General features: G+C 56.3%; 46 protein-coding genes and 2 pseudogenes (2 of these 48 only partly in view). 6 read left to right on the top strand and 42 right to left on the bottom strand.

What is annotated here, in order from left to right:
- From fabF to mtnA, 38 genes and pseudogenes are all read right to left on the bottom strand, one after another.
- Window positions 1-1,103: the 5' portion of a beta-ketoacyl-ACP synthase II gene (fabF, locus tag ACYZTX_RS11120; protein ID WP_462034088.1), read on the bottom strand. It extends 172 nt beyond the left edge of the window; only the first 1,103 of its 1,275 coding nucleotides appear in the window; its start codon is at window positions 1,101-1,103; the stop codon falls past the left edge of the window.
- A 32-nt stretch (window positions 1,104-1,135) separates the two neighbouring features.
- Complete coding sequence (locus tag ACYZTX_RS11115; RefSeq protein ID WP_462034087.1) at window positions 1,136-1,930, bottom strand: SDR family NAD(P)-dependent oxidoreductase; 795 nt, start codon at window positions 1,928-1,930, stop codon at window positions 1,136-1,138.
- Between the two features lie 250 nt (window positions 1,931-2,180).
- Window positions 2,181-2,516, bottom strand: coding sequence for a ComEA family DNA-binding protein (locus ACYZTX_RS11110; protein WP_462034086.1), 336 nt, complete (start codon window positions 2,514-2,516; stop codon window positions 2,181-2,183).
- A gap of 112 nt (window positions 2,517-2,628) precedes the next feature.
- The gene (locus ACYZTX_RS11105) at window positions 2,629-4,623 is read right to left on the bottom strand and encodes a polysaccharide biosynthesis protein (RefSeq protein WP_462037021.1); all 1,995 of its coding nucleotides are present in this window, start codon (window positions 4,621-4,623) and stop codon (window positions 2,629-2,631) included.
- A 106-nt stretch (window positions 4,624-4,729) separates the two neighbouring features.
- Complete coding sequence (locus ACYZTX_RS11100) at window positions 4,730-5,758, bottom strand: MraY family glycosyltransferase (protein ID WP_462034085.1); 1,029 nt, start codon at window positions 5,756-5,758, stop codon at window positions 4,730-4,732.
- Window positions 5,755-6,726 (bottom strand): UDP-glucose 4-epimerase family protein, encoded by a 972-nt coding sequence (locus ACYZTX_RS11095; RefSeq protein WP_462034084.1) that lies wholly within the window; start codon window positions 6,724-6,726, stop codon window positions 5,755-5,757. The genes ACYZTX_RS11100 and ACYZTX_RS11095 overlap by 4 nt, the downstream gene beginning before the upstream one ends.
- Window positions 6,727-6,783: 57 nt before the next feature.
- Entirely contained in the window at window positions 6,784-7,893 is a 1,110-nt protein-coding gene (locus tag ACYZTX_RS11090) for a glycosyltransferase family 4 protein (protein WP_462034083.1), read from the bottom strand.
- On the bottom strand, window positions 7,890-9,035 hold the full coding sequence (locus ACYZTX_RS11085; RefSeq protein ID WP_462034082.1) for a glycosyltransferase family 4 protein: 1,146 nt from the start codon (window positions 9,033-9,035) through the stop codon (window positions 7,890-7,892). The genes ACYZTX_RS11090 and ACYZTX_RS11085 overlap by 4 nt, the downstream gene beginning before the upstream one ends.
- Window positions 9,036-9,932 carry a GDP-mannose 4,6-dehydratase gene (locus ACYZTX_RS11080; protein ID WP_462034081.1) on the bottom strand — a complete coding sequence of 299 codons (897 nt, stop codon included), beginning with the start codon at window positions 9,930-9,932 and terminating at the stop codon, window positions 9,036-9,038. It lies immediately after the preceding gene.
- Window positions 9,932-10,963, bottom strand: coding sequence for a GDP-mannose 4,6-dehydratase (gmd, locus tag ACYZTX_RS11075; protein ID WP_462034080.1), 1,032 nt, complete (start codon window positions 10,961-10,963; stop codon window positions 9,932-9,934). The genes ACYZTX_RS11080 and gmd overlap by 1 nt, the downstream gene beginning before the upstream one ends.
- A 306-nt stretch (window positions 10,964-11,269) precedes the next feature.
- A complete protein-coding gene (locus ACYZTX_RS11070) occupies window positions 11,270-13,231 on the bottom strand; it encodes a hypothetical protein (protein WP_462034079.1) in 1,962 nt (653 codons plus the stop codon).
- Window positions 13,232-13,351: 120 nt separating this feature from the next.
- A complete protein-coding gene (locus ACYZTX_RS11065; RefSeq protein ID WP_462034078.1) occupies window positions 13,352-14,653 on the bottom strand; it encodes an NAD(P)/FAD-dependent oxidoreductase in 1,302 nt (433 codons plus the stop codon).
- A 30-nt stretch (window positions 14,654-14,683) separates the two neighbouring features.
- Window positions 14,684-15,685 (bottom strand): lysylphosphatidylglycerol synthase transmembrane domain-containing protein, encoded by a 1,002-nt coding sequence (locus ACYZTX_RS11060; protein WP_462037020.1) that lies wholly within the window; start codon window positions 15,683-15,685, stop codon window positions 14,684-14,686.
- 8 nt (window positions 15,686-15,693) lie between these two features.
- Window positions 15,694-16,461 (bottom strand): glucose-1-phosphate cytidylyltransferase, encoded by a 768-nt coding sequence (rfbF, locus tag ACYZTX_RS11055; RefSeq protein WP_462034077.1) that lies wholly within the window; start codon window positions 16,459-16,461, stop codon window positions 15,694-15,696.
- Between the two features lie 10 nt (window positions 16,462-16,471).
- On the bottom strand, window positions 16,472-17,434 hold the full coding sequence (locus ACYZTX_RS11050) for a glycosyltransferase family 2 protein (RefSeq protein ID WP_462034076.1): 963 nt from the start codon (window positions 17,432-17,434) through the stop codon (window positions 16,472-16,474).
- Window positions 17,435-17,463: 29 nt separating this feature from the next.
- Complete coding sequence (locus ACYZTX_RS11045; RefSeq protein ID WP_462034075.1) at window positions 17,464-18,279, bottom strand: NAD-dependent epimerase/dehydratase family protein; 816 nt, start codon at window positions 18,277-18,279, stop codon at window positions 17,464-17,466.
- Window positions 18,276-19,358 (bottom strand): CDP-glucose 4,6-dehydratase, encoded by a 1,083-nt coding sequence (gene rfbG, locus ACYZTX_RS11040; protein WP_462034074.1) that lies wholly within the window; start codon window positions 19,356-19,358, stop codon window positions 18,276-18,278. The genes ACYZTX_RS11045 and rfbG overlap by 4 nt, the downstream gene beginning before the upstream one ends.
- 193 nt (window positions 19,359-19,551) lie before the next feature.
- Window positions 19,552-19,937: pseudogene (locus tag ACYZTX_RS11035) on the bottom strand (IS66 family transposase); the annotation flags it as partial.
- A gap of 164 nt (window positions 19,938-20,101) precedes the next feature.
- Entirely contained in the window at window positions 20,102-23,032 is a 2,931-nt protein-coding gene (locus ACYZTX_RS11030; RefSeq protein WP_462034073.1) for a glycosyltransferase, read from the bottom strand.
- Window positions 23,033-23,304: 272 nt separating this feature from the next.
- The gene (locus ACYZTX_RS11025; protein ID WP_462034072.1) at window positions 23,305-24,939 is read right to left on the bottom strand and encodes a class I SAM-dependent methyltransferase; all 1,635 of its coding nucleotides are present in this window, start codon (window positions 24,937-24,939) and stop codon (window positions 23,305-23,307) included.
- Complete coding sequence (locus tag ACYZTX_RS11020) at window positions 24,936-26,153, bottom strand: ABC transporter ATP-binding protein (RefSeq protein ID WP_462034071.1); 1,218 nt, start codon at window positions 26,151-26,153, stop codon at window positions 24,936-24,938. Before ACYZTX_RS11020 ends, ACYZTX_RS11025 begins: the two co-directional genes overlap by 4 nt.
- Window positions 26,150-26,944 (bottom strand): ABC transporter permease, encoded by a 795-nt coding sequence (locus tag ACYZTX_RS11015; protein ID WP_462034070.1) that lies wholly within the window; start codon window positions 26,942-26,944, stop codon window positions 26,150-26,152. The genes ACYZTX_RS11020 and ACYZTX_RS11015 overlap by 4 nt, the downstream gene beginning before the upstream one ends.
- Before the next feature lie 255 nt (window positions 26,945-27,199).
- The gene (locus ACYZTX_RS11010) at window positions 27,200-28,561 is read right to left on the bottom strand and encodes a phosphohexomutase domain-containing protein (protein ID WP_462034069.1); all 1,362 of its coding nucleotides are present in this window, start codon (window positions 28,559-28,561) and stop codon (window positions 27,200-27,202) included.
- A gap of 123 nt (window positions 28,562-28,684) precedes the next feature.
- Entirely contained in the window at window positions 28,685-30,127 is a 1,443-nt protein-coding gene (locus ACYZTX_RS11005) for a mannose-1-phosphate guanylyltransferase/mannose-6-phosphate isomerase (protein ID WP_462034068.1), read from the bottom strand.
- Window positions 30,128-30,582: 455 nt separating this feature from the next.
- Window positions 30,583-31,473 (bottom strand): glucose-1-phosphate thymidylyltransferase RfbA, encoded by an 891-nt coding sequence (gene rfbA / locus ACYZTX_RS11000; protein WP_462034067.1) that lies wholly within the window; start codon window positions 31,471-31,473, stop codon window positions 30,583-30,585.
- A complete protein-coding gene (gene rfbD, locus ACYZTX_RS10995; RefSeq protein WP_462034066.1) occupies window positions 31,470-32,363 on the bottom strand; it encodes a dTDP-4-dehydrorhamnose reductase in 894 nt (297 codons plus the stop codon). Before rfbD ends, rfbA begins: the two co-directional genes overlap by 4 nt.
- Complete coding sequence (gene rfbB, locus ACYZTX_RS10990) at window positions 32,360-33,436, bottom strand: dTDP-glucose 4,6-dehydratase (protein WP_462034065.1); 1,077 nt, start codon at window positions 33,434-33,436, stop codon at window positions 32,360-32,362. Before rfbB ends, rfbD begins: the two co-directional genes overlap by 4 nt.
- Before the next feature lie 99 nt (window positions 33,437-33,535).
- The gene (locus ACYZTX_RS10985; RefSeq protein WP_462034064.1) at window positions 33,536-33,775 is read right to left on the bottom strand and encodes a LapA family protein; all 240 of its coding nucleotides are present in this window, start codon (window positions 33,773-33,775) and stop codon (window positions 33,536-33,538) included.
- A 27-nt stretch (window positions 33,776-33,802) separates the two neighbouring features.
- Window positions 33,803-34,099 (bottom strand): integration host factor subunit beta, encoded by a 297-nt coding sequence (gene ihfB, locus ACYZTX_RS10980; RefSeq protein ID WP_003369729.1) that lies wholly within the window; start codon window positions 34,097-34,099, stop codon window positions 33,803-33,805.
- Window positions 34,100-34,252: 153 nt separating this feature from the next.
- Window positions 34,253-34,531, bottom strand: coding sequence for a hypothetical protein (locus ACYZTX_RS10975; protein ID WP_462034063.1), 279 nt, complete (start codon window positions 34,529-34,531; stop codon window positions 34,253-34,255).
- Between the two features lie 273 nt (window positions 34,532-34,804).
- Window positions 34,805-36,496, bottom strand: coding sequence for a 30S ribosomal protein S1 (gene rpsA / locus ACYZTX_RS10970; RefSeq protein WP_008148721.1), 1,692 nt, complete (start codon window positions 36,494-36,496; stop codon window positions 34,805-34,807).
- Between the two features lie 119 nt (window positions 36,497-36,615).
- A complete protein-coding gene (cmk, locus tag ACYZTX_RS10965; protein WP_462030531.1) occupies window positions 36,616-37,305 on the bottom strand; it encodes a (d)CMP kinase in 690 nt (229 codons plus the stop codon).
- Complete coding sequence (locus ACYZTX_RS10960; protein ID WP_462037019.1) at window positions 37,302-39,509, bottom strand: bifunctional prephenate dehydrogenase/3-phosphoshikimate 1-carboxyvinyltransferase; 2,208 nt, start codon at window positions 39,507-39,509, stop codon at window positions 37,302-37,304. Before ACYZTX_RS10960 ends, cmk begins: the two co-directional genes overlap by 4 nt.
- A gap of 28 nt (window positions 39,510-39,537) precedes the next feature.
- On the bottom strand, window positions 39,538-40,650 hold the full coding sequence (gene hisC / locus ACYZTX_RS10955) for a histidinol-phosphate transaminase (protein WP_462034062.1): 1,113 nt from the start codon (window positions 40,648-40,650) through the stop codon (window positions 39,538-39,540).
- Window positions 40,651-40,662: 12 nt separating this feature from the next.
- Entirely contained in the window at window positions 40,663-41,757 is a 1,095-nt protein-coding gene (pheA, locus tag ACYZTX_RS10950; RefSeq protein WP_030128742.1) for a prephenate dehydratase, read from the bottom strand.
- Complete coding sequence (serC, locus tag ACYZTX_RS10945) at window positions 41,757-42,842, bottom strand: 3-phosphoserine/phosphohydroxythreonine transaminase (protein ID WP_462034061.1); 1,086 nt, start codon at window positions 42,840-42,842, stop codon at window positions 41,757-41,759. Before serC ends, pheA begins: the two co-directional genes overlap by 1 nt.
- A gap of 234 nt (window positions 42,843-43,076) precedes the next feature.
- Window positions 43,077-45,740: a DNA gyrase subunit A gene (gyrA, locus tag ACYZTX_RS10940; RefSeq protein WP_462034060.1), complete on the bottom strand. Its 2,664-nt coding sequence runs from the start codon at window positions 45,738-45,740 to the stop codon at window positions 43,077-43,079.
- Between the two features lie 427 nt (window positions 45,741-46,167).
- Complete coding sequence (mtnA, locus tag ACYZTX_RS10935; RefSeq protein ID WP_462034059.1) at window positions 46,168-47,244, bottom strand: S-methyl-5-thioribose-1-phosphate isomerase; 1,077 nt, start codon at window positions 47,242-47,244, stop codon at window positions 46,168-46,170.
- Between the two features lie 108 nt (window positions 47,245-47,352).
- Here mtnA and ACYZTX_RS10930 point away from each other — a divergent pair, with 108 nt between their 5' ends.
- The 5 genes from ACYZTX_RS10930 to ACYZTX_RS10910 all read left to right on the top strand — a co-directional run bounded on the left by ACYZTX_RS10930 (window position 47,353) and on the right by ACYZTX_RS10910 (window position 52,132).
- Window positions 47,353-48,687, top strand: a complete 1,335-nt coding sequence (locus ACYZTX_RS10930; protein ID WP_462034058.1) for a TRZ/ATZ family hydrolase — start codon at window positions 47,353-47,355, stop codon at window positions 48,685-48,687.
- 57 nt (window positions 48,688-48,744) lie between these two features.
- Complete coding sequence (ubiG, locus tag ACYZTX_RS10925) at window positions 48,745-49,443, top strand: bifunctional 2-polyprenyl-6-hydroxyphenol methylase/3-demethylubiquinol 3-O-methyltransferase UbiG (protein ID WP_462034057.1); 699 nt, start codon at window positions 48,745-48,747, stop codon at window positions 49,441-49,443.
- 4 nt (window positions 49,444-49,447) lie between these two features.
- Complete coding sequence (gene mupP / locus ACYZTX_RS10920) at window positions 49,448-50,119, top strand: N-acetylmuramic acid 6-phosphate phosphatase MupP (protein WP_462034056.1); 672 nt, start codon at window positions 49,448-49,450, stop codon at window positions 50,117-50,119.
- A 117-nt stretch (window positions 50,120-50,236) separates the two neighbouring features.
- A complete protein-coding gene (locus ACYZTX_RS10915) occupies window positions 50,237-50,977 on the top strand; it encodes a YciK family oxidoreductase (protein ID WP_461973397.1) in 741 nt (246 codons plus the stop codon).
- A 228-nt stretch (window positions 50,978-51,205) separates the two neighbouring features.
- Window positions 51,206-52,132: a GGDEF domain-containing protein gene (locus ACYZTX_RS10910; protein ID WP_462034055.1), complete on the top strand. Its 927-nt coding sequence runs from the start codon at window positions 51,206-51,208 to the stop codon at window positions 52,130-52,132.
- Window positions 52,133-52,180: 48 nt separating this feature from the next.
- Here ACYZTX_RS10910 and ACYZTX_RS10905 read toward each other — a convergent pair whose 3' ends face one another.
- The 4 genes and pseudogenes from ACYZTX_RS10905 to ACYZTX_RS10890 all read right to left on the bottom strand — a co-directional run.
- On the bottom strand, window positions 52,181-54,055 hold the full coding sequence (locus tag ACYZTX_RS10905) for an MFS transporter (RefSeq protein ID WP_462034054.1): 1,875 nt from the start codon (window positions 54,053-54,055) through the stop codon (window positions 52,181-52,183).
- Window positions 54,056-54,152: 97 nt separating this feature from the next.
- Window positions 54,153-55,304 (bottom strand): TDT family transporter, encoded by a 1,152-nt coding sequence (locus tag ACYZTX_RS10900; RefSeq protein WP_462034053.1) that lies wholly within the window; start codon window positions 55,302-55,304, stop codon window positions 54,153-54,155.
- A gap of 105 nt (window positions 55,305-55,409) precedes the next feature.
- Window positions 55,410-55,721: a cupin domain-containing protein gene (locus ACYZTX_RS10895; protein ID WP_462034052.1), complete on the bottom strand. Its 312-nt coding sequence runs from the start codon at window positions 55,719-55,721 to the stop codon at window positions 55,410-55,412.
- Between the two features lie 42 nt (window positions 55,722-55,763).
- Window positions 55,764-55,913 (bottom strand): annotated as a pseudogene (locus ACYZTX_RS10890) (MFS transporter); the annotation flags it as partial.
- Between the two features lie 347 nt (window positions 55,914-56,260).
- Between ACYZTX_RS10890 and ACYZTX_RS10885 the strand changes: the two are divergent.
- Window positions 56,261-57,671, top strand: partial view of a hybrid sensor histidine kinase/response regulator gene (locus tag ACYZTX_RS10885; protein WP_462034051.1) — the beginning only. 2,060 nt of this gene lie beyond the right edge of the window; 1,411 of the gene's 3,471 nt are visible here — the first part of the coding sequence; the start codon lies at window positions 56,261-56,263; its stop codon lies off the right edge, out of view.

The raw sequence follows: 57,671 nt of genomic DNA, 5'->3' as shown, positions 1-57,671 counted from the left end.
CGAATTGCCAACAGCGTGAAGATCGCCTCGATACCGCCCGCTGCGCCAAGCAAATGCCCGGTGGCAGATTTGGTCGACGTCACCGCAATTTTGTTATCCGTGCCAAACAACGCCTTGATGGCCGCCAACTCCCCCAGATCCCCGACCGGCGTCGAGGTCGCGTGAGCATTGAGGTGTTGCACCTGCGCCGGCGAAATGCCCGCCTGGGCCAACGCCAGCGACATCGCCCGGCGCGCACCGCTGCCATCCTCGGGACCCGCCGTCAGGTGATAGGCGTCGGCACTGGTGCCGTAACCGACCAACTCCGCCAGCGGCTGAGCACCGCGGGCCAAGGCATGCTCCAGGGATTCAATCACCAGAAGGCCTGCGCCCTCCCCCATGACAAAGCCATCGCGGCCACTGTCGAACGGCCGCGAGGCAAGCTCCGGGGTTTCGTTGTAACCACTGGACAAGGCGCGAGCCGCGGCAAACCCGGCAAGACTGACGCGATCAATCGCCGCTTCCGCGCCGCCGCACACCGCAATGTCCGCCTCGCCACAACGAATCAGCCGCGCCGCATCACCAATCGCCTGCACCCCGGCCGCGCACGCCGTCACCGGAGCACCCAACGGGCCCTTGAAACCGTGCTGAATCGAGACATGACCCGCAGCGAGGTTGACCAGAAATGAAGGAATGGTGAACGGCGACAAGCGTCGCGGTCCACGGCTGTCCGTGGTGCGCACTGCATCGGCAATCGCACCGAAACCACCCACGCCAGAACCGATAATGGTTGCAGTACGCTCCTGGTCATTGGCGTCCGCTGCTTTCCAACCAGCCTGTTCCAGCGCCTGACGCGCCGCTTCCATGGCGAACATAATGAAGCGGTCCATCTTCTTCTGCTCTTTAGGTGCCGTCGCCCGATCCGGGTCAAAACCCGCCTCGGGATCGTCCTCCAGCGTCGGCACTGCACCACCGACCTTGGCCGGCAAATCGGCAACCACCTCGTCCGGCAAATTGCGCAACCCGGAACGCCCGGCCAACAGACGCGACCAGACAGCTTCGACGCCAGAACCCAGTGGAGACACCAGGCCCATGCCCGTTACAACTACTCGACGATCACTCATACCGCAAATACCTCAAGCCGATTCATGGTGCCTCACTTGTAACGTGCGGCGGCCTTACTTTTGGAAAGATTCGGCGCCATCACATGACGCGCCGCAACGAAGGCATCCCAGTCGGCCGCATCCGGCAACGAAGGAATGGTGATCAACTCACCCTGGTCCAGACCCGACAACGCCGCATCAACCATCTCCCCGGCTTCCATCACCATATCCGCCGGAATCTGGGTAGCGTCGATACCGGAGCGTTCCCAGATTTCGGTGCGTGTTACGCCTGGCAACACGGCCTGCACCTTGACCCCTGTGCCCTCCAGCTCGGCGTTCAGCGACTGCATCAGACTTAACACATATGCCTTGCTGGCGCTGTAAGTTGCGTTGAAGCGCTCTGGGAACAATGCCACCACTGATCCGATGTTGATGATCGTCCCGCGACCCGCCTTGGCAAAACTGGCGGCCGCGGCCGATGCCAATCGCGTGACCGCTGTCACGTTCAATTGAATCAAGCGTTCCAGCTGATCCATGTCGGAATTGGCCAACAACCCATCAGCGGCAACACCGGCGTTATTCAGCAACAGGCTGATACTCGAATCACTGCGAAGACGCTGCTCAATCTTCAACACATCATTTTTTTGCATCAGATCCGCCTTGAGCACTTCGACCTGAACGCCATGCTCGGCGCGCAACCTGGTCGCCGCTGCTTCCAGCCGCTCTTGATCACGGGCGACCAACAACAAATCAAACCCACGTGCCGCCAACCGCTCAGCGTAAATCGCACCGATACCGGAAGAAGCACCGGTGACAAGGGCTGTACCTTGGGACTGAACAGAATTCATGACTGTGCTCCTGTGAGATGCCAAAGGGAAAGACAAGCGCCCGAGGCTCAGAACGCTATGGCGGAAAGTCTTTTATTATAGGCATAATCTGAACGGCATATGATAGACGTAATTTTTCTAACATCGACGAAAGGTCTGCCCTTGTAGGAGCTGCCGAAGGCTGCGATCTCCTGATCTTCTGATGAATTCATCTCGTCAGAAATGAAAAAAAGGCCGGTCAATGACCGGCCCCTGGCGCTGACATATAAGCTTAGTTCACCTCAAGCTTCTCGCGATTCTTATCCAGAATGGCTTTACCGATCCCCTTCACTTCGAGCAACTCGTCCAAGGACGCAAACGGCCCATTACTCTCACGATAAGCAACAATCGCCTTGGCCTTGGCTTCCCCCACACCGGACAACTCGCGCTGAAGGGTTGGCGCATCGGCCTGATTCAGATCGACCTTGTCGGTCTGTGCCTTGGGAGAAACTTCCAGCACCAAAGGTGCATTGCCAGCCTCAGGCTTGGCCGTCGGTGCAGCAATGGCCGCAATAGAAGCGCTGGTGAGCAGGGCAAAAACCAGAGAGTAGAAATAGCCAGTACGCATAAATGACGCTCCATGACATCGATTGAGAAAGCAGCTTTTCCGAAGCTGCCTCCCAAACTTAGGCGATGTCTGGAGCCTGTCAAAAATGTGTCCGTTACAGGATGTGAAACAATCAGGGTTCGAGACGACGTTGCTGGTAGATCCAGTCGACGATATCGCCGTCGGGGGTGTAGCCGCTGACGGTTTCGCGCAGGAGCTGACGGACCCGACTGTAATCGTCATGATCGACTGCAATCAGCAACTCCCTCAAACGACCCTTGAGTACATCCCAAGGCAGATGATCTTCGTTGGCGCTCATAATCATCGGATGTTGCGTCGCTGCCACGTTGTCGCCAATCAGCAACTCCTCGTAAAGCTTCTCCCCTGGACGCAGACCGGTGAATTCGATGGAAATGTCGCCTTGCAAATTCTTGTCCGAACGAATGCTCAAACCGGACAGGTGAATCATCTTCTCTGCCAGCTCGACAATCTTCACCGGCTCGCCCATGTCCAAAACGAACACATCACCGCCCTGCCCCATGGAACCCGCCTGGATCACCAGTTGCGCGGCTTCGGGGATGGTCATGAAATAGCGAGTGATTTTCGGGTGCGTGACCGTCAACGGGCCACCGGATTTGATCTGCCTGTGAAACAGCGGGATCACTGAGCCGGAAGACCCCAGCACATTGCCAAAGCGCACCATGGTGAAACGGGTCTTGTTGACCCGGGATACATTGGCATTGTCGCCGAACAGCACTGGGGCAATCTCACGACTCAACGCTTGAAGCGTCATTTCGGCGAGACGCTTGGTACTGCCCATGACATTGGTGGGGCGTACGGCCTTGTCGGTGGAGATCAACACAAAGTTTGACACGCCGGATTGCAACGCAGCCTGAGCAGTGTTGAGCGTGCCAATGACGTTGTTAAGCACGCCTTCGGCAATGTTGTGCTCGACCATCGGGACGTGCTTATAAGCAGCGGCGTGGTAGACGGTGTCCACGCCCCAGGTTTTCATCACATCCAGAAGTTTGTCCTGATGGCGGATCGAGCCAAGGATAGGAAGCAGCCGAACAGAGACCGACTCCCGACAACCGCGCCGCTCAAGTTCCGAAAGAATGCTGTAGAGGTTGAATTCACTGTGCTCGAACAGCAAAAGCGTGGTCGGACCCAGTGCGAAAATTTGCCGGCACAGTTCCGCGCCTATTGATCCGCCAGCGCCCGTGACCATCACTGTCTTGCCTTTGATACAGCGTTCGAGCAGGTCTGGTTGCGCTGGGACCGAGTCGCGTCCCAGAAGGTCGGCGATATCCACTTCCTGGATGTCTTCGACCTTTACCCGGCCGCTGGCCAGATCGGTGAAGTTGGGTACGCTTCGGATGTGAAGGGGGAAACGTTCTAGCAACGTTAGAATTTCCCTGCGGCGCGCACGGGTCGATGACGGCAGCGCAAGGAGGATTTCCTGCGCGCCGGTTACGTCAATCATCTGTTGGATGTGTTTGGGTTTGTAGACCTGTAGTCCTGCAATCGAACGATCCGCAATGCTTGGATCATCATCGATAAACGCCACGGGACGCATGACTCGGCCCATGCGAAGTGCCGCTACAAGCTGGTTGCCGGCCACACCTGCACCGTAGATGGCGACTTTGGTGAGGCGATCGTCGCGACTGGTGAACGGTACGTGCTGGGCGGCCGTGAACCAGTCGCCCATGAAGTATTGACGCATGCAAAGGCGCAGCCCACCAATGATGACCAGACTGAGCCACCAGTAGTTGAAGACAATAGAACGCGGCACCACCGTTTCGTGGTTACTGTACCAATAGACCACGACCGCCAGAATCAACGCAGACAAACTGACGGCCTTGATAATTGCAATCAACGCGTCGTTGCCGAAATAGCGCATCACTGCCCGATACATGCCGAAGCGGATAAACAGGGGAATGGCGACGACCGGGGCACTGACAAACAGCCAGAAATGAACCCTGAAAGGGTTGTACATATCATCGATACCCAGACGGACGATAAACGCCAACCACAAGGCAACCCAGACCAGAAAAATGTCTGTGGCAACCTGTATCAATCGCTTCTGGCGCCTCGGAAGCCCTACAAGACTCGCCCGGACCCGATCCATGAACTCTTCAAACACCTCAGCCTTCTCCCTTCAACTGCCGCATCACCGTGGTGAAACTTTATAGGCGCATCTCATCCACTTTAATCCTAAATGACAGAATTGTTACTCAGTTCTTCACCGATAACCCTTCAAGCTCTCCAGCACGAAACTTGATCGCCAGCATAACCAGTGGAGCATAGGCCAGAATCAAACCCAGGCTTGAGTTCAGACCAAATTGCGTAACGCCTAGTGCGATAGGCAACAACCAAAGTAAATTGATCGCGCCCACTGCCATAGTAACCGGCAAATGGTTGCCAAAACGACGAGAGGCAAACTGATAGGCATGGCTGCGGTGTGCTTCGTAAATCTTGTCGCCCCTGAGTAAACGGCGAAACAGAGTGAAAGTTGCATCAACAATAAATACACCGAGCAGAATCAGCCAACCCCATAGCAAGTCAGCAGAGACCCAGGCTGCTTGCAGTGAGAGCCCACCAAGGACAATACCCAGGAATCCGCTCCCGGCATCCCCCATAAAAATCCGGGCGGGTGGGAAATTCCAAAAGAGGAAACCCGCCACGGACACGGCCAACAACAATGGGGCCCAGGCCAAGTCCGTTGCACCACTCACCCAATACAGGAGGCAAGCCCCAAGGCAAACGCAAATCGCCTCGACGCTGGCAATCCCGTCGATTCCGTCCATGAAGTTGTAAAGGTTAAGTAGCCATACCAGATAAAACGCTGCTAACACATGGCCAAACCACCCGAGGTCGAAAGTCCCCACGCCGATTTCAACAACGGGTAACCCGCCGATCCAGAACAGCAACCACGCCGACGCAGCGAAATGCCCCAATAAGCGCCAACGGGCCGCGATGTGTCCGTGGTCATCCATAAAGCCGATAACGGCGATCAGAGCACCTGCTCCGGCGATCGCCAAAAACGCCGAAGAAGGCATCAACCCCGCAATCAGTAGCATTCCCAGCGCCAAGGTAAACGCCAGGACAATTGCCACCCCGCCTCCTCGAGGAGTGGGGACCGAATGAGAACTTCGGGCATTGGGAATATCCATCAGGCTTCGAGACAGTGCGTAACGACGTAAAGCCCAGGTGAGGGAAAAAGACACAGCAACGATGACAGGGATAAACCAGCCATAACTCATGATTTACGCAAATCCAGAAAATGTTGTGCCGTCAGGCTCAGGGCTTTATCGAGGGTGACCGGAGGCGTCCAGCCCAATAGTTGTCGGTTTTTGCTGATATCAACCTGCAGGGACCCGAGAATCCGATCCGACTGCGCTCGCCGGCCCAGTAACGCTGCCGCACCGCTCATGAGCCAGGCAGGTATTGGCAACAATATGGCAGGTTTGCCCAGAGCGCCCGCCAACTTGCGTAGTAATTGCGTGATCGACACGTCCTCGCCGTCACTGACCAGGAACACTTGATTGGCGGCCGCTGGGTGCTCGGAACAGGTCACGATAAAATCCACCAGATTGTCTATGGCAACGAGACTGCGATGATTATGGACAGCGCCAAAAGGTAAGGGAACGCCACGGTACAACCAGCGCATCATGCTGAGGAAGTTGGCCTTGACGCCAGGCCCGTAGACCAGCACAGGGCGGATGATGACCACTTCCATGCCCGTGTCTGCGGCAAGCACCTTCAACCCTTGCTCTGCCTCAAGCTTCGAGATCCCATAAGGGTCAATCGGAGCAGGTACATCATCTGCGCTGTACGCAGTACCAGGCGGGGTCCCCTCACCGTTTACCTTAATCGAGCTGATGTAGATAAAACGTTTCACTCCGGACGCCGCGGCCGCGCGAGCGAGGTTCAATGTAGCCTCGACATTGACTTCACGAAACGCCGACAGCGGATCGGAAGAGACCTCTTTCATGACGTGGACACGAGCAGCGGCATGGACAACAACTTCGACGTCGGTGAGGGCTTCACTCCAATCGTTTGTCCCATTGAGACTCGTCAGAGGTAGCTGGCGCACACCCTCCGGGAGCAAAGCCGACGTGGCTCGGACCGGCGCCACAACAGAACAGTCATGCAACTGCACCAAACGTTTAATCAGTGCGCGCCCTACAAAACCACTGCCACCGGTAACCAGGAATGTTTTCGAACTCATGGGTGGCCCTTGGGAATACATAAGAACATCAATGCTCGGGCACTGTGTCGCAATACTTCAAAGCAGAGATCGATAAATCTCAGCATAGGATTTCGCCATCGAATCAGCTGAGAACACCTCTTCGAAACGCCGTGCAGCAGCCTCTCCCATCGAAGCAGCAACCGCTGGCTGATTCCAGAGCTGGTTCATTGCGCCTGCCAGCGCAACAGAATCGCGGGGAGGAACGACAAGCCCTGTCTCACCTGCGATGTTGATGTACGTCGTGCCGGAGCCAATCTCACAAGAAATCATCGGCTTTCCGTACATCGCCCCCTCAAGCAGCGAAATACCGAAAGACTCGGACCTCAGGTGCGACGGGAAAACGAACGCATAGCACAGCGTTAGCAGAGCTGCTTTATCTTCATCAGGTAAGCCACCGAGGAAATGTACATTCGACAGCCCCAATTGATTTGCCTGAGCCTTGAGCTCCATCTCAAGGTGTCCGCCCCCCAGAATGACGACGGGCAGTTGAGTGGTTTTTGCAGCTTCAAGCAGATAGTCCAGCCCTTTGTAGTAGCGCAGAGCACCCACAAACAGGAAAAAACGCTCCCCTAGACGTGCACGCCAGAAATCCAGTTTTTCAGCAGAAGGCGTCGGGTAGGTTTGCCGGTCGAGCCCATAGGGAACAACGCGGACTTTGTCTTTGAAGCGCGTCAATACCGGACTGCTTTCAGCGTAGTTGGGTGATGAAGCAACGATACAGTCGACGCTAGACAGGAAGCGATTCATCAATGGCTGATAAAGCTTGAGGAGTGTCTTTTGCTTGACGATATCAGAGTGATAACTGACTACAGTAGGCTTGCGAATTCGACTGGCGAAGTGAACAAGATCCATGTAAGGCCACGGAAAGTGATAGTGAACAATGTCAGCTTTCTTCGCCAGTTCGGCAAAATCCTTGAATGCCGATAGCGAGAAACCGGTGGACGCTACGTGCAGGTCGAGTTTGGAACGATGAGACAGGTGGTGTCCCACCTGTTCATTACGCGCCGCACCTCGCTCACTGAGATAAAGCACTTCGGACTCAAAGCCGTGCTTGGTTCCACCTTCAGCAATCTGAAAGATGACCTGCTCAATACCACCCATGGTTTCCGGGTAGTACGTCTTGAAGAAGTGCAGAACCTTGATCATTGTCCTTTGACCACCTTCTGATAAACCTGAAGCGTTTCCATTGCGCAGCGCTCCCACGAAAATCTCGCGGCATGTAGCAAGCCTTGTTCAACGGCACTGGAGCGCCACATCTCGTCCTCCAGACCTCGCTGGATGAGTCCAGTCAATGTCTCGGTGTCCTTGGCTTCGCACATCAGGGCCGCATCGCCAGCAACCTCTGGGAGTGATGAGCTGTTTGAACAAACGACCGGAACGCCAGAACTCATAGCCTCCAGAACCGGCAAACCAAACCCTTCATACAGCGAAGGGAAGGTAAAAAGACGAGCCCCGGCAAACAGCAGGGGTAGGTCTTCACTGGGTACAAAGCCTAGATAAAAGGCCCAACCCTCACGTCGGGCACTTTCGAGCCGTTGGTGAATGCTTTCGTTGCGCCAGCCGTGATAGCCAGTCAACACTAAAGGCCAGCGCTTGCGTACTTCGATAGGCAGTCGGGAATAGGCATCAAGCAACGTCTCGATATTCTTGCGAGGCTCGATCGTCCCGACAAACAGGCTGTAACCACCAACCGTAAGACCGTGGCGTGAAAGCGTGTTTCTGAGTTCATCCGCGCTGCGAGGATGAAACTCGGCAGAACTGGCCAGCGGCACCGTATGGATACGCTCAATGGGCCAGGAAAAATACTCCGCCAACTCTTTGCGCGTGTACTCAGAGTCCGTAATCAGCGCATCTGCTCTTACCAGTGTGGCTTTAAGCTCTTTCTGCAAATAGCGCACAAGTTGCGGCGCATGGCAGTGAGCCCAGGTGAAGGGAGACAGATCGTGAAAGGTAGCAACACTGCGGCCAGCAAAAGGCGGCAGGTAATAATTCGGGCTGTGATAAAGAAAATCACCATGGCCTTTTAATGCGTGTTTCCTGAGCAACGGCATAAGAAGCCGATACGCTTCAACCGCCAGGAAGTTTTTCTGTACGGCTCGTTTCAAGCCATAGCCGTTGCCCGACTCGTCGGCAGCCGTAGGCAGCGCTGGTAGAAACCGCCGGCCGGCAAAAAATTGCAGGTCGGTGATTTCCGGGTTCTGCTGCAGTCGCAGCGCCAATTCATAGGTGTAGCGACCAATACCGGTCAGCGGGAAGCGGACCGGTTCAACAGAAAGAATTAACTTCATTTATTCAGCCGTCAACATCCAGCCAAGAGTTTCGCCTAGGGACGGTGTTGTCCAGCCAGGTACCAGCGCCCGCAACCTCGAGTTGTCCCCGCACAAGGTTTTCACCTCATTGGCTCGCACAAAGGCCGGATTCACTTCGACCTCGATATCATGCCCGGTGAACCCTTTGCACATTTCGATGACTTCGCGAAGCGAATGGGTATTGCCAGAGCTGACGTTGATAGTCTGCCCCAGTGGCTTCGCCTCGATAAGCCCTCGATAAGCCTTCACCAATGCGCGAACATCGCTGAAATCACGCCAAACATCGAGATTGCCCAACTCGATCTTTTGCGCCTTGCGCCGAAAATGCGAAACAATTTTCGGCAACAGGAAGTTCTCGGCTTGGCCCACGCCGGTGTAGTTGAAAGGACGACTAATGACGATAGGCAGACGCTCATGCCAAAGGTTGGCCATGTACTCCATGGCCAACTTGCTAACGGCATAATCGTTGGCCGGTGCCGGGGATGTGGTTTCCGACAGCAGGCCACCCGAAGCATTGCCATAGACATTGGCGCTGCTGGCGATCAGCACGCAGTCCAGGGATTTCCCACTGGCCGCGACGGCTTCCAGCAGATTACGCGTACCTATCAAGTTGACCTGATAGAACGCGTCCGCTGCGCCATGCCCAACAAACGCCAATGCCGCGAGATGCACAACAACATCCGGCTGAATCTTTGCCAGCAACGTACGCAACCCCGGGCCATCCGCCAGGTCCACCTGATGATAATTGCGCTCATTGGAAGGCTGACTGCCCAACCCAATCACCTCGTAGCCATGAGCCCGAAGTTCATCCGCCATGTAACGACCGGTGAAACCTTGAATACCTGTAATCAGCGCACGTTTGCCGGCAATGGTCATCAGAACGAAAATCCTTGTTCATTACGACGCAAGTCAGCTTCGACCATCATGCGGCACAACTCTTCCAACGACGTTTTAGGCTCCCAACCCAGAACTTCCTTGGCTTTGGCCGGGTCTCCGATCAACAACTCAACCTCGGTTGGGCGGTAGAATTTCGGATTGATGGTGATCAGCACTTTACCGGTGGCAGTATCAGTACCCTGCTCGGCCTCGGCACTACCCGCCCAGGAAATAGTGATACCAACAGCCTTGAACGCCATGGAAACGAAGTCGCGAACGGTCTCGGTGCGGTTGGTCGCCAACACGAAAGTATCCGGCTCATCGGCCTGCAGCATGCGCCACATCCCTTCCACGTATTCCTTGGCAAAGCCCCAGTCGCGCTTGGCGTCGAGGTTGCCCAGCTCCATCTTGTCCAACAGACCCAGCTTGATCTTGGCGACGGAGTCGGTGATTTTGCGGGTCACAAACTCACGGCCACGCAGTGGGGATTCGTGGTTGAACAAGATACCGCTGGTGGCAAAAATGCCGTACGACTCACGATAGTTGATGGTCATCCAGTGAGCGTAGAGCTTGGCGACACCATAAGGGCTGCGCGGATAGAAAGGCGTGCTTTCGATCTGCGGGATAGCCTGCACCTTGCCGAACATCTCAGAGGTTGATGCCTGATAGAAACGAACCTTCGGATTAACGATCCGAATCGCTTCGAGAAGGTTTACCGCACCGAGACCGGTGATCTCTGCGGTAGTGATCGGCTGCTCGAACGAAACACCCACGAAGCTCTGCGCAGCAAGGTTGTAGACCTCGGTGGCTTCGGTGGACTGCAGCAGGCGGATGCTGGCCGACAGATCGGTCAGATCGTATTCGACTAAATGCAGATTAGGGTTGGACTGAATGCCCAGCTCTTCGATACGCCAGAAATTGACAGAACTGGTACGACGGTAGGTACCGTATACGGTGTACCCCTTCTCCAGCAGCAGTTCCGCCAGGTAGGCGCCGTCTTGACCAGTGATTCCAGTTACGATTGCTTTCATTCGGGTTACCAACCTCCATTTAATAAATGCCACTGAGGGCATTCACAGATAAATCGAGCCGAGCGAGATGGCCTTCGGCCACTTGCGCGTGAAAATTCAAAGATGAGTATACAATGGGTTACGGGGAGGCGGCTCGACTGGAAGATGCAATGGCAGGCTTTTTTTCGCCAAAGAGCTTGCGACAGGACAAGCAGTACGAAAACTTGAAAGCTGCGGTCTCTTGGACCTACCACTGCATACACTATAGCGCCAACCGATTGCTGGCATGTCCCAACGCCCCAAAAACAGTGTAATACCCGTTATATCTCACGGCATAACGGTAATCTTGGACAGCCCAACACCAATATTCCTCTGGTCATTGGACTCACCCAACTCCGCAGGCGACATCGGTTTTCGAACATTAATATCAAGGTCAATAGTGTTGTTGTTACACTTGAATACCGCCGCCTGGACACTGACGTCTACTGGCTCCTTGAGCACGCCCTCGAAAAGACTATCCCCGCCCTGAGTAATACTTATCTCTTGCCTACCATAGCTACGAAAGCTAAGAACCAAATCCAGCGTAGATTTTGAAGAATAAAATTGCACATCGTTACAAGGAAACGAAAGGGAGGCCTTCTTATTTTTTGACCAAACGCCCCACGACTCAAGATCGTACCATCCAGAATAGAGCAAGAAGTTACCTGTTCCGGCAGTCCCGACAGAGTACCCTCCTGGAGCGACCTTAAGAAGTAAATCGCGATAGTCAGCGTCACTTAGATGGACAAAATGATCAGCACTTTCATTGCCGAAAGTCCGTACCAACGTCTGCAACTTTTGCTCATCGACATGGCAGTGAGGAGGGATTGTTATTAGCTGACGATTTTGCCCTGAAAAAACCAGGAGCTTTCGACAATCTGGACCCAACACACCAAGCGGATTGAAGCTATTAATTCCTTCACCATAACCGGAATAGCGCTCGGCAAAAACTTCTGCCGGTGGCGTGTAAAAAGAAGGCAGTTTGGTCTGAATCGCATTGGAAATCCAAGTTGGGCTGGAATACTGCTCCGAGCGCTTCGGATTATTTTTTGAAATACTGACCAAGCCAATCAACACTACTGGAACAAGCAACACCACAGCCAGAAACTTGTTTTCCGGTAACTTTCGCACGACGTAATACACAATTGGAAACCAGATCGGTAAATACCAAAGCGAATACCTTGCCAGACCTGGTGTCGCGCCAGAATTGAGATTTGTCGTAGACGAATGCGCATAAAAATTCACTAACAAGAAAATTGCGCAAAACACATAGAACATCACATTCGAATGGCCAACCGTTCGCTCAGAGGCAAATACCCGATAGGCCAAGGCGGCCAACGTTAAAACTACGCCGAGCGGCCAATTAGGAAGCAAACCAAGATCAGGATCCAGAATCCAAATATAGAAGGTTGACAGGTTCCCCCCCAGCGACGCGCCCCCAGCTAGCAACTGCGGTGTGAGTACACCAAAACGCAGGAAGTAATAAACAGGGTGCGCCAGCACCGCTAACGCGGTTGCCACCACCAAGCATACCTCTATCAAGGTAAACTTTTCCGCCCAACGCAGAACAATGTGATAAATAAAAGGAACAAAGGCAACAAGTGCAAAACTCGGATTTTGCGTTGACGCCATCGCCAAACAAAAGGCAGCCAATAAATACCGGCTGGAAAAAACAAACATTACCCCCATCAATGTGAAACAGTAGGTAAATAATTCGGTATGGACCTTGTCAAAAAACCAAAGCATCGGTGAAAACAGCGTCATGAGTATAAACGCCGCTACTCCACTCTTACCATATAACCGGTGAGCGACCATCGCAGTCACAGTCAACAGCAGGAAATGCAACCCAAGAAACGCAGTATGCGGCTCCAACCCGACCCCGAACAGCCCCACCACTTTGGCCACAAAAAAAGCTAGAAAACTATAAAACCAAAAGTGATTGAAATCCGCCGTCACCCCCAACTTGAGCGCAGGAAAAGAGTTAGCCAACGAGTCACCCGGTACGACGCCAACAATGGTATTCGACAAAAATAATTGTTGATAGGCATTAAATGAGATTGCGCTCATCCATGGCTTTAAGGTATCCAACCACGCGAAGTACATAGCATAATATTCTGATCCGTCACCGACACGCTGCGGGGGCAAACGCCACAGAACAATAAATACAAAAAGCAAAGACAACACTATCCAGACATAGGCGGAGATACCGTGATCTGGCCTTACAGGGTTCGCTTTTATAGAAGCACGCATAAACTACCTTGATAATAACTTTCGGTCACGGCGAATAACGAGCCCTTCATCGCTCGCTAAGAGATCGACACTTCGACAGCTCAATAATTTTGAACCATCGAAGTGACAATTAAACTCGACTTAGAGCTTCTCAGCGATCAAACGGCCTTCGCGAATGGCGTAGTTAGTCCCGCGGTCCTCGGGGTAAATTTGAGCCATGGTCGAGATCAAGGCATTATCAAACGGAGTCGATGCATCCGGCACATACTCAGAGTAATTTCGCTCTGTCACCGGCTGAGCATACTCTGACCGCCAGACTTTGTAATCCACAACCCAGTCTTTCTCGAACTTCGGAAACATGCGCTTGAGGTGAGTCAACGCAAAGTCGAGATACTGTTCATCGCTGTATTCCCACACAGGATCTTCGGTAGCGAGATAACGCGACAAGTACGCAATATGAGTACCCTTATAGTTTTCCGGAGTATCAAAGTTAGTATGTTCAATAACTCCAACAAAGGGAAAACCTGGATCATTGACGTTCAGCCAGTAAGTATCGGACAGGCTGTGCTTTAGACGAAGCACCAGACACATATTTCCAAGGTATTTAACCCGGCGAAGTTTCGTCAGCCACTGATCCTCGACGACCCCCTTAAACATATCAGCAATCAAAGGGAACGATGGTGTAAAGAGAAACTTATTCCCTTGCACGGTGCCTTGTTCAGTCGTTACTGCAGTAATCTGTTTGCCTTCGGTCACCAGACCTTGCACAGCAGAATTGAATGTGACTTCCCCGCCATGTGCACGAATACCAGTCACTAGCGCTTCAGCGAGTCGCCCGAAACCACCCTTGAAGTAGGCCAGCTCTTCGCCGCCTTTGTCGTTACGGGTGCTGCCGCGCAAAACCAGCTTCTTCCACATCCATACGGCGTTGACTGCTTCGGCATACACCGAAAACTTGGAGTTAATCAGCGGTTCCCAGACAACTTTGTATACTGACTTACCGCACATGCCCTCCAACCATTCGCGGATACTCAAGTGCTCAATGGTTTTCCAATCCTTGATCTTGCGAACCTGAAATACCAAAAGTCCCAGGCGAATACGGTCAATGAATGACAGCGCCTTGAACCGAAGCAGATCCAATGGCGTGGAAAGTTTCCACATGCGGCCATTAAAGTACATACCGGTACGGGTCGGAAGCAAAATGACGTCGCCTTCCAGGCCGAGTTCCTTCACCAACTCCGGGACAAAAACATCATTGTTAAACCAATGATGGTAGAATTTTTCGACACGAACGCCGTCATCAAACTCGAAGATCCCTGCGAGCCCGCCTGGGGTAGAGTCAGCCTCAATAACTTGTACGCGCCTACCTTGTTTAGCCAGCACATAAGCCGCCGTCAAGCCGGTGAAGCCGGCACCCACAATTACCACATCATAATTATTCATTTACGATTACCAGAATGAGTTGAACCTGGGTCATTTGCGCGCAGCCTTAAATAGCGCCGGCCTTGACCAGATCGCCAGAGCCCCAACGATGGTAGTCGGAACCCACAGAGCCAGATGTACAATGACGGCATAGCTGCCTGCTTGAGCGGAGGTGCCACCGATCAATGTCACGGCTGTAAAAGCGGCGAGATGGAAGGGGCCTACATATCCAGGCGAAGAAGGCGCCAGTGTCGACAGCGTGGCGATAGCCATCACCAATAGAGCCATCAGCGGATTAACATCCAAGCCCAACCCCTTCAACGCGAAATAAAAAAGCCCGGACTCGCCTGCCCACACCAACATCGATAACAGCAACATCAGCCCAAGCACACGAGGACGGGACATAACATCAAAGCTTTCGAACAAGCCAGCTACCGCTTGAAAGACGCTGGACAGCTTTTTCGGCTCCCTTTCATTGCTCGCCCCCCAAGATTTGAACAACCGGGCGAAGCTTGAAGAGAAGAAAAAACCGATCGCCAGGGTCACGCCCCCGAGCACTGCGAGAATCAAGGCCGTGTGACGGATAGCCGGCGGAATATCAATCGCCTGAATCGCCAGAACGCCAACGGCGAGGCAGGCCAGAAGGGTCACGAGGTCAATAAGACGCTCAACAATGAGACTGGTCGTAGCCGCAGTCTTGGTCACGCCCATTGCTCTAGGGAACACCAGGGCACGAATGACATCGCCCAAGCGAAAAGGCAAAATATTATTCAGCGCGATAGCTCCCAAAAAAGGCTCTGCGCAATTTTTGAAACCTACCGGAGCACCTTCAGCTGATAGCATGATAGACCAGCGTAAAATACGAACCGCATACCCGAAACCTAGCGACGCAATACCTAATATCAGGTAATGCCACTGGAAGTGCTCCAGGGCATCCATGACTTCGGACACATCGACAAGACGAAGAATTGCCCCCAGACAGACGACAGTGATCCCTCCCCCAATCAAATGCTTGATCCAGCGTTTTTCCTTCACAGGCGTGGCTTGTGTCATAGGTACCGTCAGATCCGCCAAGGGGCTTTGTTGTTTGCCCACAGGGCTTCGAGTTCACGCTTATCACGCAAGGTATCGCACGGCTGCCAGAACCCGGTGTGATGGAACGAGGAAAGCTGGCCATCTTTAGCCAGATTGGTCAGCGGCTCACGCTCCCAAGATGTGCTGTCACCTTGGATGTAATTTAAGACTTCAGGCTCCAAAACGAAAAAGCCCCCATTGATCCAGCCAATTTCATCGCTCGGCTTTTCTTCAAAACTCGACACAGAGTTGTGCGCGTCAATATTAAGCACGCCAAAACGGCCTGGGGGTTGCACCGCGGCAACGGTAGCCAGCTTCCCGTGCTGGCGATGGAATTCGATCTCTGCGCTGATGTTAATGTCAGACAAGCCATCTCCATAAGTCAGACAGAATGTTTCGTTGTTCAGATACGGGGCGACACGCTTCAAGCGACCGCCCGTCATGGTTTCAGCCCCGGTATCCACCAAAGTGATTCGCCAATCTTCAGCTTGGCTGTTCAAGATCTGATGATCACCGGTACCCAAGTCAATGGTTATGTCGGACATATGACGGTAGTAGTTAAAGAAAAACTCTTTGATCACATAACCTTTATAACCGAGGCAAATGACAAAGTCTTTGATCCCGTGATTTGCATAGGAACGCATGATATGCCACAACAATGGCTTACCGCCGATCTCAACCATAGGCTTTGGCTTGGTATCTGATTCTTCTGCAATCCGAGTCCCCAGCCCACCGGCCAAAATTACCGCTTTCATAAAAACTCCTTTATAGTTTGAGATCAGCAGGGTCAAAATTTAAGCTTTTCTGTACAACGGCCACAGGATCAGCACGTAACACCAAATAAATGCGCAACAAGTACTCACCTATAATTCCGAGCAAAAACGAATTCAGCCCGATTCCGAATAGCACCAGAATATGGATACTTGCCAACCCCTGAGGAAGATCAGGATGAGTGAAGCGTAAGAGCGTATAATACAAGGCCCCCAGTACGCTGCCTGCCAAAATCAGCACACCGACGAACGACGCGGTACGTAGCGGCACTGTCGAATGATTCAATACAGCCGTTAACCCGAGCCTGATTAACCGAGAGATATTGAACTTGCTTTCGCCCGCCACTCGGGCGTCTCGATCGTAGGTAATTCCTGTTTGATTGAAACCAATACCGGCAATCATTCCCCGTAGATACGGGTTTGCAGTTTTGGTTTTCAACAAAACATCAATGACTTTGCGGTCGATCAACCGGAAGTCGCCAACATCACGCGGGATCGGGTGCTCACTCACCTTGTCGATGGCCCAATAGCCTAGTCGGCGGAACGTATTCAGAAGCCAACTCTCGGGGCGCTTGCGGCGCACGCCATAGACCACTTCATGCCCCTGCTGCCAGCGCTCAAAAAACTCCTCCAGCATTTCAGGAGGATCTTGCAAATCTGCGTCAATTTGCATCACCGCGTCACCTTTGGTGTGCATATAATTCGCTAGAATCGAGCGCTGAAACCCATAATTCCGAGAAAAACGAATGGCCTTTACTCGCGGGTCATTTTTTGACAAGTCCGCCAGCATGTCCCAGGTATTGTCATCCGAATGATTATCAGAAAACACAAACTCCAGATCACACCGATCCTTCATTTTGAGCGCCAACGAATCCAAACGACTGTACAACGCTTCGATATTTCCAGATTCGTTTAGAACCGGAATAGATATTGATATCAGCGGCCGTTCACTTGCCATTTAATAATTTCCCTTTCAAAGCACTGATCTCAGCTTTCGATCAGTGTTTTCATATATTCGACAACGCCCGTCGCTGTGTCGCGAAACACGACGCCTTCAAGTATGGAGGACCTTGAAAACACTTGAGTAAAGTTCTCTTCCTGCGGCTCAGGCAGCGCTCCCAAACGCAAGAGATGGCCTTTGCCAGCAGACTCAAAGATAGCTGCGGCTAAACTCCTTAAGGTAACAGGCTGACCATGGCTCAGTTCCACCACCCCTGAATCTGAGTGATCCACCAGCGCCCTGACAGCTGCAGCATCGTCAGACACGTGGTGGTACTCACGCAGTTGCCGCCCCATCGTCATTGCAAAAGGCTTGTCATTACGCAACGCTTCCGTTACCAGCCCCAAAAACATGAACGGGCTGGGTTCTCCGAACCCGTACAGGGTGTGGATGCGTATGTGCAATGCTGGTGTCAGTTCTTCGCTCATCTCAGCGACGAAGCGACTCAACGCCAGTTTGCTCTGAACATAAGGGTTTGTAGTCAGCATCTCCTCCATTGCGGTACCGAAAGTCACGGCCCGAATGCCCATTGGAGATACTGCCTGAATAATGTTTCTAGGCAGCCGAAAGTTGACGTTATGCAACGTTTCACAGGCCAGCGTTGGGTCAAGTAAACCAGAGCAAATGTATACTACTGCACCGGGTCGAGCGTACTGTTGAAAGTAGGCCGTAATGTCAGACAGAGAATCGCTCTCCCCCCATTGCTGGTAAACAACCCTATCAACGCAAACGACTTCGTCCGACCTGTATTGTTCACGAAGTGCCTGCCCCAATCGCCCTCGGCCACCAACAATGAAGATCACTCCTGAATGCCCGATCGCCAGGCACTGATCTGCGCAAGTGTAATAGCGCGAGCTTGGCCAGGATTGGAGTAAAAGTCCCGATACCAAGACGATGTCTTCTCAACCACTTGCTCCGTATCCCAAACAGGGATCCAGTTCAGTTGGTTCCGGGCAATGGAGCTATCCAACGCCAGCGCGCCAGCTTCAGGTAGAGGACTATCCATGAACTCCAGATTCGGACGTTGCCAGTTTGCACTCATCAACTCAAGTACATCTCTGACGGAGTGCTGCTTGAGCTCCTGAGGCCCAAGATTCCAAGCCTTGGCGACACGCTCCGGGGTATTTGAAACAAGCCCCGCCAAGATGACCAGATAGCCATGCACCAATGCCAAAACGTGCTGCCAAGGTCGTGTAGCATCTGGATAGCGAAGGGTCATTGCTTGATTGTCGATTACCGCGCGCACGAAGTCGGGGATCAACCGGTCCTCTGACCAGTCGCCACCGCCGATGATATTTCCACCACGGGCAGTAGCGATTGCCGGCCCCTGCCCTGTAGATGCAGGGTAAGAAGCAGCGTAACTCTGGATGACCATTTCTGCAGCGGCCTTGGAAGCGCTATAAGGGTCTTTGCCACCCAATGGATCGTTTTCCCGATACGGCCACGCCCATTCGTTATTCTTGTAAACCTTGTCCGTGGTCACGCATAGCACACCACGAACACTTTTCACTTGGCGGGCGGCTTCAAGAACGTGAGCGGTACCCTGAGCATTGACAAGAAAAGTCTGCAATGGCTCACGATAAGACCGACGAACAAGAGGTTGAGCTGCCAAATGCAGTATCAAATCCGGCTGGAAGGACTCGACAGCTCCCTTCAGCTTGTCAAAATCGCAGATGTCCCCCAGCGTGCTAATCATTTCGCTCTCAAGATCTGTCTCTGAAAACAGCGAAGGGGTCGTCTCAGGAGGTAGCGAATAGCCCGCTACGGTCGCGCCGATAGATTTCAGCCAAAGACACGCCCATCCTCCGGTGAAGCCGGTATGGCCGGTAACCAGCACTTTTTTACCGACAAGACTCTCTTCGAATTTGAACATGGATGTCATTTTTCTTACGCCGTATTGATTTTTAGCATCTTGTTTCCCGTGCCTATCTTGGCAAGGGATAGCGAGCGACTATTTCGCCCGGCAAGAATACCCTGATCCGACGCTCTTGTGGAGGTAGGGATTGCATGATCACCTTGGATCCATCGTATCCGATCCATGAAGTACACATACCGCCAGAAGCGCTTGGTATCCAACGTAGCATCTCTGGCGAGCAGTTCCACGACAGCAACGCTTCGTAGTTTTCGACCGACGAGGGTGTTCGGTAACTGCTCCAGTAAGTGGCGCAGCCACGTATAGGGCTCCTTCCCGTTGACCTTGGCGGTTTCGACCAGACTATCTGCGCACTGGTCGCGCGCCCCTTGGGCGTGCCACTGAACAACCTGGCCTTGCGCCAGATGACAAACGGCTTTACAGAACGCCCGTCGGGTTGTTGTCGATCGGTAAAATCCGACCTCCACGTAACGCCCCAGCCGGTTCCAGTTGTTCGACAGAATGTACCACCTTACCCAGAACGCTTTGAACGATGACCTGCGGCTGGGTTTAGTCCAGCCAGTTTTTCATTGGGATCAGGATTGGCAGCGGTGAAGTTCAAACATACTGAGCTCAGCTCTCAAAAACAAACCGAACCCAGCTGTCGTTTAAAATACTTCACCGCTCTCCTACACTTTTTCTGAGCTTGATTAGCTCGCTTAGCCCTAAAGATTTCGCATATAAATACAGATCTGAGAATCAAGCGAGAGTTTTCACGCGCACTGCGAGGTCGCCTTGTTTATTACTGGCTGGGAGCATTGGGGAGCGAGTAAAGCATGTTTGAATTGCTCGGCACTCTGTTTCCACGTTAGCCACGGCATGTTAATGGAATCAATGGTTGAGCCGTCACGATAGTCCTGTAACCACTGAATAATTGCGTCGGTCAAGTTCTGTGCACTGTCGCCCTCGAAGAACGCCGCATACTCGCCGGCAACCTCTCGAAACACCGGCAGGGCACGCGCCAGGATCGGGAGCTTATGCTGCGCAGCTTCAATCAGCGGTAATCCGAAGCCTTCACCTTGCGAAGCGGCCAGCAAGCAGGACGCCGCCGCATAGACTTTTTCCAGGTACTCATCGCTGACACCTTCAAGCCAAAACAGGCGCTTGTTTAATTGCGGGTGGTTGCGCAAGCGCGTGCACAACGCATCAACCATCCAGCCTTGTTTGCCCACAATAACCAAGTTGACCTGCTCACCTTTGGCCCATAGCAGATCGAAGGCTTCAAGAGTTTGGGTATGCCCTTTGCGCGGCTCAATGGTGCCCACCGACAAGAAACTCGGTACGCTACGCAGACATTCAAGCACCTGATCGGCGCCTTGCACCAAACCGTTGGACGGCATCGAAGCGGCCAAATCAGCACCTAGGTGGAACCAACTCGTCTGCAAGGGAGAGGGAGACAAACGTGGTGCACCATGGGCGGCAACCCAGCGCTGCAGGTCAGCAGCCACCGAGGCAGAGATACATAGCGCTGCATCGGCCTTGGAAATCTCGTATAGCCAATCGGCATGACCTTCCTTAGTGCCTGCAGGAAAGTGCTCCTCGAACTGGATCGGAATCAGGTCATAAACTACGAAAGAAGTCTTCACCCCACGCTCGCGCAAACGGGAGAATACCCCGCCCTTGCCCGCCTCGACAATAAACGAACCGGAGAAGTCCAAGCCCAGGAATTGCTCGCCAGGTTGCATATCCACAGGCTCATCGAGTAACCATCCGGTCGAGCAGCCCATCAACGAGAGCATGAAATTGCGCGCAAAACGCCAATGCCAATCGCCCCCGCTATCGCTCAGAAAAACCGGCTCAAACAGATAACCAGTGGGCGGCGATTCAATCAGCGCCAGCAGCAACGCCCTGACCACACGCTGAATACCGGTGCGCAAATCAACCCGGATCATGGCAGAGACGTCAACATACATGCGACGTAAGCCAACGACCTGCGGCTGGTTGAGCGCAATCGCTTTGGACAACGCAACGATATCCACGCTCTCGCTAAAATCAGTGACCACATGCCCCACCGCCGACGTGAACGTCTGATAACGGCTGTGATCGAGATAATGGGCTTCAATACTTTCGAAATAGCGCTTGGCACAAAATGCAGGCGCATGGTCACTTCGCACGTATGTGGCGGCTAGATTGCCCAGATCAGCGCGAGCCGCAGGCTCGCTGCGGAGCCATTCCAAGGCTTGAGTCAGTTGCGCGTCGCTGAAATCGTCTTCCAACTTGATCAACACATCATCCGGCAGATCAGCCATGGCACCATTGGCATTGATGACCGTGGCCAGACCATAATTGAGACAATCAAGCACAGCCGCTGAGGTCTCGCCGCGCGACAGCTCACGCAACTGCACACCAACGTCTGCAGCGGCCAGGTACAGCTCATAGGTCAGCGTGTCGGTCCAACCAACAATGCTGGCGCTAGAAGACTGTCGACGCTTCTTGAGGTGCCGCTCAATGTCTTCGCCATAGTTTGATGCCTCGTTCTGGCCAACGAAGAACAACTTGCAGTTTCGGTCCTGGCGAAGCAACGCGGAGCCTTCCCACGCGGCCAATAACCGATGATTGAGCTTGGTCTTGCCCATAAAGCCAAAGCTACACACCACGAAGTCATCGCTGCTCAAGCCCAAGGCTGCACGGGCGCGCTCACGGTCCAGGTTCACTGCTGGCACACGCAGGAGTGGGATCATCGAACAGCGCGCCCTCTCACCATACCATTGACGCGCCAACGACTCGGAGTAACTCGAATGCACGATCACTCCCAGTGCCTGATTAATGACCCCTAGACTACCCGGGTACTTGGACAAGGTGCTATGCACCCCGTCCTGATGGAAATCAGCCACCGCCTTGTAACCATGCCCTTGATACAGCTCTTTGATCCAGACATCGGGTTTTATCCCATGAACCTGGCAATACCACTGAACATCGCTTAGATAGAAGTCGTGCAAGACGACGACCCCGGCAATCTCGTCGAGTAACTCAAACATAAAGGCATGCATCGGATTATTACCGAAGTGGTAAATAACCCGCTGGTAGCGCAAGGCGTTCTGGCGGAACCATTCCACCGAGCGCACCTGACAGTTAGCCAGGATCCAAGGATCATCGACCTGGGGGTGATCGGTCACCACATCGATGTCGTAATAGCGGCTTAACTCGGGCAACAACTCTGCGCTGTACCCGGCGATGCCGCTTTTTTGGGGTGGCAGTGGCGACACATAAGCCAACTTCTGTCGCAAACCACTGGTGCTGACATGCCCCTGTTGCAGGGTCCCTCGCGCCAACAACGCTAAGACAGCCCCAGCGTCCTCCCGCAATGACGCTTCTTCGAAACCGGTCGCAGGGTTTGCCGATAGAGCATTGACCTGAGCGGCAGGTAACCCCAGCGCCTGGCTGACATATTGAGGATCCAGCGGCGGTATGACCATCACCAGCTCTGCACGACGGATCTGCTGGATCTGCTGCGCCCAATACAAGCCCCGTGGAGTCACCTCGCCAGCATAGGACTTACCCAAAGACTCCAACACAACGACACTGCGCATGGACTGCGCCAATACGCCAATAGTCAAAATCAACTCATTGTCAGCGCTATCAAATACATTGGATAGCAACACCAAATCGGGCTTGAGATTGGCCAGAAACGCCTCACGGATCAACTCAGCGGCTTTCGCCCGACCTTCGTTATCCGGATCAAGCCGATTCACCGGGCCAGGAGCCCACCACACATGAATATTTTTGGACGGCAGAACCCCATGAAACTGCGCGCGAATCGCTTCGATGGTCCCATCAAACAACCCACTGAGGGCCAGGATGACCTCATGTTCGCCTGACTGAAGGGCTAACGCGCGTGCCAATTTGGTGATGTAGCACGACGAATCGAGCCGGGTGAGACGGGCTTGAGCGCCCTGCATATCAATAACAATACGCATCAGCGCTGATCCTTCTGTTCGGTAGTCTTTTTCAAATCGTAATACACTTGGCGAGCACCCGCTGACAGGCCCTCCAAGTGCTGCGGCACTTCACTGCTCGCCGTTTCGTGGCGAGAGACAGATGCACTGACCATTAGCCCACGACTAACGGCGAAGCGCTTGAGGGCTTCATGCAAACGGGGGTAACGATTAAGGCTGGCATTGATCCGCCGACGCAAAGCCGGGCGCCCGAGGGTATGGCGCAGCCCCGCGACCACGATTCGACGAACCCCGCTTTTGAGCAAACGGGCAAAGCTACTGCCCAGCCAGCGCACGGATCTTGCGCACCAGCGCAAAGGCGCAGTAAGGCGCCAGGAAGTGCTCCTCATCAACGCCTGCACGCGGCTGTTATCGGCGCAACTTTGTAGCCAAAATTCGTGAGTCTGGGCCAACGCCTCATCTCGCTGCTGACGGGTCTGCTGCAACTCCGCTTCCAATTCGACAATCTGGCGCTGTAACTTGGCTTCCAGCTCAACACTCCGGCGCGGCAACTTGGCTTCCAGTTCGACACTCTGGCGCTGCAACTCGGCTGCCTGCTCGACATTCTGGTGCTGCGACACGGCTTCCAGTTCGACACTCTGGCGCTGCAACTCGGCTGCTCGCTCGACACTCTGGCGCTGCAATTCGGCTGACAGCTCGACACTCTGGCGCTGCAACTCGGCTGACAGCTCGACACTCTGGCGCTGCAACTCGGCTGACAGTTCGACACTCTGGCGCTGCAACTCGGCTGACAGTTCGACACTCTGGCGCTGCAATTCGGCTGACACGTCGGCAACCTCATGCTGTATTTCCTGTATGTGCTGTATTTGCTGCAGGCTGCTGTCTTCGAGCGTTGCCCGGAAGCGACGCTCCATGTGTTGCTCATAACGCTCCGCCAAGGTTTCCAGACTCAAACCGTAAGTACGGTCAAAGTAAGGATCGAAAACCGCCAACTGTTCGGCACCCGCCGTCTTCTGCGCAATGATCGCGTAATCCGGGCTGACCCCGTCCAACACTTCCATTAAAGTGAGTTGCGGCACGTCATGCAGGGCAGCTGGCTCTTGCAGACGGACCAACTTGGAGCGCGCAAACCCCGTGTACTCGGTCAAAAAGCTGAGTAACAAATGTGGTATGGGCTTTTCGTGGGTCGGGTCGAGGTAAAAAGAATTAGTGCCAACCAACAGGTTTTCCGGGTTCGGCGTTTCCATAATCAACAGCCCCGCCGGCTTGAGCACCCGCAGCGCCTCACTGACCAACTGTTGCAAACTGGCGAACGGTATGTGCTCGACCAGATGGAACGCCGACACCACCACTTGACTCTCATCGCCCAGCGCGGCCAGCGCCGCCAGCACGTCGCCGTACTCGGCAGGCAAGTCGAGCGCCTGACATGCCTGCAGCATGCCGTCGTCGACGTCAACACCACGGGCCAGAAAACCTTGCGACTGGATCAACTCCAGCCACTCGCCACGACCACAACCCAAATCAAGCGCCGGGCACTGCGGGTACAATGCTTTGAGCGGGTTGATAAAAGGCAGGTAGACCTCTTGACGTTTCCTGATCAAGTCGCGACTACCGCGATGGAGATCTTCAAACGCCCGGTAAAAATTCCCATTCATCTGCTGCTTTCCACTGTTGGCGGTAACCAGGCAAGCCCGACAAATTCCGTTTTAGAGACATTGACCACATTGAACACCAGTGCCAGGTCCTGCCACTCGAAGTTACAGGAAATATGGTTCTCGGTGGTGTGCAGCGCAACCGCCACCGAATACGAACCCACACCCAAGTTTGCCTCAAAGTCGAAGCGGTACTGCATTGTTTGCCCCGCAGCCAGACTTTCCAGCTTGCAACCCAAGTGGTGCGTGTTGGTGCCAAAGACCGTCTGACCCAAACGATCCTTGAGCATGTAACCGGTGACCAACTCGGGGATGTCGCTGTTCACCTGCACATCAATTTTCAAGCTGACACTTTCGCCAACTTGTACGTACTCGATCGGCTCTCCCACGCTATTGTGCAGGCTAACCGAACGTATGCTTGCCTCGCCCGAGCCGGAGCGGGTTTGCACACTGCCATCTTCGCGCTGGATGACTGTAACCGTGGCGTTTTCCTTGGCCGCGATAATAGCATTGTAGTAATCCATCACCTCTTCCGGCGCGCCATCCTTGATCACCGTACCGTGTTCGAGCAGGATCGCCCGACTGCATAACGACTGGATCGAACCTCGGTCGTGGGACACAATCAACAACGTCGTGCCCAGACGCTGAAACTCGCGAATACGCTCAAAGCTCTTGTGCTGGAAATAACTGTCACCCACCGACAAGGCTTCATCGACGATCAGGATGTCTGGACGAAACGCTGTAGCCACGGCAAACGCCACGCGCATCTGCATACCGCTCGAATAAGTGCGCACGGCTTGGTCGAAGTATTCGCCAATCTCGGCAAAAGCCTCGATCTCTGGCATGGCCTGGCGGATCTGCTCAGCACCAAAGCCCATCAAACCGGCGGCGTGATACACATTCTGGCGACCGGTCAAGTCAGGGGTAAAACCCATACCCAACTCGAGAATGGCAGCGATGCGGCCGTTAACCTGAACGCGACCCTCCGTGGGTTGCAAAGTTCCGGTAATCATCTTCAGCAGCGTAGATTTTCCCGCACCGTTTTGGCCAACGATACCGATGGCTTCTCCCGGGCTGATGGAAAAGTTGATGTGCTTGAGTACCCAATGCTCTTCACTGGGTTTGGTGGGAAGCCCAAACCAACGGCCAATGCGCTGAAGTTCAGAGGCATAGACGCGATAAGCCTTGCCCAGGTCATTTACGGTCAACAGACTCATAACACGTCCACCATTTCCGGCGCAGCGCGGCGGAACATAAATAGCCCCAATAACATCAAGCCCAAAGCAATAACGGTGGTCACTGCAATTTGCTGGATATCGGGGGTTTTGGCGTATACCAAAATGTCATGGTAAGCGCTGACAATCGGGAACATGGGGTTCATGTCCATGTAGCTTCTGAAATTTTCAGGAATAATATTGACCGGGTAAACCACGGGGGTGAACCAGAACCAGACTTGCAACAGGATGGGTACCACTTGGCCTACGTCCCGAATGAAGACGTTCAGTACGCCGAGAATCAAGCCTATGCCGATAGCCAGAGCCGTGACTGCAACCGTCAACGGGATGAGCCATAGCATCTGAAGGTGCGGCCATTGACCCAACAAAGCAAAAACCGCCAACAGCGCGACAAACAGCAACACATAATTGAGCAGGCTCGATCCCACGACAATGACCGGCAAGGTTATACGCGGAAAGCGCATTTTTTTCATGAGGTTGCCTTGGTCGATGAACAAGGTCAAACAGCGGCCGATGATCTCCGAAAACAGGCTCCATGCCAGCATGCCCGCCATCAAATAGAGGGCGTATGCGTACTTGTTATCGATCCCAGGCAGCTTTGCTGCTAGCACGTTGGAGAGCACCAGAGCATAAATGGCGACTTGGGCCAGAGGATTGATGATCATCCACAGACCGCCTAAACGGCTACGAGCAAAACGGGCAGAAAATTCATTATGGATAGATGAAAAAACGAATCCCCGGTAATCCCAAAGGCTTTTGAACAGCTCCAACATTCCTGACTCCTGGTAAAAGTGAAGCCAATTTGCTTCACTCTTGGCGATTCTGAATCGTGCGATTTACAGCTAAGTCTCAAGGTCTCCGGCAAACGATACGGTTGCGCCTCCGGTGATGAGAATCCAGACCAAACCCTCGGTGGATTTCTTTGAGGTGCACTATATAGTTTCCGCTAAGGCTGGCGGACATTTCGCCTGGGATAGAAGTCTTTTTCAGGGCTTCCATCGCTCCCCCCTTCATCATACTGAACGTACTTATCCCCGGATCAAACCGGCAATTTCCGTCACATAGCGCACAACAAGTTCTTCATTCGCACGACTCTCCACATTCAACCGTAGCAATGGTTCCGTATTGGATCCTCGCAGGCTGAAACGCCAATCGCCAAACTCAAGGCTGATCCCGTCTGTTTCATCGATAAGCGGGTTACTCGGCAGGAAGTGTTCGAGCACCTTTTTTAAGGTCTCATTCACATCCGTCACACGATAGTTAATCTCCCCACTACAAGGAAACGCTTCGATTCGCTTCGCGACCAGCTGCGCAAGAGTTTCTCCTGTTTCGGAAATCAACGCCGACACCAATAACCATGGAATCATCCCGCTATCGCAATACGCAAAATCCCGGAAGTAGTGATGAGCGCTCATCTCCCCGCCATACACCGCATCTTCCTCACGCATGCGCTCCTTGATGAACGCGTGTCCGGTTTTGCTCTGCACGGCAATACCACCCGCCTGCTCGACCTGCTCGATCGTGTTCCAGGTCAGACGCGGGTCATGAATGATCTTGCTGCCCGGGTGTTGTTTGAGCAGCATTTCGGCCAGCAGGCCAACCAGGTAATAGCCTTCGATAAACCGGCCATCGGCATCGAAGAAGAAGCAGCGATCGAAGTCACCGTCCCAGGCCAGGCCCATGTCGCACTGGTTGGCCAGCAGCGCCTGACGAGTCAGTTCGCGGTTCTCGGGCAGCAGTGGATTGGGTACGCCGTTCGGAAAGTTGCCATCGGGTTCTTCATTGATGAACACCCATTGCAGCGGCAACCGCGCAGCCAGCAACTGCAGCACGGGGCCGGCAGCGCCGTTGCCCGGGTCAGCGAGGATCTTGAGGGGTTTCAAGGTGCTGACGTCGATGTAGGTGAGCAAATGGTCGATGTAAGCGGTCTTGTCGAACGCTTGGCGAACTGCGCCTTTTTCTGCCGCGATGGTGCCCAAGTCACCCTGATCGACACGCTGGCGGATGGCGTCGAGGCCAGTGTCGCCGCTGATAGGGCGAGACTCGGCCTTGACCAGCTTCATGCCGTTGTAGCCTTTGGGGTTGTGGCTGGCAGTGATCATCACGCCGCCATCGACCTTGTAATGACTGGCGGCGAAGTAGACTTCCTCGGTGCCGCACAGGCCGATGTCGATCACATCGGCACCCGCCTCGGTCATGCCGCGCATCAGCGCTGTCGCCAGAGGTGGGCTTTCGAGCCTCATGTCCTGGCCGACCACGAAGGTTTTCCCCTGCAACTCGGCCACGAGTGCGCGACCTATGCGGTAGGCGATGTCTTCGTTGAGTTGATCGGGGACCTGACCACGAATGTCATAGGCTTTGAAGCATTGCGTCACGATAGGAGGATACATTCTACTCACTAACTGAAATGTCCGATGCCGCCCTGAGGCGGCAACGGCAAGAATGGACCGCCAGGGCCTGATGCCGCTGGCGCGCTGCCCCCGCAAGGTGCGGGGCTCGCTTCGGGTTCAGTGTTACTTGTCGACGCGACCGTAGTTGTCTTCGAAACGCACGATGTCGTCTTCGCCCAGATAGTCACCGCTCTGCACTTCGATCAGCACCAGATCGATAACACCCGGGTTCATCAAACGGTGTTGATGGCCGGCACGAATAAAGGTGGACTCGTTGGTGTTCAACATCAGCTCTTGCTGGTCGTTGACCACTACCGCCATCCCGCTGACAACGATCCAGTGCTCGCTTCTGTGGTGGTGCATCTGCAGCGACAGAGAAGCCTTAGGCTTCACCACAATGCGCTTGATCTTGAAGCGCTCGCCATTTTCCAGCGTTGTGTAGGTGCCCCAAGGGCGATGCACGGTGCGATGGAGTAGATGAACCGTGTGGCTGCAGGCCTTGAGCTGATTGACGATATGTTTTACGTCTTGAGCATGATCTTTGTGGGCAATCATCACCGCATCTGGGGTGTCGATCACCAGCAAGTCCTCGACACCCACAAGAGCGGTGAGTCGACCTTCACTGTTTACGTAGTTGTTGCGGGAATTGTGGGACAACACCTCGCCTTCAAAACGGTTGCCGTTCTCGTCAGGCTCGGTCAGTTCACTGACAGCGTTCCAGGAACCAATGTCACTCCAGCCGATATCACAGGGAACAGTCGCGACTTTGGAGGAGCGTTCCATCAACGCGTAGTCGATGGAGATATCCGGCACCTCTGCGAACGCATCAGCATCGAGCGCAAGGCAACGGTACTTGGCGGAAGAAGTAAGCCGCGATGCTTCAATCGTCTTGTTGACCGCTTCCACTACGTCCGGAGCATGCTGACGAAGCTCTTCGAGGACAGTACCCACCCGGAAGCAGAACATCCCGGAGTTCCAGTAGTAGTTACCTGCGCTGACATAGGCTTGAGCGGTGTCAAGATTAGGTTTTTCGACAAAGCGCGCTACTTTCAGGCCGCCCTTCAGCGGGGCATCTTTTTGCGCTTCGATGTAGCCAAACCCGGTTTCAGGGTATGTCGGCTGAATACCGAACGTTACCAGCCAGCCGTCGGCAGCAAGCGTCATGGCACTGGATACGGCCGCAGCAAAGGCTTTTTCGTCTTTTATCAAATGGTCAGCGGCCAGTACCAGCATTTGGGCGTCGGGGCCATGTGTGGATTCCAGCTGAAGCGCGGCAGCTGCGACGGCCGCAGCGGTGTTACGACCGAAAGGTTCCAGGATGAAGCCTTGAGCGTGCTTGGCTGTATTGACTGCGCCGTACTCGTCTTCGGTCTTGAACAGGAGTTCCCGGTTGGTCACCGTAAGAACTTCCACAACACCTTCCAGGCGCGAAGCTCGAAGGAAGGTTTTCTGGATTAGATTCTGGCCATCTGGCAGTTCCATAAACGGCTTTGGATGGGCTTCACGAGAAACAGGCCACAACCGGCTGCCCACTCCACCAGACAAAATTACGGGAATCAGTTCCATGCTCTAAATCCTTAATCCCCTTCTGGCGGATACGTCCAGAAAGTGGGGCTCAGTTATGTTTTCCGGTCATTCCTGCATCGTAATCGATGCAAATTCTTTGCTCGAAGCGATTGCAAGGGTGACAGCTCGACTTCGATCCAAACCCGTCGGCTTTTATGCCTGGTGCCTCACGAATTGACGCCCTCTACCACTTATCGGATCTTCCTGCCTGTTAACGCTTTTTATGGAAGGAAATCTCGACAATGGCGCCCTTCCTTTGAAAGGAAAAGCGGGTCAATTGAGATTGAGGTGCAATGCTAAACGGGATCAGATAATTCTGCCGGTCATTCTACAGGTAGTACCGGGGAATTAATAACTCATGCGGAAGGCCGGGATACAAAAAATCATTTGAAATCAAACGTGTGTTTCAAGTGCGAGCCATCAAAATAACATCAACCACCCGCATCGATCAAACCTCAGCGACCAGGCACATCCAGAAGTTTTTTCAAGTATTGCCCATAACCCGTCTTTCCAAGTCGCTCTGCCTGAGCCAGCAGCTCAGCAGCAGATATCCATCCGCTGTTGTAAGCAATCTCTTCCAGGCAAGCAACTTTCAACCCCTGGCGTTTCTCGATGGTACTCACGAAGTGGCTAGCCTCAAGCAGTGAATCGTGAGTACCCGTGTCCAGCCATGCGAAACCGCGACCAAGGATTTCGACGTTCAGCTCATCCCGCTCAAGATAGGCACGGTTGACGTCGGTGATTTCGAGCTCGCCGCGTGCGGACGGTTTGATGCCCTTGGCGATCTCGACAACCTTGTTGTCGTAAAAGTACAGGCCGGTCACCACGTAGTTGGATTTGGGTTTCTGCGGCTTCTCTTCGATGCTCAGCGCGCGCCCGGCAGCGTCGAATTCCACAACACCGAAACGCTCAGGATCAGATACGTGATAGCCGAATACAGTCGCGCCTTGTTCTTGATTCTTCGCGGAACGCAGGTTTTCCGAGAAGCTCTGCCCATAGAAGATGTTGTCGCCCAGGATCAGACAGCAAGGGTCCCTGCCGATGAACTCCTCCCCAATGATGAAGGCTTGCGCCAAACCATCCGGGCTAGGTTGTTCGGCGTAGGTAAGCTTGATGCCATACAGGCTTCCATCACCCAGCAATTTCCGGAAACAAGGTAAATCTTCCGGGGTGGAGATGATCAGGATTTCTCGCATTCCCGCGAGCATCAGCACCGACAGCGGATAAAAGATCATCGGCTTGTCGTAGATCGGCAGCATCTGCTTGGACACACCGAGGGTCAACGGATGCAAGCGCGTACCCGAACCACCGGCGAGGATGATGCCTTTACGATTGGTCGTGGTCATTTATTCAGAACCTCCCTAAGCATTCGGGTTACGCCACTTTGCCAATCCGGCAAGTGAAGAGAAAAGTTGTCACGTAGCTTCTGAGTATTCAAACGCGAATTCAGAGGGCGTCTTGCCGGTGTTGGATAAGCCGTCGTTTTAATCGGATTGATCGCCGTTACGGCGAGCTGCTCGCCGTTGTCTTGAGCGAAACCGATCACATGGCTAGCATAGCCGTGCCACGACACTTCGCCACTGGCCGCCAAGTGATACAAACCCGACAACTCAGGGCGCTGCAGAACCTGCTGAATGGCCAACGCTGTTACGTCGGCAATCAGGTCTGCACCCGTAGGGGCTCCGATCTGGTCGGCGATGACGCTGAGGGTTTCGCGATCCTTGGCCAGACGCAGCATGGTCTTGGCGAAGTTGTTGCCGCGAGCGCCATAGACCCAGCTGGTGCGGAAGATCAGATGCTTGCAGCCCGACGCGGTAATCGCCTGTTCACCAGCCAGTTTGCTGGCGCCGTAGTGATTAACCGGGGCCACTTCATCTGACTCTTGCCACGGCGTAGAACCCAGGCCGCTGAAGACGTAATCAGTCGAGTAGTGAATCATCCAAGCACCCAGGGTTGTGGCCTCTTCGGCCATGACTTGGCTGGCCTGACCGTTCACACGGTCGGCCAGCTCGGTTTCGGACTCGGCTTTATCGACAGCGGTGTAAGCCGCAGCGTTGACGATGACGTCGGGCTGGATCTGGCGGATCGTCGCCCGCAATGCGTCGAGGTTAGACAGGTCGCCGCACAGTCCACCGACCGCATGACGATCCAGGGCGATCAGCTCACCGAGTGGCGCGAGAGAGCGTTGCAGCTCCCAGCCTATTTGGCCGTTTTTGCCCAGCAGGAGGATTTTCATACTTTGTTCGAACGGTTCGCATAATTCTGGTCGATCCACTGTTGGTAGCTACCGCTCTTCACGTGAGCGACCCATTCAGTGTTGTTGAGGTACCACTCGACCGTTTTGCGGATGCCGGTTTCGAACGTTTCTGCCGGCGTCCAACCCAGTTCACGCTGGATTTTGCTGGCGTCGATTGCGTAACGCAGGTCGTGACCCGGGCGATCCTGAACATAGGTGATCAGGCTGGCATGTGGGCGGTGAGCAGAATCGGGACGCAGTTCGTCGAGCAGCGCGCACAGGGCATGCACCACATCGATGTTTTGCTTTTCGTTATGACCACCGATGTTGTACGTTTCGCCAATTACACCTTCGGTCACGACTTTGTACAGTGCACGGGCGTGATCTTCGACGTAGAGCCAGTCGCGGACCTGATTGCCTTTGCCGTAGACCGGCAATGGCTTGCCTTCCAGTGCATTGAGGATGATCAGCGGGATCAACTTCTCAGGGAAATGGCATGGACCGTAGTTGTTCGAGCAGTTGGTGACCAGAGTTGGCAAGCCGTAAGTACGACTCCAGGCGCGAACCAGATGATCGGAACTGGCCTTACTGGCGGAGTAAGGCGAGCTTGGCTGATACGGCGTGGTTTCGGTGAAGAGGTCTTCCGGACCTTCGAGGTCTCCGTAAACTTCGTCAGTCGAAATATGGTGGAAGCGGAAGTTGGCTTTACGCGCATCATCCAGCGCCGCCCAATAGTGGCGCGCAGCTTCCAGCAGGGTGTAAGTACCGATGATGTTGGTCTGGATGAATTCAGATGGACCAGAGATCGAGCGGTCGACGTGGGACTCTGCGGCCAGGTGCATGATCGCATCCGGTTGGTGTTCACGCAGGACACGGTCGATCTGATCGCGATCGCAGATGTCGACGCGCTCGAACACGTAACGCGTGTTCTGACTAACTTCGGCCAATGACTCAAGGTTACCGGCGTAAGTAAGCTTATCGACGTTAACGACCGAGTCGGTTGTGCTGGAGATGATATGTCGAATAACTGCCGAACCGATAAATCCTGCGCCACCGGTAACTAGAATTTTCACGCGAAGCCATACCTTTGGAGTTACTGATAGGGTAGATCCCACTAATGGATACGGACGAGCATAGGTGCAAATTCGACGTGCGCCACGCCGTTGTCGCAGTCAGACAAGGCGCTTGCGTGAAGCTCTGGATGTACGTCCCAGAAACCAACCAAGAATCGGCCCGATCACCATCCCGATCAACAGCGCCACAACCATGACCAGCGACACCGGCAGTTGCGGCCCCGCCCAACCCAGGAACAGCAGGGAAACCGATTGTTGATTCTCGAGAACGAACGCGAGGACCGCCAAAACCAGTAACAGGACGAATACGGCGAGCAGTACGCGCTTGAGGTTACGCATGAGCGATTCCTTGAATTGCGGTAGCCGTCAAAGCCCTTCCTCCTCGTCCTCGTTCACACGATCGCGCAATTCTTTGCCTGGCTTGAAATGCGGCACGAACTTGCCGTCGAGGCTGACGGACTGACCGGTTTTTGGATTGCGACCTACGCGCGGTGCGCGGTAGTGCAAAGAGAAACTGCCAAACCCACGGATCTCGATGCGATCACCGGTGGCCAGGCATTGGGACATTTGTTCGAGCATGGTCTTGATGGCCAGCTCCACATCCTTGGATGAGAGCAGCCCTTGATGGGTGACAATTCGTTCGATCAACTCCGACTTCGTCATATTTTTCCCTTCTTTTTCAAGCAGCTAGGAAAAGCGCTTCAAAGGTTTTAGCATGCCCGGAAGAATTTGAACAGCCCGAGTTTTTGACATTTTTCACCAGCATAGAGATGCCCTATTCCAGAGCATCGGAACACTGATCGTGCACTCACGCACTCATCTACAGATAACCAGCATGGTGCGCGTCAGATAGCCCGCAGGATTGAAGCCAAAGGGGTACTCATCCTCGTCTTTGGCATCATCGGACCTGGCTACAACTGTGTAGCCCGCCGCCTTGCACTCCTTGTTCGCTCGCTTGCGGCATTTCTCCCACCCCGAGCCCAGCCCCGAACAATCGATCTCGATGCCACTGACCCCACGCACCGCATGAGTCTTGGCATTAGTGGCACAGCCCGCCAATGTCAGTACTGCTATTACGACAATGAGCTTGTTCATTCGCTTCCTTAGGCCGGACACGCCGCCAGACTGTCGTTCGCTTCAGGCTAGAGACTAGCTGTAAATAAACGATTGATCCTGTTAAAGAAAGAGACAGTTAGGGAGGAACAATGGTTCATCGTTGGATGTGAGGTAGCAAAGATCAAGATCAAAAGATCGCAGCCTCCGGCAGCTCCTACAAGTGATCATGTATGTCCTGAGCGGTGCGTTCGCCGAATTCCAGGCGCAAAAAAGGGCGACCGAAGTCGCCCTTTTTCTATGGTCTGACAGAACTTAGTTCTGTTTTTCCATTTGTGCACGCAACAGGTCGCCCAGAGTGGTAGGACCAGCAGCGATGCTATCCGAAGGCTTGTCTTTCAAGCTTTGGATGGCTTCTTTCTCTTCAGCATCGTCTTTCGACTTGATGGAGAGCTGGATTACACGGCTCTTGCGGTCAACGCTGATGATCTTGGCTTCTACTTCCTGGCCTTCTTTCAGAACGTTGCGCGCGTCTTCAACGCGGTCACGGCTGATTTCGGAGGCTTTCAGAGTCGCTTCGATATCGTCGGCCAGAGTGATGATGGCGCCTTTAGCGTCAACTTCTTTCACGATGCCTTTAACGATTGCGCCTTTGTCGTTCTCTTGAACGTACTCGGAGAACGGATCGCTTTCCAGTTGCTTGATACCCAGGGAGATACGCTCGCGCTCTGGGTCAACCGACAGGATAACGGTGTCCAGCTCGTCGCCCTTCTTGAAGCGGCGAACGGCTTCTTCGCCCACTTCGTTCCAGGAGATGTCGGACAGGTGAACCAGACCGTCGATGCCGCCGTCCAGACCAATGAAGATACCGAAATCGGTGATCGACTTGATGGTGCCGGAGATTTTATCGCCCTTGTTGAACTGGCCAGAGAAATCTTCCCATGGGTTAGATTTGCACTGCTTGATGCCGAGGGAGATACGACGACGCTCTTCGTCGATGTCCAGAACCATAACTTCCACTTCGTCGCCGACTTGTACGACTTTCGAAGGGTGGATGTTCTTGTTGGTCCAGTCCATTTCGGAAACGTGTACCAGGCCTTCAACGCCTTCTTCCAGCTCAGCGAAGCAGCCGTAGTCGGTCAGGTTGGTTACACGAGCGGTAACGCGAGTGCTTTCTGGGTAACGGGCTTTGATAGCAACCCATGGATCTTCGCCCAGCTGCTTGAGGCCCAGGGAAACACGATTGCGTTCGCGATCGTACTTCAGAACCTTGACATCGATCTCGTCGCCAACGTTGACGATTTCGGAAGGATGCTTGATACGCTTCCAAGCCATGTCGGTAATGTGCAGCAGGCCATCGACGCCACCCAGATCGACGAATGCGCCGTAATCGGTGAGGTTCTTGACGATACCTTTGACTTGTTGGCCTTCCTGCAGGGATTCCAGCAGAGCTTCACGCTCAGCGGAGTTCTCGGCTTCGAGGACGCTACGACGGGAAACGACAACGTTGTTGCGTTTCTGGTCAAGCTTGATGACCTTGAATTCCAGCTCTTTGCCTTCCAGGTGCGTGGTGTCGCGCACTGGACGAACGTCAACCAGAGAACCTGGCAGGAACGCACGGATGCCGTTAACGTCGACAGTGAAGCCGCCTTTAACCTTACCGTTGATAACGCCCTTGACCACTTCTTCGGCTGCGAAGGCTGCTTCCAGAACAATCCAGCATTCAGCGCGCTTGGCTTTTTCACGGGACAGCTTGGTTTCACCAAAGCCGTCTTCAACCGAGTCCAGAGCAACGTGAACTTCGTCACCGACGTTGATAGTCAGTTCGCCAGCATCGTTGTAGAACTGCTCAAGCGGGATGAGTGCTTCAGACTTCAGGCCAGCGTGAACGGTTACCCAGCGAGCTTGGTAATCGATATCAACGATAACACCGGTGATGATGGAGCCTGCCTGAAGGTTCAGGGTTTTTAGGCTTTCTTCAAAGAGTTCCGCAAAGCTTTCGCTCATTTTAATTCCTGAGTATAAGGGCGAAGAATACGCCCATCTCCACATCCCAGACGACGTGGGTTACGTTCATTTAAAGAAACACCACAGGACTATGACTGGTCCCCTGCAGAGCTTCTTGGTCACCCGGCGATATCGCGGAGTGCGATCTCGCTCATGATGCGTTCCAGCACCTGATCGATGGATAATTCCGTGGAATCCAGCTGTATGGCGTCAGCCGCCGGCTTGAGCGGGGCTACCGCTCGCTGGGTGTCACGCTCATCGCGTGCACGTATCTCATCTAGCAGACTCGACAGACTAACACCATCGACTTTGCCCTTCAACTGCAAGTATCGACGGCGCGCACGCTCCTCGGCACTGGCAGTCAGGAATATCTTCAGCGGTGCATCGGGGAAAACCACCGTGCCCATGTCGCGACCATCGGCCACAAGACCCGGAGCCTCCTGAAACGCCCGCTGGCGCTGCAGCAGCGCATCGCGCACGGCCGGCAGAGCGGCGACTTGCGAGGCCCATGCGCCGACTTGTTCATTGCGCAAATCATCAGTGACATCGTCACCTTCAAGAATGATTCGTTGCGGATGACCTTCGGTCGCGCCGACGAACTGCACGTCCAGATGAGCGGCCAGCAGCTTAAGCGACTCTTCATTGGTCAGATCGACGCCATGGTTACGCGCGGCGAATGCCAGCAGACGGTACAGCGCACCGGAATCCAGCAGGCACCAGCCCAGACGCTTGGCCAGAATCCCGGCAATAGTGCCCTTGCCCGAACCGCTAGGCCCGTCGATGGTGATGACCGGTGGCTTGATAATCACGACTGAGCCTCTTGTGCAACACGGATACCGACCTGCGCACACAGCGCGAGGAAGTTCGGGAACGACGTCGCGACGTTGGCACAGTCATGAATGCGGATCGGTGCAGTGGCGCGCAGCGAAGCCACGCTGAAGGCCATGGCAATCCGGTGATCGCCGTGGCCATGCACTTCGCCACCGCCGATCTGGCCGCCGTCGATAATGATGCCGTCCGGGGTCGGTTCGCATTTGACACCCAACGCCAGCAAGCCATCCGCCATGACCTGAATCCGGTCCGACTCTTTAACCCGCAGCTCTTCAGCGCCACGCAGGATGGTGCGCCCTTCGGCACAGGAGGCAGCCACGAATAGCACCGGGAATTCGTCGATGGCCAGTGGAACCAGCGCTTCGGGAATCTCGATACCTTTGAGTTTAGCTGCACGTACGCGCAGGTCCGCAACCGGTTCGCCGCCGACTTCACGCTGGTTTTCCAGGGTGATATCAGCGCCCATCAGACGCAGAATGTCGATCACGCCGGTACGAGTCGGGTTGATGCCGACGTGTTCGAGCACCAGCTCCGAACCTTCGGCGATCGATGCGGCCACCAGGAAGAACGCCGACGACGAGATGTCGCCCGGTACTTCAATGTGGGTCGCGGTCAGCTTGTGGCCGGACTCGACCGAAGCAGTCGCGCCGTTGACCGTGACCGGGTAGCCGAAGCCGCGCAGCATGCGCTCGGTGTGGTCGCGGGTTGGCGCCGGTTCGGTGACGGTGGTCTTGCCTTCGGCGTACAAACCCGCCAGCAGCAGGCAGGACTTAACCTGAGCACTGGCCATCGGCATGGTGTAAGTCAGGCCTTTGAGCTTATTGCCGCCACGAATGGTCATCGGTGGACGACCTTCTGCAGCGGTCTCGATCACGGCGCCCATTTCACGCAGTGGATTGGCCACGCGGTTCATCGGACGCTTGGACAACGAGGCGTCACCGGTCAACGTGCTGTCGAAGTTCTGCGCAGCCAACAGGCCAGACAGCAGACGCATCGACGTGCCGGAGTTGCCCAGATAGATCGGGCCCGGCGCAGGCTTCAAGCCATGCAGGCCGACGCCGTGAATGGTCACGCGACCGTGGTGCGGACCTTCAATCACGACGCCCATGTCACGGAAGGCTTGCAAGGTTGCCAGGGCGTCTTCGCCCTCGAGGAAACCTTCCACTTCGGTGACACCTTCAGCCAGGGAGCCGAGCATGATCGAACGGTGGGAAATCGATTTGTCGCCCGGTACACGAATCCGCCCAGTCAGGCGGCCACCAGGTTGTGCCAGGAAAATCAGGTCGTTGGAGTTCATAGCGTCCACATAAGCCCGGCGGGCCAGGATTTTACTGAAATGTTCGCGGGCAACCCGGGCGCGAGTGAATACGCCCAACAATTGGTGCCCATCCCCTGCATCGACCGCGTCGCGCAAGGCGTCGAGGTCGCTGCGAAATGTATCGAGTGTGCGCAGGACAGCTTCGCGATTGGCGAGGAAGATGTCGTGCCACATGACCGGGTCGCTGCCCGCAATTCTTGTGAAATCGCGGAAACCGCCCGCAGCGTACCGGAAGATCTCAAGGTTTTCATTGCGCTTGGCCAACGAATCGACCAAACCGAACGCCAGCAAGTGCGGCAAATGGCTGGTCGCCGCCAACACTTCGTCGTGACGTTCGACCTGCATATGCTCGACATCGGCGCCCAATTCGCGCCACAACCGGTCGACCACTGCCAGGGCTGCCGGATCAGTTTGATCCAGCGGCGTCAGAATCACTTTATGGCGACGGAACAGCTCGGCGTTGGAGGCTTCCACCCCGCTCTGCTCGGAACCGGCAATCGGATGCCCCGGCACGAAACGCGACGGCATGCCGCCAAACGCTTCGGTTGCGGCACGCACCACATTGCCCTTGGCGCTGCCGACGTCGGTCAGAATCGCTTGCCCAAGGTCCATGGCGGCCAAGCGGCCGAGCATTTTTTCCATGGCAAGGATTGGCACGGCGAGCTGAATGACGTCGGCGCCCTGGCAAGCAACGGCCAGGTCTTCTTCGCAGCGATCCACCACACCCAGCTCAACCGCCAGTTTGCGCGACTGCGGGTCGAGATCGACCCCGACCACTTCGCGGCACAAGCCGCTTTCACGCAAACCCTTGGCAAACGAACCGCCGATCAACCCCAGACCGACCACCACCAGGCGACCGATCATAGGTTCAGCAGATGGCAGTGCAGTGACATCAACCACGAGCCAGAACCTTGATCAGCGCTTCGAGGAAGCGGCTGTTTTCTGCTGGCAGACCGATGGTGATGCGCAAGTGGTTCGGCATGCCGTAGTTGGCCACCGGACGCACGATTACACCTTCGCGCAGTAAACCCTGGAAGATCGGCGCAGCTACCTGCCCCATATCGACGCAGATGAAGTTGCCCTTGGACGGAATCCAGCTCAGCCCCAGCTCACGGAAACCCGCTTGCAGTTGCCGCATGCCGGATTCGTTCAGACGACGGCTTTCAGCCAGGTACTCGGCGTCTTGCAGCGCAGCGCACGCAGCGGCCAGGGCCATGCTGTTGACGTTGAATGGCTGACGCACACGGTTCAGCACATCCGCAACCACCGCAGTGGACAAGCCATAACCGACCCGCAGCGCGGCCAGGCCGTAGGCCTTGGAGAACGTGCGCGAAACCAGCAGGTTCGGATAGGCCGCCAGGTAGTCCAGGCCATCCGGCAAGTCGCTGCCTTCGGCGTATTCAATGTAGGCCTCGTCCAGCACCACCAGCACGTGTTCCGGTACGTCCTGCAGGAATTCGTCCAGCGCCTCGGCGTCGAACCAGGTCCCGGTCGGGTTGTTCGGGTTGGCGATGAACACCACACGGGTATTGGCATCGATCGCGGCCAGCATGGCCGACAGATCATGGCCCCAGTCTTTGGCCGGGATCACTTTGGCCGTAGCGCCGACGGCTTGCGTGACGATCGGGTAGACCGCAAACGCATGCTCGCTGAATACGGCGTTCAAGCCCGGCGCCAGATAGGCACGCGCGACCAGCTCCAGAATGTCGTTGGAGCCGTTGCCCAACGTCACCTGATTGAGCTCGACGCGGCACTGATCGGCCAGCAGGGTCTTGAGCGCAAAACCGTTGCCGTCCGGATAACGGGGCAGTTCGGCCAGCGCTTCGCGAATCGCTGCCAGCGCCTTTGGACTGGCGCCCAACGGGTTTTCGTTGCTGGCCAGTTTGACGATGCTGGCTGGATCGATGCCCAGCTCGCGTGCCAGTTCGTCCACAGGCTTGCCCGGAACGTAAGGCGAAAGTTGTTGCACGCCCGGCTGTGCCAGAGCGAGGAAGTCACCACTCATTTGCTACCGCCCTTAGAGAACTGCTTTCGGGTAGGAACCCAGCACTTTGAGTGCCACTGCTTCCTGACTGATCTTTTCCAGCACACCTTTGATCAACGGATCGCGGTGGTGGCCGACGAAGTCGATGAAGAACACGTAGGTCCATTTACCGCTGCGCGACGGACGCGTCTCGATGCGCGTCAGGTCGATGCCGTTGTCGTGAAACGGCACCAGCAACTCGTGAAGTGCGCCGGGCTTGTTGCTCATGGAGACGATGATCGAGGTCTTGTCGTCGCCGGTCGGCGGTACTTCCTGGCTGCCGATCATCAGGAATCGCGTGGAGTTGTCCGGACGATCCTCGATTTTCTCGGCCAGACGGGTCAGCCCGTACAAGCCTGCTGCCATGTCGCCGGCAATCGCCGCCGAGTTCCACTCACCCTTGACCCGCTTGGCCGCTTCGGCGTTGCTGGACACCGCCACGCGTTCGACATTCGGGTAATGCGCGTCCAGCCACTTGCGGCACTGGGCCAGGGACTGGGCGTGGGAATAGATGCGGCTGATGCTGTCGGTCTTGGTGTTTTCACCGACCAACAGGTGGTGGTGAATCCGCAACTCGACTTCGCCACAGATCACCATGTCGTGTTCGAGGAAGCTGTCGAGGGTGTGGTTGACCGCGCCTTCGGTGGAGTTCTCCACCGGAACCACGCCAAAGTTCACCGCGCCGGCCGCCACTTCGCGGAACACTTCGTCGATCGCCGCCATCGGCTTGCTGATCACCGCGTGGCCGAAGTGCTTCATGGCCGCCGCTTGGGTGAAGGTGCCTTCGGGGCCGAGGTACGCCACTTTCAGCGGTTGCTCGAGGGCCAGGCACGAGGACATGATTTCGCGGAACAAACGCGCCATCTCTTCGTTGCCCAGCGGCCCCTGGTTACGCTCCATCACGCGTTTGAGCACCTGAGCTTCACGCTCAGGACGATAGAACACCGGCACTTCGCCTTCGGCCAGCGAGGCCATCTTTACTCGCGCAACTTCCTGGGCGCAGCGTGCGCGCTCACTGATCAGCTCCAGGACTTTTTCGTCCAGGGCATCAATGCGCAGGCGCAGTGCCTTGAGTTCTTGCTCAGACATTAACCGTGTTCCTTCTCGAACTCTGCCATGTACGAAACCAGTGCGTTGACCGCAACGATGTCGACGGCGTTATAGATGGAGGCACGCATGCCACCCACGGAACGGTGACCCTTGAGGTTTAACAGGCCACGCGCTTCGGCACCGGCCAGGAATGGCTTGTCGAGACGATCGTCAGCCAGGCGGAACGGCACGTTCATCCACGAGCGATCCGACTTGTTGATCGGGTTGCTGTACAAACCGCTGGCGTCGATGAAGTCGTACAGCGTGCGTTGTTTAACGTCGTTGAGCTTGCCGATGGCTTCAACGCCACCCTGCTCCTTCATCCACTCGAATACCAGACCCGAGAGGTACCAGGCCAGGGTTGGCGGGGTGTTGTACATCGAGCCGTTATCGGCCGCGACCTTGTAGTTGAGCATGGTAGGGCACAGGGAACGGGCGTGACCCAGCAGGTCTTCGCGAATGATGTTCACGACGATGCCGCTCGGGCCGATGTTTTTCTGGGCACCGGCGTAGATCATGCCGAAGCGCGAGACATCCATCGGACGCGAGAGAATGTCCGAAGACATGTCGGCGACCAGAGGGACATCACCGGTTTCCGGGATCCACTGGAACTCCAGGCCGCCAATGGTTTCGTTCGGCGCGTAGTGAACGTAGGCCGCGTCTTTGGACAGGTTCCATTCGTTCTGGCCGGGAATAGCGAAATAGTCGTAAGGCTTGGCAGTCGCGGCAACGTTGACGTGGCCGTAACGCGAGGCTTCTTCGATGGCTTTCTGCGACCAGATACCGGTGTCGATATAGTCGGCGGTACCGCCTTCCGGCAACAGGTTCAGAGGGATCTGAGCAAATTGCTGGCTGGCGCCACCTTGCAGAAACAGCACTTTATAGTTCGAGGGGATATTCAGCAGATCACGCAGATCCTGCTCGGCCTTGGTGGCGATGGACACGAACTCATCACTGCGATGACTCATTTCCATGACCGACAGGCCTTTGCCGTGCCAATCAAGGAGTTCACCCTGAGCGCGCTTCAGGACAGCTTCAGGAAGCGCCGCAGGACCGGCACAGAAGTTATAGGCTCTCTTGCTCACATCCAATCTCGCTCTGATTTGGTGGTATCACGCAATAAATCACAACATCAGTCGACACGGAACTCATGTGGGAGCGGGCTTGCTCGCGAAAGCGGTGTATCAGGCGACATCTATGCTGAATGTCAGTCCGTCTTCGCGAGCAAGCCCGCTCCCACAGGGATCGTTGTGGTGTCGATATTTCCGTTCGGACAAACAACAAGGGGGCGAATTCTCATCCGCCCCCTGTCTGTCCGCTTATTCCTGCGGTTCTTCGTCTGCGGCGGCGTCGAGTTGCTGGTCTTCGGCAACGTCGTCGATCACGACTTCACCGTCGAACACTGCACCTGCTTCACCCTCTTCACCTTCCAGCTCTTCACCTTCGACTTCCGACGGTTCCTGAACCCGTTCCAGACCTACCAGCTTTTCATCGCTGGCCAGTTTGATCAGGGTCACGCCCTGGGTGTTACGACCCAGGCTGGAGACTTCGTCAACACGCGTACGCACCAAGGTGCCCTGGTCGGAAATCAGCATGATTTCCTCACCGTCGAGCACCTGGACTGCACCGACCAGACGGCCGTTACGGTCGTTGCTGACCATGGCGATAACGCCCTGACCGCCACGCTTGTACTCAGGGAACTCGGTGATCGCCGTACGCTTGCCGTAACCACGCGCCGAAGCGGTGAGGATCTGGCTGCCTTCTTCCGGAATCAGCATCGAAATCAGTTTCTGGCCTTCCGGCAGACGCATGCCGCGGACACCACGAGCGGTACGGCCCATGGCGCGAACGTCGGTTTCCTTGAAGCGAGTGACCTTGCCGCCGTCGGAGAACAGCATGACTTCGCGCTCGCCATCGGTAATGGAGGCAGAAATCAGCACGTCGCCTTCGTCCAGCTCCAGCGCGATCAGACCGACGCTGCGTTGACGGCTGAAGGATTCCAGCGGGGTCTTCTTCACGGTGCCGTTGGCGGTGGCCATGAAGATGAAGTGACCTTCGGTGTATTCATCGACCGGGAGCATGGTGGTGATGTATTCACCCTCGCCCAGCGGCAGCAGGTTGACCAACGGACGACCACGGGCAGCGCGGGACGCTTCCGGAATCTCGTAGGTTTTCAGCCAGTACACTTTGCCTTTGCTGGAGAACAGCAGCAGCGTGGTGTGGCTGTTGGCAACCAGCAGGTGAGCGATGTAGTCCTCATCCTTGACGCCGGTAGCCGATTTGCCTTTACCGCCACGACGCTGAGCCTGGTACGCAGCCAATGGCTGGGTCTTGGCGTAGCCACCGTGGGAAATGGTCACGACGCGCTCTTCTTCCGGGATCATGTCACCCAGGGTCAGGTCGAGACGGGCATCGAGAATCTCGGTGCGACGTACATCGCCGTATTCGGCGCGGATCACTTCCAGTTCTTCGCGGATCACTTCCATCAGGCGCGTGGCGCTGCTGAGGATGCGGATCAGTTCGCCGATCTGGTTGAGGATCTCTTGATACTCGGCCAGCAGCTTTTCGTGTTCCAGACCGGTCAAACGGTGCAGACGCAGTTCCAGAATGGCTTGCGCCTGTTCCGGCGACAGGAAGTACTTGCCTTCGCGCAGACCGTATTGCGGATCCAGGGTCTCTGGACGGCAAGAGTCAGCGCCGGCACGCTCAACCATCGCGACCACGGCGGAAGATTCCCACGCGGTCTTGATCAGCGCTTCCTTGGCTTCCGACGGCGTCGGCGAAGCCTTGATCAGGGCGATGACCGGGTCGATGTTCGACAGGGCAACCGCTTGACCTTCCAGGATGTGACCACGTTCGCGGGCTTTACGCAGTTCGAACACGGTACGGCGGGTAACGACTTCGCGACGGTGACGAACGAAGGCTTCCAGCAGGTCCTTGAGGTTCAGGATGCGTGGACGCCCGTCGATCAGCGCGACGATGTTGATACCGAACACCGCTTGCAGCTGGGTCTGGGCGTAGAGGTTGTTGAGGATCACCTCAGGCACTTCGCCACGACGCAGCTCGATCACGACGCGCATACCGTCCTTGTCGGACTCGTCGCGCAGTTCGGTGATGCCTTCGAGCTTCTTCTCTTTTACCAGCTCGGCGATCTTCTCGATCAGACGGGCTTTGTTCAGCTGGTAAGGGAGTTCGGTGATGACGATCTGCTGACGGCCACCGACCTTGTCGATGTCTTCGATCATCGAGCGGGCGCGCATGTAAATGCGGCCACGACCGGTGCGGTAGGCTTCGATGATGCCGGCACGACCGTTGATGATCGCGGCGGTCGGGAAGTCCGGGCCAGGGATGTATTGCATCAGCTCATCGATGGTCAACTCGGGGTTGTCGATGAGGGCCAGGCAACCGTCGATGACTTCACCGAGGTTGTGCGGCGGGATGTTGGTCGCCATGCCCACGGCGATACCGCTGGAGCCGTTGACCAACAGGTTGGGAATACGGGTCGGCATGACCGCCGGGATCATTTCGGTGCCGTCGTAGTTCGGCACCCAGTCCACGGTTTCTTTGTGCAGGTCAGCCAGCAGCTCGTGCGCCAGCTTGGTCATGCGCACTTCGGTGTATCGCATGGCGGCGGCGTTGTCGCCGTCCACGGAACCGAAGTTGCCTTGACCGTCTACCAGCAGGTAGCGCAGCGAGAATGGCTGCGCCATCCGAACGATGGTGTCGTACACCGCGGTATCACCGTGAGGGTGATACTTACCGATCACGTCACCGACGACACGGGCAGATTTCTTGTACGGCTTGTTGAAGTCGTTGCCCAGCTCGCTCATCGCGAACAGCACACGCCGGTGCACGGGCTTCAAGCCATCGCGCGCATCCGGCAGTGCCCGCCCGACAATTACGCTCATCGCGTAGTCGAGGTAGGACTGCTTCAGCTCGTCTTCGATATTGACCGGGAGGATTTCTTTGGCCAGTTCGCCCATGAGAAGCTCGATTCCTTTTTCTGGTGAAACTTCGTCACATCCATATGGGACGAACGAAGCTCGCCGCTGCAGGCTGAGTGCCATGCACCGACTTACGACAAATCAACGAGTTATGCCTTGGATCTGCGCAGTAAAGGCAGCCACATCGGGCTACCTTGGAAACCGCCGAATGTTATCACAAGAGCCGCCACGCACCTATCCCCCTGATGCGCATGGAGTGTAGTTAGTTGACTGGTGGCAGGCTGATAGGGGACGAGAGAGGCTTAGAGCCCTTTGAAAGAAGAATTTCGGGGTGAATGAGGGTTGTTTGGTGACTGTTACGACCCCTTCGCGAGCAGGCTCGCTCCCACATTGATCTGCGTCGTCCACAAATCCCCTGTGGGAGCGAGCCTGCTCGCGAAGGCAATTTAACAGGCGACAGAGATCATCAATGCAGACGCTTGCGGCACATCAACTGCGCCATTTTCGCGGTATCGGGGCGCTCGACGATACCTTTTTCGGTGACGATCGCATCGATCAAGTCTGCCGGGGTCACGTCGAATACCGGGTTGAACGCATCGACCTCGGCGCCGACGCGCTTGCCGCCGACTTCCAGCAACTCGCGACCATCGCGCTCTTCAATCGGGATGTCATCACCGCTGGCCAGGTTCATGTCGATGGTCGAACTCGGCGCCACCACCATGAAGCGCACGCCGTGGTGCATGGCGTTCACCGCCAGCTGATAGGTGCCGATCTTGTTGGCCACGTCGCCATTGGCGGTGATCCGGTCAGCGCCGACGATCACCCAGGTAATGCCCTTGGTCTTCATGATGTGGGCCGCGGCGGCGTCGGCATTGACGGTCACGGGAATGCCTTCGTTGGCCAATTCCCATGCGGTCAACCGCGAACCTTGCAGCCATGGACGGGTTTCGTCGGCGTAGACGCGCTCGACCATGCCCTCGATGAACGCCCCACGAATCACGCCAAGTGCCGTACCGAAGCCGCCGGTAGCCAGTGCGCCGGTGTTGCAGTGGGTCAGAATCGCCTGGGCGTTGCCCTGATGCTTGCGGATCAGGTCTACGCCCAGTTGCGCCATGGTCAGGTTGGCTTCGCGATCACTCTCGTGAATGGCGATAGCCTCCGCCTCCAGCACCGCCAGCGGATCGGCGTGATGCTTCAGACGCTCAAGCCGGTCGCGCATGCGGCCTATCGCCCAGAACAGATTGACCGCGGTCGGACGGGAGTCAGCGAGCAGCGCGAAATCCTCTTCCAGCGCCGCCTGCCAGTCGCCACCCTCGGCAAACCGCGCGCGCGCCGCCAGCACGACGCCATAGGCGGCACTGATGCCAATCGCCGGCGCGCCGCGCACCACCATCGAGCGAATGGCTTCGGCCACGCCAGCGGCGCTGGTGTAGGCAATCCACGTTTCCTCGAACGGCAAAATACGCTGATCCAGCAGGTACAGGGCGCCATCACGCCAATCGATGGCCTTCACCTTCTCCGCAGCCAACAGTCGATCGCGCATCCCTCACCCCGCACTCATGAACAAAAGCCGTCGATTATAGCGATCCCCCTGCGAAGACGCTCGGGTATACTTCGCCATCCTTTACAAAAGCTCTGGAACCGACTCTCGATGCCGAACTCTGCCGCTGCGCTCGACCTGTTATTACTGCCGACCTGGCTGGTACCCGTCGAACCCGCTGGCGTTGTCCTCAAAGAGCACGCCCTGGGTATCCGTGACGGGCGCATTGTTTTTATCGGCCCGCGCGCCGCCGCACTGAAGCTTAACGCAACCGAAGTCCGCGAATTGCCGGACATGTTGCTCTGCCCTGGCTTGATCAATGCCCACGGGCATGCGGCGATGACGCTGTTCCGTGGTCTGGCCGATGATTTGCCGTTGATGACCTGGCTGGAAAACCACATCTGGCCGGCCGAAGCCAAGTGGGTCGATGAAGCGTTCGTCCGTGACGGCACCGACCTGGCGATCGCCGAGCAGATCAAAGGTGGCATCACCTGCTTCTCTGACCTGTATTTCTTCCCGAAGGTTGCCAGCGAGCGCGTCCATAACAGCGGCATTCGCGCGCAAATCGCGATTCCGATCCTCGACTTCCCGATCCCGGGCGCCAGCACGGCGGACGAAGCCATTCGTCAGGGCGTCGAATTGTTTGGCGATCTCAAGCACCACGAGCGCATCAAAGTCACTTTCGGCCCGCACGCGCCCTACACCGTGGGCGACGAGACCCTGGAGAAAATCCGGGTGATCGCCGAAGAACTGGACGCCTCGATCCATATGCACGTGCATGAAACGGCTTATGAAGTGCAGCAGTCCGTCGAGCAACGCGGCGAACGCCCATTGGCCCGCCTCGGGCGCCTGGGTTTGCTGGGGCCGCGCTTTCAGGCGGTTCACATGACGCAGATCAGCGATGAAGACCTGGTGTTGCTGGTAGAAAGCAACACCAACGTGATTCATTGCCCGGAGTCGAACCTGAAGCTGGCCTGCGGGTTCTGCCCGGTGGAGCGCTTGTGGCAGGCTGGCGTCAATGTGGCGGTCGGCACCGATGGCGCGGCCAGCAACAATGACCTGGACCTGCTCGGCGAAACCCGCACGGCCGCGTTGCTGGCCAAAGCCGTCGCCGGCTCGGCCACCGCGCTGGACGCCCATCGCGCCTTGCGCATGGCCACGCTCAACGGTGCCCGTGCGCTGGGGATCGAGGCTGACGTTGGTTCACTGGAAGTCGGCAAGGCAGCAGACATCGTCGCGTTCGACCTCTCCGGCCTGGCGCAGCAACCGGTCTACGACCCGGTTTCGCAGCTTATATATGCTACCGGCCGCGATTGCGTGAAACACCTTTGGGTCGCCGGCAAGCAACTGCTCGACGACCGTCGCCTGACTCGCCTGGATGAAGCACAGCTGTGCGCCACCGCCAAGGCCTGGGGCCAACGCATCAGCGGCCATACCGAATTGTAAGCCCCCCGGACCAAGCACCGGGGCAACAGGATTTTTCAAGTTTTAGAGGACTTAACCATGAGCAACGTCGACTACGCCGAAATCGCCAAATTCGAAGCCCTGGCCCATCGTTGGTGGGACCGCGAAAGCGAGTTCAAACCGCTGCACGACATCAACCCGCTGCGGGTCAACTGGATTGACGAACGCGTCAGTCTGGCTGGCAAGAAAGTCCTCGACGTCGGCTGCGGCGGCGGCATCCTCAGCGAAGCCATGGCCCAGCGCGGTGCTACCGTCATGGGCATCGACATGGGCGAAGCGCCGCTGGCGGTCGCGCAACTGCATCAACTGGAATCCGGCGTGACTGTCGAATACCGACAGATCACCGCCGAAGCGCTGGCTGAAGAAATGCCTGAGCAGTTCGACGTGGTCACGTGCCTCGAAATGCTCGAGCACGTGCCGGACCCGTCCTCGGTGATCCGCGCCTGTTTTCGCATGGTCAAACCCGGTGGCCAGGTGTTCTTCTCCACCATCAACCGCAACCCGAAGGCGTACCTGTTCGCCATCGTCGGCGCCGAATACATCATGAAGCTGCTGCCGCGCGGCACCCACGACTTCAAGAAATTCATCCGCCCGTCCGAGCTCGGCGCCTGGAGCCGCATGGCCGGCCTGACCGTCAAGGACATCATCGGCCTGACCTACAACCCGCTGACCAAGCACTACAAACTGGCCTCCGACGTGGACGTCAACTACATGATCCAGACCCTGCGCGAGGAATAAGCCGATGCGTATCAGAGCAGTACTTTTCGACATGGACGGCACCCTGCTCGACACCGCGCCGGACTTCATTGCGATCTGTCAGGCGATGCGTGCCGACCGCGGCCTGCCGCCGATGAACGACCAGCACATTCGCGACGAGATCTCCGGTGGTGCCAAGGCGATGGTCGCCGTGACCTTCTCCATGGACCCGGAATCACCGGGTTTCGAGGCATTGCGTCTGGAGTTCCTGGAGCGCTACCTCGTCGGTTGCGCGGTTCACAGCAAACTCTTCGACGGCATGAGCGAACTGCTGGCCGACATCGAGAAGGCCAACCTGATCTGGGGCGTGGTCACCAACAAGCCACTGCGGTTTGCCGAGCCGATCATGCAGCAGCTTGGATTGGCCGAGCGCTCGGCGCTGCTGATCTGCCCGGACCATGTGAAGAACAGCAAACCGGACCCCGAGCCATTGATTCTGGCGTGCAAGATGCTCGAACTGGACCCGGCCAGCGTGCTGTTCGTGGGTGATGACTTGCGCGATATCGAGTCCGGTCGCGATGCCGGCACCAAAACGGCCGCCGTGACCTATGGCTACATTCATCCCGACGATAATCCGCGGCATTGGGGCGCGGATGTGGTGGTCGATCATCCGCTGGAGTTGCGCAAGGTGCTCGATAGCGCCCTGTGTGGTTGCTGATACAAATCAAAAGATCGCAGCCTGCGGCAGCTCCTACAGGAGACCGCGATCGGCGTAGGAGCTGCCGAAGGCTGCGATCTTTATCGGCCCTGTTAACGGATTTTGTTGAGGTTTCTTATGTTTGATTATTCCGCCCGCCCAGAATTGCTCAAGGACCGGGTCATCCTGGTCACCGGCGCTGGCCGTGGCATCGGCGCTGCCGCCGCGAAAACCTTTGCCGCGCACGGTGCCACCGTGCTGTTGCTGGGCAAGACCGAAGCCAACCTGACTCAGGTCTACGACGAAATCGAAGCCGCCGGCCATCCACAAGCGGCCGTGATCCCGTTCAACCTGGAAACCGCCCTGCCCCATCAATACGATGAGCTGGCAGCGATGATCGAAACCGAATTTGGCCATCTCGACGGTTTGCTGCACAACGCGTCGATCATTGGCCCGCGTACGCCGATCGAACAGCTGTCTGGCGAAAACTTCATGCGCGTCATGCACGTCAACGTCAACGCCATGTTCATGCTCACCAGCACCCTGCTGCCGCTGCTCAAGTTGTCTCAGGACGCCTCGGTGGTGTTCACTTCCAGCAGCGTCGGTCGCAAGGGTCGCGCGTATTGGGGCGCTTACGGCGTCTCCAAGTTCGCCACCGAAGGCTTGATGCAAACCCTGGCCGACGAAGTCGACACCGTGGCACCGATGCGCTCCAACAGCATCAACCCGGGCGCCACCCGCACCAGCATGCGCGCCCAGGCTTATCCCGGTGAAAACCCGCTGAACAACCCGACGCCCGAGGAGATCATGCCGGTCTACCTCTACCTGATGGGTCCGGACAGCACCGGCATCAACGGCCAGGCGTTCAACGCTCAGTAACGCCTGCGCATTGCTTTTGTGCTGCGACGGCTTCCCGTCGCGGCACTCAAAGTGCGCCACAACCACACTGAAGCAAGTCAAACAACTGTCACCGCGTTCGGAAAAATCTTTTAAACAACTATCAAGCTATTGATTTATAACGCTTTATATTCGACTGAACTGAATGGCACGACTTTCGCTCTAAATTTGCTCAGACACGCAGTGTGAAAGCAATCGGGCGGACGCCATATGAAATCACCTTCCCAGACCAACGCAATTGACTTCGATGTTGCCAAATTGCAACGCCTGGGTCTTGGTCAGCAGCCTCCCCTTCGGGAGCGGCCTGTCAACGTCGCGCAACTGCGCCAGAAGCTGAGCCTGCAGCTGCAAACCAGTCTTGAGCCGCAACGCATTCTCGGGCTCTTCTTTCGTGAAATTCAGCGACTTGTACCGCTCGACACCTTGATCTATCAGCACAAGGCCAGCGACTTGCGCCTGGAATTCGGCCAGCGCGGCCATCACTCGATCAGCTACAGCCTCAGCCATGAAGGCGAGCACCTGGGTGACTTGGTATTCCGCCGCAATCAGCGGTTCAGTGAACAGGAACAGTGCAACCTTGAGTCGCTGCTGTCCGCATTGATGTATCCGATGCGCAATGCCCTGCTCTACCGCGCCGCCACCCAAAGTGCCTTGCGCGATCCGCTCACGGACACCGGCAACCGCATCGCCATGGATCAGACCCTGCAACGGGAAATCGAGATGGCGCGTCGACATCTGCAACCCTTGTCGCTGCTGATGCTGGACATCGATCACTTCAAACACATCAACGACAACCACGGACACAGCGCCGGCGATGACGTGCTCAAGGCCGTCGCAGCCTCGATCAAAAGCCAGTTGCGCAACGTGGACATGGTTTTCCGGTTTGGTGGCGAGGAGTTCCTGATCCTGCTGTCCAACACGAGTCGTGAGGCGGCAGCCATGGTCGGCGAACGGCTACGATTTGCAGTGCAGGCAGAGGATTATTCGGCCGACGGCACTTCGATCGAGCTGACGGTCAGCCTTGGCTGCTCGACTCTATTGCCCGGCGAGTCCGCCGATAGCCTGTTGCGACGGGCCGACAGTGCGATGTATGTGGCCAAGCGCGAGGGGCGAAACCGATTGGCGATGGCGGGCTGAACATCCGCCAGAGCGGGCTCGCTGCGAAGCGGCCCGCATAGACAGGTATTAGCGAACAGTACCGCGCAAATCTCCCACCAACCCTTGCAACCGGGCTGGTTCTGCCGTTTCAACCGACACAGCAGGCCCTGCCACCAGCGTCACCCGCGACCACAACCGGCGAAACACGCCCTTTTGCGGGTCGCGGCTGAAGAAACTCCCCCACAAACCCTGCAATGCCAGCGGAATCACCGGCACCGGCGTCTGTTCGAGAATCCGCGTCAGCCCACCCCTGAACTCGTTGATCTCGCCATCGGCGGTCAATTTGCCCTCCGGGAAGATGCACACCAACTCGCCGTCCTTCAGATACTGAGCAATGCGCGTGAACGCTTTTTCGTAGATCTGAATGTCTTCCTGCCGCCCCGCGATCGGAATAGTCCCGGCCGTGCGAAAGATAAAGTTCAGCACCGGCAAGTTGTAGATCTTGTAATACATCACAAAGCGAATCGGCCGACGCACCGCGCCGCCAATCAGCAAGGCATCGACAAAGGACACGTGATTGCACACCAGCAGCGCCGCGCCCTCATCGGGAATCAGCTGCAGATTGCGATGTTCCACGCGGTACATGGAATGGCTGAGCAGCCAGATCATGAAGCGCGTGCTGAACTCGGGGACGATGCTGAAGATGTAGGCATTGACGCCGATGTTCAGCAGCGACACCACCAGGAACAGCTGCGGGATCGACAGCTCGACCATGCTCAACAAGACGATCGAGACAATCGCCGAGACCACCATGAACAGCGCGTTGAGAATATTGTTGGCGGCAATCACCCGCGCCCGCTCGTTCTCGGGGGTACGTGACTGAATCAGCGCATACAGCGGCACGATGTAGAAACCGCCGAACATGCCAAGCCCGAGAATGTCGATCAACACCAGCCAGGCGTGACCGAAGCCGAGGATTTCGATCCAGCCATGGCCGGTGACACTGTCGGGAATTCCGCCGGAGTGCCACCACAGCAGCAAACCAAACACCGTCAGACCGAACGAGCCGAACGGCACCAGACCAATCTCGACTTTGCGTCCGGACAGTTTCTCGCAGAGCATCGAACCGAGTGCGATGCCCACCGAGAATACCGTCAGAATCAGCGTCACCACGGTTTCATCACCGTGCATCCACTCCTTGGCGTACGCCGGGATCTGCGTCAGGTAAATCGCCCCGACAAACCAGAACCACGAGTTGCCGACAATCGAGCGCGACACGGCTGGGGTCTGCCCCAAGCCCAGTTTCAACGTGGCCCAGGACTGGCTGAAAATATTCCAGTTCAGACGCATTTCAGGTGAGGCGGCCGCGGCCCGTGGAATGCTGCGACTGGCCAGATAGCCGAGCACCGCAACACCGATGATCGCCGTGGAGACGATCGGCGCGTAATGACTGGACGACATCATGATCCCGGCGCCGATGGTCCCGGCGAGGATCGCCAGGAAGGTGCCCATTTCCACAAGGCCGTTGCCACCCACCAGCTCTTCGTCACGCAAGGCCTGCGGCAGGATCGAGTATTTCACCGGCCCAAACAGCGCTGAGTGAGTGCCCATGGCAAACAGCGCGACCAGCATCAGCGCCAGGTGATCGAACATGAAGCCGACCGCGCCGACCGCCATGATGGCGATTTCCCCGAGCTTGATCAGACGGATCAGCGCGTCCTTGGCGAACTTTTCACCAAACTGCCCGGCCAGTGCCGAGAACGGAAAAAATGGCAGGATGAACAGCAACGCACACAGGTTGACCCAAATCGAGCGATCACCCTCGATCGTCAGCTTGTACAAAATGGCGAGGATCAGCGACTGCTTGAAGATGTTGTCGTTGAATGCCCCGAGCGACTGCGTGACGAAGAATGGCAGGAAGCGGCGGGTGCGAAGCAAGGTGAACTGTGAGGGGTGACTCATCTTCCATGTGTCCCTGATGTTGGGTAGAGAGTGGCGTGGATACCGTTATTGGAATATCGAACGACGATCCAGGCCACACATTACCTATCTTCGCCGGTTATTTCTTCAATCCGGCTATGCACGGCGAGACAAATAACTCGCCCCGCCACGCCCCTTGCACCGTACGTTTGGCGACGATCAGCCACATCACCGCCAGCAGCACCACCAGCACACCACCAAAAGCACTGAAAAACGTCAGGTTCAAAGTGCTGGCCAGTTTCAACGTCGCGAGAGAATAGACGCCCAGCGGAAAGGTGAAGCCCCACCAGCCGAGATTGAAAGGGATACCGACGCGCAGGTAACGCAGGGTGATGAGCACCGCGATCAGCATCCACCACAGACCAAAGCCCCACAGCGTGATCCCGGCCACCAACCCCAGCCCTGCGGCGATTTCACCGATGCCCGGCAGACCGTTGGCCGCAAAGATGGCCGGCGCGTCGGCACCTAGCAGCAACATGCCCAGCGCCCCGGTGCCGATCGGGCCCAGCGCCAGCCAGCTGGAGGCGGCCATGTTTTCGTGGGGCAATTTATGCAGCGCCATGCGCAGCAACAGGATGGTCAGAATGCTGAATGCCACCGGCAAGGAAAAGGCCCAAAGCACGTAGCTCGTCACCAATACCACCAGTTGCGAATGGGCATCCGCCAGGTGCGGCGCCAACAGACCACCACTGGCGGCCGCCACTTCCGCCGCGACCACCGGCAACAGCCAGACGGCGGTCATCTGGTCGATGCTGTGTTCCTGGCGGGTAAACATCATGTAGGGAATCAGCACGCCGCACGCCAGCGACATCGCCACATCCAGCCACCACAGCACCTCGGCGACAGGAATCACGCCCTCGCCCCAACGCGGCAGACCGAACACCAGAAAGCCATTGATGATGGTCGCCAGGCCCATGGGGATCGTGCCGAAAAACATCGAAACCGTGGAGTGGCCGAAAATCCGTCGCGCCTCATCAAAAAACAGCGCCCAACGCGCCGTGTATAGCGCCGTGAACAAAACAAATAGCACGATGTTGACCAGCCAAAGGGCTTCGGCAATCGCGTGCAAACCGGGATGTGCAGCGGGCAGCTGCGCCAGCGCCAACGCCAGCACGCCGGTGCCCATGGTGGCGGCGAACCAGTTCGGCGTGAACTGGCGGATGACTTCGCGCGGGTGCTGCAAATGACTGAAAGGTTTGAAACCGGCTGGGGCGGTGTTGGGGCATGTCATGGTGAACTCCTGTCCTCTGATGAGGTGGAGCTCATGGTAGGTCTGAATCGAATATCGATATAACGGGTAATATCTCTAACTGTTATCTGTTTTGCAGATACAGCGTCAGACGCTGCCTTCAGTCTCGATCACCAGTATTCTCGCCGTGCCCTGCGGATGGGCAACGTGTTCGGTGCCGACGTCGGCATAAAAGATATCGCCTACGCCTAATACCACTTGTTTCTCCTGACCGTCTTCGCGATAACGCATCTGCACCTGTCCATCCAGCACCACGAACACTTCTTGCCCGTCATTGACGTGCCATTTATAGGGCTGATCGGTCCAATGCAAACGCGTGGTGATGCCGTTCATGTTGGCGATATCCAACGCGCCCCAGGCACGGTCAGCGGTGAAGGATTTGCTGCGGATGATTTTCATGCGTCGGTCCATCGAAATGAATGGCGGGGCCAAGGCTAACGATCATCGAACATTGACGCCACAGACTTTCACGGCCCCCTGACGCATCAACGCGAGCTGAGCGCCCACCGAGAGAATAATCAGCACCGCGCCGTAATCATCGGTGGTGGCCACCAGTCCAAAGTTCCGGGTCAGATTCCCGGCCAGGCAAGACCTTGTCGGCGGGCTGTTTGCGCGTGACGGTCACGGTGGCACTCTTGTTCTTCGAAGAGATCGCGCACTGCCGAATGAACTGCATCGACTGATCGAGATTGCGTTCAGTCAGTGAGGCCGCCTTCGCGAGCAGGCTCGCTCCCACATAGGATCTGCGTCGTTCACAAATCCCCTGTGGGAGCGAGCCTGCTCGCGATGAGGCCTGCACAAACACCCAAGATCCAACTGGCACACACCCTGCGACACCCCGACGCGCCGCGACCTTGGTCGACACTGACTAACCCCTGCCATCGTGCGAGACTGTCTGTCCGGGCGGGAGTCCCGGGTGTCTTTTGTCTGGAGTTCCCATGTCGCTGTCCAGCGGGCTGATCGCCGCCGTCGCCCTGGCCTATATGGCCATCTTGTTCGCCATCGCCTTCTACGGCGACCGTCGCAGCACGCCGTTGCCGCCGCGGGTGCGCGCCTGGGTGTACAGCCTGTCGCTGGCCGTCTATTGCACCAGTTGGACCTTCTTTGGCGCCGTGGGCCAGGCCGCCGAACAGCTCTGGTCTTTCCTGCCGATCTACCTCGGGCCGATCCTGCTGCTGGTGTGCGCACCGTGGGTCCTGCAAAAAATGGTGATGATCAGCAAGCAGGAGAACATCACCTCCATTGCCGACTTCATCGCCGCGCGCTATGGCAAATCCCAGTCGCTGGCGGTGGTGGTGGCGCTGATCTGCCTGGTCGGCGTGTTGCCCTACATCGCGTTGCAACTCAAGGGCATCGTGCTCGGGGTGAACTTGCTGATCGGCGCCGGTGCCGACGCCACGGGCACTCGCGCCCAGGACACGGCGTTGATCGTGTCGCTGGTGCTGGCGCTGTTCACCATCGTCTTCGGTACCCGCAACCTCGACGTCACGGAACACCACCGCGGCATGGTGCTGGCGATTGCGTTCGAATCGCTGGTCAAGCTGTTCGCTTTTCTCGCGGTCGGGGCGTTTGTGACCTACGGCCTGTACGACGGTTTCGAGGACCTGTTCGACCAGGCCATGCTCGCACCGCGCCTGGAGGAGTACTGGAAAGAAACCATTAATTGGCCATCGATGGTGGTGCAGACCGGCGTGGCGATGATGGCGATCATCTGTCTGCCCCGGCAGTTTCACGTGACCGTGGTGGAAAACATCGACCCTCAGGACCTGCGCCTGGCCAAATGGGTGTTCCCGGCCTACTTGGCACTGGCTGCACTGTTTGTAGTACCGATCGCGCTGGCCGGTCAGATGTTGCTGCCGAGTTCGGTGCTGCCGGATTCTTTCGTTATCAGCCTGCCCCTCGCCCAATCCCACCCTGCCCTGGCGATGCTGGCCTTTATCGGTGGCGCTTCGGCGGCGACCGGCATGGTGATTGTCGCCAGCGTGGCGCTGTCGACCATGGTCTCTAACGACATGCTGTTGCCATGGTTGCTGCGGCGCAACAACGCCGAGCGGCCGTTCGAAGTGTTCCGCCAGTGGATGCTCTCGGTGCGCCGAGTGAGCATTGTGGTGATTCTGCTGCTGGCCTACGTCAGTTATCGCCTGCTCGGCTCGACGGCGAGCCTGGCGACCATCGGCCAGATCGCCTTCGCCGCCGTGACCCAACTGGCCCCGGCCATGCTCGGCGCGCTGTACTGGAAACAGGCCAATCGTCGCGGTGTGTTCGCCGGTCTCGCCGCCGGGACGTTCCTGTGGTTCTACACCTTGATCCTGCCGATTGCCGCCAACAGCCTCGGCTTGTCCTTGAGCA

The sequence above is a fragment of the Pseudomonas sp. MDT1-17 genome (assembly GCF_054898105.1).
This window is presented reverse-complemented; position numbering and strand designations above follow the sequence as displayed.

Excerpts from the sequence above, each read along its gene's own strand:
- ACYZTX_RS11015 (WP_462034070.1), bottom strand. The coding sequence starts at position 26,944 with ATGTTGGAGCTGTTCAAAAGCCTTTGGGATTACCGGGGATTCGTTTTT.
- gmd (WP_462034080.1), bottom strand. The coding sequence starts at position 10,963 with ATGAAAGCAATCGTAACTGGAATCACTGGTCAAGACGGCGCCTACCTG.
- rfbD (WP_462034066.1), bottom strand. The coding sequence starts at position 32,363 with ATGAAAATCCTCCTGCTGGGCAAAAACGGCCAAATAGGCTGGGAGCTG.
- ACYZTX_RS11080 (WP_462034081.1), bottom strand. The coding sequence starts at position 9,932 with ATGACCATTGCCGGCAAACGTGCGCTGATTACAGGTATTCAAGGTTTC.
- ACYZTX_RS11070 (WP_462034079.1), bottom strand. The coding sequence starts at position 13,231 with ATGCGTGCTTCTATAAAAGCGAACCCTGTAAGGCCAGATCACGGTATC.
- ACYZTX_RS11100 (WP_462034085.1), bottom strand. The coding sequence starts at position 5,758 with ATGAGTTATGGCTGGTTTATCCCTGTCATCGTTGCTGTGTCTTTTTCC.
- ACYZTX_RS11105 (WP_462037021.1), bottom strand. The coding sequence starts at position 4,623 with ATGGATCGGGTCCGGGCGAGTCTTGTAGGGCTTCCGAGGCGCCAGAAG.
- ACYZTX_RS11010 (WP_462034069.1), bottom strand. The coding sequence starts at position 28,561 with ATGTATCCTCCTATCGTGACGCAATGCTTCAAAGCCTATGACATTCGT.
- ACYZTX_RS10930 (WP_462034058.1), top strand. The coding sequence starts at position 47,353 with ATGCCGAACTCTGCCGCTGCGCTCGACCTGTTATTACTGCCGACCTGG.
- ACYZTX_RS10915 (WP_461973397.1), top strand. The coding sequence starts at position 50,237 with ATGTTTGATTATTCCGCCCGCCCAGAATTGCTCAAGGACCGGGTCATC.
- ubiG (WP_462034057.1), top strand. The coding sequence starts at position 48,745 with ATGAGCAACGTCGACTACGCCGAAATCGCCAAATTCGAAGCCCTGGCC.
- ACYZTX_RS11090 (WP_462034083.1), bottom strand. The coding sequence starts at position 7,893 with ATGATCAAGGTTCTGCACTTCTTCAAGACGTACTACCCGGAAACCATG.
- ACYZTX_RS11095 (WP_462034084.1), bottom strand. The coding sequence starts at position 6,726 with ATGAGTTCGAAAACATTCCTGGTTACCGGTGGCAGTGGTTTTGTAGGG.
- gyrA (WP_462034060.1), bottom strand. The coding sequence starts at position 45,740 with ATGGGCGAACTGGCCAAAGAAATCCTCCCGGTCAATATCGAAGACGAG.
- ACYZTX_RS11060 (WP_462037020.1), bottom strand. The coding sequence starts at position 15,685 with ATGACACAAGCCACGCCTGTGAAGGAAAAACGCTGGATCAAGCATTTG.
- ACYZTX_RS11065 (WP_462034078.1), bottom strand. The coding sequence starts at position 14,653 with ATGAATAATTATGATGTGGTAATTGTGGGTGCCGGCTTCACCGGCTTG.
- ACYZTX_RS11110 (WP_462034086.1), bottom strand. The coding sequence starts at position 2,516 with ATGCGTACTGGCTATTTCTACTCTCTGGTTTTTGCCCTGCTCACCAGC.
- ACYZTX_RS11085 (WP_462034082.1), bottom strand. The coding sequence starts at position 9,035 with ATGAAGTTAATTCTTTCTGTTGAACCGGTCCGCTTCCCGCTGACCGGT.
- pheA (WP_030128742.1), bottom strand. The coding sequence starts at position 41,757 with ATGTCTGAGCAAGAACTCAAGGCACTGCGCCTGCGCATTGATGCCCTG.
- ACYZTX_RS11115 (WP_462034087.1), bottom strand. The coding sequence starts at position 1,930 with ATGAATTCTGTTCAGTCCCAAGGTACAGCCCTTGTCACCGGTGCTTCT.
- mupP (WP_462034056.1), top strand. The coding sequence starts at position 49,448 with ATGCGTATCAGAGCAGTACTTTTCGACATGGACGGCACCCTGCTCGAC.
- rpsA (WP_008148721.1), bottom strand. The coding sequence starts at position 36,496 with ATGAGCGAAAGCTTTGCGGAACTCTTTGAAGAAAGCCTAAAAACCCTG.
- ACYZTX_RS10900 (WP_462034053.1), bottom strand. The coding sequence starts at position 55,304 with ATGACATGCCCCAACACCGCCCCAGCCGGTTTCAAACCTTTCAGTCAT.
- ACYZTX_RS10985 (WP_462034064.1), bottom strand. The coding sequence starts at position 33,775 with ATGCGTAACCTCAAGCGCGTACTGCTCGCCGTATTCGTCCTGTTACTG.
- mtnA (WP_462034059.1), bottom strand. The coding sequence starts at position 47,244 with ATGCGCGATCGACTGTTGGCTGCGGAGAAGGTGAAGGCCATCGATTGG.
- ACYZTX_RS11020 (WP_462034071.1), bottom strand. The coding sequence starts at position 26,153 with ATGAGTCTGTTGACCGTAAATGACCTGGGCAAGGCTTATCGCGTCTAT.
- ACYZTX_RS10960 (WP_462037019.1), bottom strand. The coding sequence starts at position 39,509 with ATGATCGGTCGCCTGGTGGTGGTCGGTCTGGGGTTGATCGGCGGTTCG.
- hisC (WP_462034062.1), bottom strand. The coding sequence starts at position 40,650 with ATGAGTGGTGACTTCCTCGCTCTGGCACAGCCGGGCGTGCAACAACTT.
- rfbA (WP_462034067.1), bottom strand. The coding sequence starts at position 31,473 with ATGACCACGACCAATCGTAAAGGCATCATCCTCGCCGGTGGTTCGGGT.
- ACYZTX_RS10910 (WP_462034055.1), top strand. The coding sequence starts at position 51,206 with ATGAAATCACCTTCCCAGACCAACGCAATTGACTTCGATGTTGCCAAA.
- ACYZTX_RS11025 (WP_462034072.1), bottom strand. The coding sequence starts at position 24,939 with ATGAATGGGAATTTTTACCGGGCGTTTGAAGATCTCCATCGCGGTAGT.
- ACYZTX_RS10975 (WP_462034063.1), bottom strand. The coding sequence starts at position 34,531 with ATGAACAAGCTCATTGTCGTAATAGCAGTACTGACATTGGCGGGCTGT.
- ACYZTX_RS10895 (WP_462034052.1), bottom strand. The coding sequence starts at position 55,721 with ATGAAAATCATCCGCAGCAAATCCTTCACCGCTGACCGTGCCTGGGGC.
- rfbG (WP_462034074.1), bottom strand. The coding sequence starts at position 19,358 with ATGACATCCATGTTCAAATTCGAAGAGAGTCTTGTCGGTAAAAAAGTG.
- rfbF (WP_462034077.1), bottom strand. The coding sequence starts at position 16,461 with ATGAAAGCGGTAATTTTGGCCGGTGGGCTGGGGACTCGGATTGCAGAA.
- ACYZTX_RS11005 (WP_462034068.1), bottom strand. The coding sequence starts at position 30,127 with ATGGAACTGATTCCCGTAATTTTGTCTGGTGGAGTGGGCAGCCGGTTG.
- ihfB (WP_003369729.1), bottom strand. The coding sequence starts at position 34,099 with ATGACGAAGTCGGAGTTGATCGAACGAATTGTCACCCATCAAGGGCTG.
- ACYZTX_RS10905 (WP_462034054.1), bottom strand. The coding sequence starts at position 54,055 with ATGAGTCACCCCTCACAGTTCACCTTGCTTCGCACCCGCCGCTTCCTG.
- ACYZTX_RS11050 (WP_462034076.1), bottom strand. The coding sequence starts at position 17,434 with ATGGCAAGTGAACGGCCGCTGATATCAATATCTATTCCGGTTCTAAAC.